49 protein-coding genes and 1 other annotated feature (2 of these 50 running past the window's edge) are annotated in these 57,671 nt (G+C 51.2%); of the genes, 28 read left to right on the forward strand and 21 right to left on the reverse strand.

What is annotated here, in order from left to right:
* The 6 genes from PGL02S_RS06915 to PGL02S_RS06940 form a co-directional block, all read left to right on the forward strand.
* Window positions 1-3,264, forward strand: partial view of an LPXTG cell wall anchor domain-containing protein gene (locus tag PGL02S_RS06915; protein ID WP_036640322.1) — the 3' portion only. The gene continues 483 nt to the left of window position 1, outside the view; 3,264 of the gene's 3,747 nt are visible here — the last part of the coding sequence; its start codon lies beyond the left edge, outside the window; its stop codon occupies window positions 3,262-3,264.
* Window positions 3,265-3,345: 81 nt separating this feature from the next.
* On the forward strand, window positions 3,346-3,990 hold the full coding sequence (locus PGL02S_RS06920) for a class D sortase (RefSeq protein ID WP_036640320.1): 645 nt from the start codon (window positions 3,346-3,348) through the stop codon (window positions 3,988-3,990).
* A gap of 249 nt (window positions 3,991-4,239) precedes the next feature.
* The gene (locus PGL02S_RS06925; RefSeq protein WP_036640318.1) at window positions 4,240-4,482 is read left to right on the forward strand and encodes a helix-turn-helix domain-containing protein; all 243 of its coding nucleotides are present in this window, start codon (window positions 4,240-4,242) and stop codon (window positions 4,480-4,482) included.
* A 4-nt stretch (window positions 4,483-4,486) separates the two neighbouring features.
* Window positions 4,487-5,005 carry a peptide deformylase gene (gene def / locus PGL02S_RS06930; protein ID WP_036640316.1) on the forward strand — a complete coding sequence of 173 codons (519 nt, stop codon included), beginning with the start codon at window positions 4,487-4,489 and terminating at the stop codon, window positions 5,003-5,005.
* Between the two features lie 294 nt (window positions 5,006-5,299).
* A complete protein-coding gene (locus PGL02S_RS06935; protein WP_036640315.1) occupies window positions 5,300-6,277 on the forward strand; it encodes a ring-cleaving dioxygenase in 978 nt (325 codons plus the stop codon).
* A 272-nt stretch (window positions 6,278-6,549) separates the two neighbouring features.
* Window positions 6,550-8,100, forward strand: coding sequence for a BCCT family transporter (locus PGL02S_RS06940; RefSeq protein WP_036640610.1), 1,551 nt, complete (start codon window positions 6,550-6,552; stop codon window positions 8,098-8,100).
* Between the two features lie 194 nt (window positions 8,101-8,294).
* Here the strand turns inward: PGL02S_RS06940 and PGL02S_RS06945 are convergent, their stop codons facing one another.
* The 4 genes from PGL02S_RS06945 to PGL02S_RS06960 form a co-directional block, all read right to left on the reverse strand.
* Complete coding sequence (locus PGL02S_RS06945; protein ID WP_006207166.1) at window positions 8,295-9,305, reverse strand: FecCD family ABC transporter permease; 1,011 nt, start codon at window positions 9,303-9,305, stop codon at window positions 8,295-8,297.
* Entirely contained in the window at window positions 9,302-10,306 is a 1,005-nt protein-coding gene (locus PGL02S_RS06950; protein WP_036640312.1) for a FecCD family ABC transporter permease, read from the reverse strand. The genes PGL02S_RS06945 and PGL02S_RS06950 overlap by 4 nt, the downstream gene beginning before the upstream one ends.
* Window positions 10,307-10,374: 68 nt before the next feature.
* On the reverse strand, window positions 10,375-11,322 hold the full coding sequence (locus PGL02S_RS06955) for an iron-hydroxamate ABC transporter substrate-binding protein (protein WP_036640310.1): 948 nt from the start codon (window positions 11,320-11,322) through the stop codon (window positions 10,375-10,377).
* A complete protein-coding gene (locus PGL02S_RS06960; RefSeq protein ID WP_036640309.1) occupies window positions 11,276-12,148 on the reverse strand; it encodes an ABC transporter ATP-binding protein in 873 nt (290 codons plus the stop codon). Before PGL02S_RS06960 ends, PGL02S_RS06955 begins: the two co-directional genes overlap by 47 nt.
* Window positions 12,149-12,471: 323 nt before the next feature.
* Between PGL02S_RS06960 and PGL02S_RS06965 the strand changes: the two genes are divergently transcribed.
* On the forward strand, window positions 12,472-13,521 hold the full coding sequence (locus PGL02S_RS06965; RefSeq protein ID WP_036640306.1) for an NAD(P)/FAD-dependent oxidoreductase: 1,050 nt from the start codon (window positions 12,472-12,474) through the stop codon (window positions 13,519-13,521).
* 196 nt (window positions 13,522-13,717) lie between these two features.
* On the opposite strand, the gene trpS is transcribed toward PGL02S_RS06965, so the two are convergent.
* Window positions 13,718-14,701 carry a tryptophan--tRNA ligase gene (trpS, locus tag PGL02S_RS06970; protein ID WP_036640304.1) on the reverse strand — a complete coding sequence of 328 codons (984 nt, stop codon included), beginning with the start codon at window positions 14,699-14,701 and terminating at the stop codon, window positions 13,718-13,720.
* 48 nt (window positions 14,702-14,749) lie between these two features.
* Window positions 14,750-15,020: a binding site (T-box leader), on the reverse strand.
* Window positions 15,021-15,187: 167 nt separating this feature from the next.
* Between trpS and PGL02S_RS06975 the strand changes: the two genes are divergently transcribed.
* Window positions 15,188-16,759 carry a sigma-70 family RNA polymerase sigma factor gene (locus PGL02S_RS06975; RefSeq protein WP_036640302.1) on the forward strand — a complete coding sequence of 524 codons (1,572 nt, stop codon included), beginning with the start codon at window positions 15,188-15,190 and terminating at the stop codon, window positions 16,757-16,759.
* A 279-nt stretch (window positions 16,760-17,038) separates the two neighbouring features.
* Window positions 17,039-17,845, forward strand: a complete 807-nt coding sequence (locus PGL02S_RS06980) for a phosphotransferase (RefSeq protein ID WP_036640300.1) — start codon at window positions 17,039-17,041, stop codon at window positions 17,843-17,845.
* Between the two features lie 193 nt (window positions 17,846-18,038).
* Here PGL02S_RS06980 and PGL02S_RS06985 read toward each other — a convergent pair whose 3' ends face one another.
* From PGL02S_RS06985 to PGL02S_RS06995, 3 genes are all read right to left on the reverse strand, one after another.
* Complete coding sequence (locus tag PGL02S_RS06985; RefSeq protein ID WP_036640298.1) at window positions 18,039-18,542, reverse strand: DUF3600 domain-containing protein; 504 nt, start codon at window positions 18,540-18,542, stop codon at window positions 18,039-18,041.
* The gene (locus PGL02S_RS06990) at window positions 18,532-19,095 is read right to left on the reverse strand and encodes a sigma-70 family RNA polymerase sigma factor (protein ID WP_036640295.1); all 564 of its coding nucleotides are present in this window, start codon (window positions 19,093-19,095) and stop codon (window positions 18,532-18,534) included. The genes PGL02S_RS06985 and PGL02S_RS06990 overlap by 11 nt, the downstream gene beginning before the upstream one ends.
* A gap of 300 nt (window positions 19,096-19,395) precedes the next feature.
* Window positions 19,396-19,995, reverse strand: coding sequence for a DJ-1/PfpI family protein (locus PGL02S_RS06995; RefSeq protein ID WP_036640293.1), 600 nt, complete (start codon window positions 19,993-19,995; stop codon window positions 19,396-19,398).
* 105 nt (window positions 19,996-20,100) lie between these two features.
* On the opposite strand from PGL02S_RS06995, the gene PGL02S_RS07000 reads away from it, so the two are divergent.
* Together PGL02S_RS07000 and PGL02S_RS07005 are read left to right on the forward strand one after the other, a co-directional pair.
* A complete protein-coding gene (locus PGL02S_RS07000) occupies window positions 20,101-21,453 on the forward strand; it encodes an aminotransferase-like domain-containing protein (RefSeq protein ID WP_036640290.1) in 1,353 nt (450 codons plus the stop codon).
* A gap of 367 nt (window positions 21,454-21,820) precedes the next feature.
* Window positions 21,821-23,236, forward strand: a complete 1,416-nt coding sequence (locus PGL02S_RS07005; RefSeq protein ID WP_036640288.1) for a hypothetical protein — start codon at window positions 21,821-21,823, stop codon at window positions 23,234-23,236.
* A gap of 47 nt (window positions 23,237-23,283) precedes the next feature.
* On the opposite strand, the gene PGL02S_RS07010 is transcribed toward PGL02S_RS07005, so the two are convergent.
* From PGL02S_RS07010 to PGL02S_RS07030, 5 genes are all read right to left on the reverse strand, one after another.
* Window positions 23,284-24,486, reverse strand: coding sequence for a Ger(x)C family spore germination protein (locus tag PGL02S_RS07010; RefSeq protein ID WP_051449202.1), 1,203 nt, complete (start codon window positions 24,484-24,486; stop codon window positions 23,284-23,286).
* Entirely contained in the window at window positions 24,483-25,580 is a 1,098-nt protein-coding gene (locus tag PGL02S_RS07015) for a GerAB/ArcD/ProY family transporter (protein ID WP_036640286.1), read from the reverse strand. The genes PGL02S_RS07010 and PGL02S_RS07015 overlap by 4 nt, the downstream gene beginning before the upstream one ends.
* A 30-nt stretch (window positions 25,581-25,610) precedes the next feature.
* Window positions 25,611-27,284, reverse strand: coding sequence for a spore germination protein (locus tag PGL02S_RS07020; RefSeq protein WP_376164867.1), 1,674 nt, complete (start codon window positions 27,282-27,284; stop codon window positions 25,611-25,613).
* A 194-nt stretch (window positions 27,285-27,478) separates the two neighbouring features.
* Complete coding sequence (locus tag PGL02S_RS07025) at window positions 27,479-29,671, reverse strand: GH92 family glycosyl hydrolase (protein WP_036640282.1); 2,193 nt, start codon at window positions 29,669-29,671, stop codon at window positions 27,479-27,481.
* 36 nt (window positions 29,672-29,707) lie between these two features.
* Window positions 29,708-30,802, reverse strand: coding sequence for a LacI family DNA-binding transcriptional regulator (locus PGL02S_RS07030; RefSeq protein WP_036640279.1), 1,095 nt, complete (start codon window positions 30,800-30,802; stop codon window positions 29,708-29,710).
* Window positions 30,803-31,192: 390 nt separating this feature from the next.
* On the opposite strand from PGL02S_RS07030, the gene PGL02S_RS07035 reads away from it, so the two are divergent.
* The 5 genes from PGL02S_RS07035 to PGL02S_RS07055 all read left to right on the forward strand — a co-directional run bounded on the left by PGL02S_RS07035 (window position 31,193) and on the right by PGL02S_RS07055 (window position 36,215).
* Window positions 31,193-32,782, forward strand: a complete 1,590-nt coding sequence (locus PGL02S_RS07035) for an extracellular solute-binding protein (protein ID WP_006207140.1) — start codon at window positions 31,193-31,195, stop codon at window positions 32,780-32,782.
* Between the two features lie 70 nt (window positions 32,783-32,852).
* Window positions 32,853-33,788, forward strand: a complete 936-nt coding sequence (locus PGL02S_RS07040) for an ABC transporter permease (RefSeq protein WP_006207139.1) — start codon at window positions 32,853-32,855, stop codon at window positions 33,786-33,788.
* Between the two features lie 12 nt (window positions 33,789-33,800).
* Window positions 33,801-34,694 carry a carbohydrate ABC transporter permease gene (locus PGL02S_RS07045; RefSeq protein ID WP_036640274.1) on the forward strand — a complete coding sequence of 298 codons (894 nt, stop codon included), beginning with the start codon at window positions 33,801-33,803 and terminating at the stop codon, window positions 34,692-34,694.
* 239 nt (window positions 34,695-34,933) lie between these two features.
* The gene (locus PGL02S_RS07050) at window positions 34,934-35,413 is read left to right on the forward strand and encodes a MarR family winged helix-turn-helix transcriptional regulator (RefSeq protein ID WP_036640272.1); all 480 of its coding nucleotides are present in this window, start codon (window positions 34,934-34,936) and stop codon (window positions 35,411-35,413) included.
* Window positions 35,414-35,684: 271 nt separating this feature from the next.
* A complete protein-coding gene (locus PGL02S_RS07055; protein ID WP_036640270.1) occupies window positions 35,685-36,215 on the forward strand; it encodes a cysteine hydrolase family protein in 531 nt (176 codons plus the stop codon).
* Window positions 36,216-36,387: 172 nt separating this feature from the next.
* Here the strand turns inward: PGL02S_RS07055 and PGL02S_RS07060 are convergent, their stop codons facing one another.
* Both PGL02S_RS07060 and PGL02S_RS07065 read right to left on the reverse strand, forming a co-directional pair.
* Entirely contained in the window at window positions 36,388-37,239 is an 852-nt protein-coding gene (locus PGL02S_RS07060; RefSeq protein WP_006207135.1) for a DMT family transporter, read from the reverse strand.
* Complete coding sequence (locus PGL02S_RS07065; protein ID WP_036640267.1) at window positions 37,239-38,012, reverse strand: DeoR/GlpR family DNA-binding transcription regulator; 774 nt, start codon at window positions 38,010-38,012, stop codon at window positions 37,239-37,241. Before PGL02S_RS07065 ends, PGL02S_RS07060 begins: the two co-directional genes overlap by 1 nt.
* A 194-nt stretch (window positions 38,013-38,206) precedes the next feature.
* Between PGL02S_RS07065 and PGL02S_RS07070 the strand changes: the two genes are divergently transcribed.
* Entirely contained in the window at window positions 38,207-39,166 is a 960-nt protein-coding gene (locus PGL02S_RS07070; protein WP_036640265.1) for a metallophosphoesterase family protein, read from the forward strand.
* Between the two features lie 132 nt (window positions 39,167-39,298).
* Here PGL02S_RS07070 and PGL02S_RS07075 read toward each other — a convergent pair whose 3' ends face one another.
* Window positions 39,299-39,802: a hypothetical protein gene (locus tag PGL02S_RS07075; protein WP_036640263.1), complete on the reverse strand. Its 504-nt coding sequence runs from the start codon at window positions 39,800-39,802 to the stop codon at window positions 39,299-39,301.
* Window positions 39,803-40,024: 222 nt separating this feature from the next.
* Here PGL02S_RS07075 and PGL02S_RS07080 point away from each other — a divergent pair, with 222 nt between their 5' ends.
* Complete coding sequence (locus PGL02S_RS07080; RefSeq protein ID WP_127502850.1) at window positions 40,025-41,218, forward strand: 3'-5' exonuclease; 1,194 nt, start codon at window positions 40,025-40,027, stop codon at window positions 41,216-41,218.
* Window positions 41,219-41,351: 133 nt separating this feature from the next.
* Window positions 41,352-42,413, forward strand: coding sequence for a 23S rRNA (adenine(2503)-C(2))-methyltransferase RlmN (rlmN, locus tag PGL02S_RS07085; RefSeq protein ID WP_036640261.1), 1,062 nt, complete (start codon window positions 41,352-41,354; stop codon window positions 42,411-42,413).
* A gap of 212 nt (window positions 42,414-42,625) precedes the next feature.
* On the opposite strand, the gene PGL02S_RS07090 is transcribed toward rlmN, so the two are convergent.
* Window positions 42,626-43,198, reverse strand: coding sequence for a hypothetical protein (locus PGL02S_RS07090; RefSeq protein WP_036640260.1), 573 nt, complete (start codon window positions 43,196-43,198; stop codon window positions 42,626-42,628).
* A gap of 196 nt (window positions 43,199-43,394) precedes the next feature.
* Here PGL02S_RS07090 and PGL02S_RS07095 point away from each other — a divergent pair, with 196 nt between their 5' ends.
* The 3 genes from PGL02S_RS07095 (at window position 43,395) to PGL02S_RS07105 (ending at window position 45,870) form a co-directional block, all read left to right on the forward strand.
* Window positions 43,395-43,688: a DUF6509 family protein gene (locus PGL02S_RS07095; protein WP_036640258.1), complete on the forward strand. Its 294-nt coding sequence runs from the start codon at window positions 43,395-43,397 to the stop codon at window positions 43,686-43,688.
* A 350-nt stretch (window positions 43,689-44,038) separates the two neighbouring features.
* The gene (locus PGL02S_RS07100) at window positions 44,039-44,575 is read left to right on the forward strand and encodes a GNAT family N-acetyltransferase (protein ID WP_036640256.1); all 537 of its coding nucleotides are present in this window, start codon (window positions 44,039-44,041) and stop codon (window positions 44,573-44,575) included.
* Between the two features lie 476 nt (window positions 44,576-45,051).
* A complete protein-coding gene (locus PGL02S_RS07105; protein ID WP_036640255.1) occupies window positions 45,052-45,870 on the forward strand; it encodes a GNAT family N-acetyltransferase in 819 nt (272 codons plus the stop codon).
* 67 nt (window positions 45,871-45,937) lie between these two features.
* On the opposite strand, the gene PGL02S_RS07110 is transcribed toward PGL02S_RS07105, so the two are convergent.
* Complete coding sequence (locus tag PGL02S_RS07110) at window positions 45,938-46,828, reverse strand: LysR family transcriptional regulator (protein WP_036640253.1); 891 nt, start codon at window positions 46,826-46,828, stop codon at window positions 45,938-45,940.
* 126 nt (window positions 46,829-46,954) lie between these two features.
* Here PGL02S_RS07110 and PGL02S_RS07115 point away from each other — a divergent pair, with 126 nt between their 5' ends.
* From PGL02S_RS07115 to PGL02S_RS07130, 4 genes are all read left to right on the forward strand, one after another.
* On the forward strand, window positions 46,955-48,031 hold the full coding sequence (locus PGL02S_RS07115) for a branched-chain amino acid aminotransferase (protein ID WP_036640250.1): 1,077 nt from the start codon (window positions 46,955-46,957) through the stop codon (window positions 48,029-48,031).
* Window positions 48,032-48,159: 128 nt separating this feature from the next.
* Window positions 48,160-49,062, forward strand: coding sequence for an AraC family transcriptional regulator (locus PGL02S_RS07120; RefSeq protein ID WP_036640248.1), 903 nt, complete (start codon window positions 48,160-48,162; stop codon window positions 49,060-49,062).
* 108 nt (window positions 49,063-49,170) lie between these two features.
* Window positions 49,171-50,154 carry an N-acetylglucosamine kinase gene (locus PGL02S_RS07125; protein ID WP_036640246.1) on the forward strand — a complete coding sequence of 328 codons (984 nt, stop codon included), beginning with the start codon at window positions 49,171-49,173 and terminating at the stop codon, window positions 50,152-50,154.
* A gap of 54 nt (window positions 50,155-50,208) precedes the next feature.
* Entirely contained in the window at window positions 50,209-51,525 is a 1,317-nt protein-coding gene (locus PGL02S_RS07130) for a 6-phospho-beta-glucosidase (RefSeq protein WP_006207123.1), read from the forward strand.
* A 117-nt stretch (window positions 51,526-51,642) separates the two neighbouring features.
* Here PGL02S_RS07130 and PGL02S_RS07135 read toward each other — a convergent pair whose 3' ends face one another.
* From PGL02S_RS07135 to PGL02S_RS07145, 3 genes are all read right to left on the reverse strand, one after another.
* Window positions 51,643-52,584 carry an SDR family oxidoreductase gene (locus tag PGL02S_RS07135; protein WP_036640244.1) on the reverse strand — a complete coding sequence of 314 codons (942 nt, stop codon included), beginning with the start codon at window positions 52,582-52,584 and terminating at the stop codon, window positions 51,643-51,645.
* Window positions 52,581-53,678, reverse strand: coding sequence for a mannonate dehydratase (uxuA, locus tag PGL02S_RS07140; RefSeq protein WP_036640242.1), 1,098 nt, complete (start codon window positions 53,676-53,678; stop codon window positions 52,581-52,583). Before uxuA ends, PGL02S_RS07135 begins: the two co-directional genes overlap by 4 nt.
* 129 nt (window positions 53,679-53,807) lie before the next feature.
* Window positions 53,808-54,485, reverse strand: a complete 678-nt coding sequence (locus PGL02S_RS07145) for a GntR family transcriptional regulator (protein ID WP_006207120.1) — start codon at window positions 54,483-54,485, stop codon at window positions 53,808-53,810.
* Window positions 54,486-54,572: 87 nt separating this feature from the next.
* Between PGL02S_RS07145 and uxaC the strand changes: the two genes are divergently transcribed.
* Window positions 54,573-55,976 (forward strand): glucuronate isomerase, encoded by a 1,404-nt coding sequence (gene uxaC / locus PGL02S_RS07150; RefSeq protein WP_036640240.1) that lies wholly within the window; start codon window positions 54,573-54,575, stop codon window positions 55,974-55,976.
* 111 nt (window positions 55,977-56,087) lie between these two features.
* Window positions 56,088-57,671, forward strand: partial view of a response regulator transcription factor gene (locus PGL02S_RS07155; RefSeq protein WP_036640238.1) — the 5' portion only. The gene runs 18 nt beyond the window's last position; 1,584 of the gene's 1,602 nt are visible here — the first part of the coding sequence; its start codon is at window positions 56,088-56,090; its stop codon lies off the right edge, out of view.

Genomic DNA, 57,671 nt, shown 5'->3' on the forward strand with positions numbered 1-57,671 from the left:
GTATCGACGAGCGGCCATGTGGTGATGACCTTTAATGATCAGGTTAACAACTCCGAGGTACGGGGGACGCTGGAATTCCTCACCGAGATTAGCAAGGAGACCGTTAAGGGCAGCACGGAAGTACGAATCCCATTCCCGATCCGGGACGGAGAGCAAGTGGCTATCCTGTATATCAAACCGGCAAAAGGCTCCCATCTGGACAAGAAGGGACAAGCCAATCAAGCGTCGAGCATCCTTTGGAGGATCGATGCGAACACCATCCTGCATCCGATTGACTTAGCGGTCATACAGGATCAGATTCCAGCAGGGTTAACCCTGGATGAGAGCTCTGTGAAGGTATACAAGCTGGACGTCAATATTGATGGAAGCACGGTACGCGGAGCGGAGGTGACGGCAGGGTTCAGCCTGAATACAGGGCCTTCTGCATTCACGATTGCTTTTGACCAGAAGATCACATCGGCTTATCGCGTGGAATATACGACGGCAGTAGGCAAGGGCGATGAGACGAGTTTCACGAATAACGCTGCATTATCGGGGAGCGGAATGCCGGACCAAACGGTGAACGCCACGGTGACAATCGATCGCGGAGAGCTGTTGACAAAGAAGGTTGCCAGCTATGACAAGGGCACCCGGACGATCGGCTGGAGTATCGAATACAATTTCCGTGAAAAAGAGATTTCCCGGCAGGATGCCGTTCTGGCAGACCGCTTCAACGGGACTCAGGAGCTGGAATCCGGCTCATTTAAGGTAAGACATGCCGGAACCGGAGGCGCGGAGCTGGTTGAGGGAACCGATTATATCCTGACACCTGTACAGAATGATAATGGGAAGAACGGATTTGATCTGTCCTTCCAAAGTGATATCGATTCCGGCTATATCATCACCTATAGGACCAAAACCGATGATCGCATCTATACGGATGAGACTGTGGTAAATACGGTTAAGGCCAATGGCGTAACGAAGACGGCTAGCCAGAAGCATGAGGCTGTTATCCTCAAGAAGTACAACAGAGCGGTGGATTACAACGCCAAAACGACAACATGGGAAATCAGCCTCAACGAAGACCAGTTCGATATGGACTCGGTGGTACTGACCGATACGTTCCCGAATGGCGGGTTAGAGCTGGTTGCCGGTACGCTGAAGGTGCTCCACGCAGATGGAAGTGCGGTTGATCCCTCCTGGTATACGGCGAAGGAAGACGAGCCTAAGAAAGGCTTCACGGTTACCTTCCATCAGACGTTCAACGAGACTTTGAAGGTGACGTACACCACGACTTTCAACAACGATTGGAAAATCGATAAGACCAAGTCCGAGTTCCGTAACCGGGCTCATCTGGCTTGGCTTGAAGGTACCCAGAACAAGACGATAACAAAGGACGCTGTGCTGAGCCCCGATAATTTAACGAAGGCCAACGGGGACAAGAGCGGTGCATACAATCCGCGAACCAAGGAGATCTCCTGGACCATCCGGGCAAATTATAATAAAAAAGAAGTGGCACAAGCCGTCTTCACCGATAAGCTGCTGCAGAATCAGAAGTTTGTTCCAGGGTCGCTTCTCGTATATGAAATGAAACTGACGGGCGCTGCTAACGGGACAACTCGGGGAGATCTCGTAGACCCGATCCTGTATGATGCGGTGTTTCCGGATGAAGCTAATGGCAACGAGCTGCGGGTAGCGTTCAAGAACGCTATCAACAGCCCTTATCAGATTGTGTTCAAAACCACGTTAGACGGAGAGGTCATTGCAAGCGAAGTGTCGAATACAGGCATTTTTCTTGATGGCACAAGCAAGCTGGCGGAGTGGACGGCCAAGGTGAGCATTCCGCAAGGTGGCGAATATGTATTCAAGAACGGCGTGCAGAACGGTGAGAAGCTGAAGTGGACCGTCTATGTTAACCGCGGTCAATCTTATGTGGAAGAAGCCACGATTATGGATGAGCCCACAAGCAATCTCATCCTGGTGGAAGATTCGTTCCACGTCTACGCAACCACTGTTGCCGCGAATGGTGCGGTTTCCAAGGCAGCCGAGTTAGTGCGTGACCAGGACTACACGCTGGAATTCATCTATGGAGCGACCGAATACTTCGTGCTTCGCTTCAAGAACCCGATTGATAAGGCTTATATTGTGGAGTATGAAACACTGATTGATGCGGCAGACAGAGAAAAGGTGGGCAATAGCGTCTCCTTTGAGGGGCTTGGTATTACAACCGGTATCCGTGAGACTACACAGGAGATCGAAGTACGCATGTCTTCAGGCTCCGGCACCGGCTCCGGGGTCCGCGGCAGTCTGGAGGTCCTGAAAGTCGATAAGGATGATGCTGCTCTTGCCCTGGAAGGAGCCGTCTTCGTTCTTCGAGACCAAGAGGGCAAGCGACCAGCCGTGACACTGACAACCGATGCGGACGGCAAGGTGTTGTTTACAAAATTGCTGTATGGCCAATATGTTCTGGAAGAGACGGCTGCTCCGCAAGGGTATGTGATCGATCAGGCGACGACTACGGTTACGATCGATTCAAGCATTAAACAGACAGGCAACATCAAGCGAATCACCATCACGAACAGCAAAAAAAGCGTTCCACCCGGCCCTGATCCAGGCACCCCTGGTCCCGATCCGGGTAACCCCGGCCCCGATCCAGGCACCCCTGGTCCTGATCCAGGTAACCCGGGCCCTGATCCGGGCACCCCTGGTCCCGATCCGGGTAACCCCGGTCCCGATCCGGGCAACCCCGGCCCTGATCCAGGCACCCCTGGTCCCGATCCGGGCAACCCCGGCCCTGATCCAGGCACCCCTGGTCCCGATCCGGGCACCCCGGGTCCTGATCCAGGTAACCCCGGTCCCGATCCGGGCAGCCCTGGCCCTAATCCGGGCAGCCCTGGCCCATCACCGGGAGGTCATTCCGATAATGGGACGCCGACCGTCCCCGGGGAGATTGTATCGCCCGGTGATCACGATGGGGTGGACAAGCCAGCCCATCCTGTTGACCCGGCAGTTCCGGGCGAAGTTGATCCAGAACCGATTCCTGTAGAGGAACCGGAAGAGGGCGCTTTGGTTAGTAATGAGATATCCAAGCCGGAAGATAAGCCGGCTCCACCGACGGAGCATGATGCGAATAGCGCCGATCCGGTTGATGAAACCAAACCGGACAGCGGGGCCGCCATGCTTCCGAAAACAGGAGAGAGCAATCCGCATCCGCTCCAATTCGGAGGGCTTGCACTTATGCTCGCAGGTTTCTTCTTGAGTCGTCTGCGCAATAAGCGTCAATAATGGATGAAATCCCCTTCTCCTGCTGATGCATGGAGAGGGGGATTTTGAATGTTAATTCATCCATAGGGAAGGACGGATAGAATGAGAAAACTCTCAATTGCTCTTATCGTGGTTGGGCTTCTCGTGTTCTTATATCCAATCCTTCGCGATTGGAATGGGGACCGCCAGCAGAAGGAATTGCTGAGGGAAGCCGCGCGATTAGAGGTCGAAGCTGAGCAGCGTTCTGTACAAGATTCCGCTGCTTATCAGTACATGGAATTGTCTCGCATCCTGGACGAGGGAGAGATGGCTGCTTCCGGACAAGAGGAGCCTGCTGATTATGAAGCCGGATCGCCCATCGGCATTATTCGAATTGATAAGCTGGATCTGGAGCTGCCCATTCTTGAAGGGGCAACCCAGTCTAACATGAAAAATGCAGCGGCTCGCGTTACGGGTACGGCGAAGCTCGGCCACACCGGGAATGCAGCCATTGCTGCCCATCGTGCCCATAAGACCGGGCGGCTATTTAATCGGTTGAATGAGCTCACATACGGTGATGAGATCATTGTTATGACAGCAGGACGCGAGTTGGTTTATCGCGTGGATCAGATCTCGATTGTGGAACCAACGGATGTGTCCGTATTGGAAGGCAACCCTGATGAACAGAGGCTTACGCTGATTACTTGCGACCCTCTTTACGAGGCGACGCATCGTCTTATCGTCCAGGCTGAACGGGTATCAGGCTAGCAGATTGATTGTCGCAGATCTGCAAGAAGTGCTGCGGTATATGAAGTGAGATGAGACCTTAAGGGGCTTCCGGGAAATCTGTATGATTTTGGGGAAGTCCCTTTCCGTTTGTTTTTGGGCGATTGAACCCAGTGCTGCTCTTCTTGAGATTATGCCTCTATATTAGCAGGAAAATAGTTTGTAATATTAGGTGACACCTAATAAAATAAGGTGTGAACTAATATTGTGTGTGGAATGGAGGGGGACCCTTTGCTCGAATGGATGCTACGAAACGTTATGGCAAAGAGAGGGATATGGTCGGGAGCTGCGTTAGCGAGGCTGATGAAAGAGAAGGCCGATTACAGTCTTTCAGCGGCTTCCATTAGTGCATTGCTGACGAGCCAGCCCAGGCAGATGAAGGCAGAGACGTTAGATGCCCTGTGCACAACCTTAGAGTGTACTCCAGGGGACTTATGGGTGCATACACCTCCTTCTAAAACAAAGGGGGCATAAATGGATGACAGTAAAAGCTATAGTGCCATTCGGCGATCCCATTCTGCGAAAAGTCGCGCGGCCTGTTGATCCCGTGAATGCGAGGGCATTAAAGATACTCGATGATATGGCGGAAACGTTGTATGACAGCGCTGGCCGTGCCGGCCTTGCCGCACCACAAATCGGTATTTTGCGAAGACTTATTGTTATGGACTGCGGTGAAGGGTTGATTGAACTTATTAATCCTGAAATTGTGGAGATGAACGGTGAGCAGGTGGGCCCGGAAGCTTGTCTATCTTATCCAGGATATTACGGGTATGTGCAAAGAGCCCATCACGTTAAGGTGAAGACCCTGAATCGGCAGGGAGAGACGATCATCCTGGAGGGTGAGGATTACCTGGCGAGGTGTATACAGCATGAGATCGACCATCTTAATGGACTGCTTTTTGTGGACCATGTTCGGGATGGATGGCTATACCATGAGGAGACTCATCGGCGCGTCGAGTTGTTCCCTGTTATTGGGTTATCCAATACAGGTACGTAGCGCAATCATGAAGGCTGCCTAATGATGGTCGACAGCGATCCAAGCATGTCCCCGACTACTCATGTGCGCACAATGTGTATAACAAAAAAACGGCCGGAGCCTCTCCGACCGTTTTTGCGATGTGTTGTTTTACGATCCTTTTTTTGATATCGACAAATTTTCGAATTCTTGAAGGGATTGACGAACCAGGAATATCATGATATTATTATCTTAAATTAAAGATATATTAAATCGAAGTAATAATTCAAGATAGTCGTGCAAACAATTTATGATATGAGATGGAGGAATTTAAACATGAATGGATTAAAAGGAATTCACCACGTAACAGCGATTACAAGCAGTGCTGAGAAGAACTATGAGTTCTTCACTTATGTTCTGGGGATGCGTTTGGTGAAGAAGACGGTCAATCAGGATGATATTCGGACGTACCATTTGTTCTTCGCCGATGATAAGGGGAGTGCGGGAACGGATATGACCTTCTTTGATTTCCCGGGTATTCCAAAAGGAAGACATGGCACAGACGAGATTTACAAAACCTCATTTCGGGTTCCTAATGATGCGGCTTTGGAATATTGGGTTCAGCGTTTTGACCGGACGGATGTGAAGCACCAAGGCATTCAAGAGCTGTTTGGCAAGAAAACACTTGCTTTTGTTGATTTTGATGATCAGCAGTATCAACTCATCTCCGATGAGAACAATGCAGGCGTGGCTTCTGGAACGCCATGGCAGAATGGACCGATCCCGCTGGAACACGCCATTACCGGACTTGGCCCGGTCTTTGTGCGGGTATCCAGCTTCGATCCCTTCAAGGAAGTGATGGAGAACGTGCTGCAGTTTACGGAAATTGCCAAGGAAGGCTCGCTTCATCTGTTTGAGGTTGGTGAAGGCGGCAATGGCGCTCAGGTGGTGGTTGAGTATAATGCGGTTCTTCCAAGAGCGCAGCAGGGTTTCGGAACCGTTCATCACGCTGCCTTCCGGGTAGAGGACCGATCGGTGCTGGAGCACTGGATCAAGCGTCTGGACGACTTCCAGTTCCATACATCGGGCTTCGTGGACCGCTTCTTCTTCCAGTCCCTGTACGCACGGGTGGCCCCGCAGATTCTGTTTGAATTCGCAACCGACGGTCCGGGCTTCATGGGGGATGAGCCGTATGAGACGCTGGGCGAGAAATTGTCCCTGCCTCCATTCCTGGAATCGAAGCGCGAGCAGATTGAGGGCATGGTTCGTCAGATTGACACGGTGCGCAGCACGAAGGAATTCGTGAAGGAATAAATATCGTGAGTCCAAGAAGCAATCCGGCTTGTTTATAACAAGCGGCGGATTGCTTTTTTTTATGTAACGACTATATTCATGCCATCACATTTAACCTGAGTGGAAGATCCACGATACGATGTACAACCAGCCACCGCCGGGCTGTTGTCTCACGATCTCCCTGTAGATGACAATTCCCTGCAACAAGCCAATTTACCGATTAAGCACATCAATTCTGGTTTAAAAACAAATACTGTATAGGAATTCATAACGAATTGGCTGAGGTGGAGCGTGTGAAAGGAAGTTTGTTTAAAAACGTTGTATTTTCGATATCGGCCGTAATCATTGCGGTTTTGGCTATTCTGGGGGCTATTAGACCGGGGGCATTCGGGGAAGTAGCAGGGTATCTTTTTAGATTCACAACCAATAGTTTCGGTTGGTTCTATTTGCTCTCGATATTCATCATCATCATCTTTCTAATTTGGGTTGCGGCAAGCAAATATGGCACGATTCGTTTAGGCGGAGACAAGGAAAAGCCGGATTATCCGTTCTTTACCTGGATCGGCATGCTGTTCTCCGCCGGTTTCGGGGTGGGGCTGGTATTCTGGGGTGTTGCCGAACCGATGAGCCATTTCTTTAATACACCCTTTGCAGGCGTGGAAGCAGAGGGCGTGGAGGCCGCGCGTGTGGCTATGGGCTATTCCTTTTTTCATTGGGGAATCAGTCAGTGGTCCGTCTTCGCCCTGGTTGGTCTTGTCATCGCTTTTCTCCAATTTCGCAAGCAGAAGGACGGGCTGGTCTCTACGGCACTTGAACCTGTCACCGGCACCAAACGGGGCGTGAAGAATACGATTGATATTCTGGCCGTTATCGCTACAGTCATGGGGATAGCTACCTCTATTGGACTGGGCGTGCTGCAAATGAGCGGCGGCTTAAACTCCATTATGGGAATTAACAATGGGGTCGGTCTGCAATTGATCGTGCTGGGGATTATTTTTGTAGCGTATATGATCTCTTCGACTACGGGACTGGACAAGGGCATTAAGTATTTAAGCAATCTGAACCTCGCGATGGCACTTGTCCTTTTATTGTTTGTATTTATTACCGGACCCTCTGTATTCATACTAGAAACGTTTACGCTGGCAATCGGGGATTATATTTCGAATTTTGTGTCGTACAGCTTGAGGCTCCAACCTTATGCGGAAGGGACATGGGTACGGGAATGGACGATCTTTTACTGGGCGTGGGCCATTGCCTGGTCGCCATATGTGGGAGCCTTCGTAGCCAGAGTTTCCAAGGGAAGAACCATTCGGGAATTCATTGTGGGTGTGATGGTCGTGCCGCCCGTCATTGCCTGTCTCTGGATTGCTGTCTTCGGCGGGACGGCAATTTGGTTTGATCTGCACGAGAATACAGGGATTGCGGCGGCCGTCAATGCGGATGTCACCTCCGCTTTATTCCAGCTGTTTAACCAGTTGCCCTTCTCGTCTGTGATGAATGTGCTCGCGATTATCTTGATTCTGACCTTCCTGGTGACTTCAGCGGATTCAGCGACCTATATCTTATCCAGCATGACGACTTACGGCAGCCTGAACCCTCCTCAAATTGCAAAAATCGTGTGGGGCACACTCATGGCAGCAATTGCCGGCGTGCTGCTCTACGCCGGTGGATTGGAAGCCTTGCAGACGGCTTCGCTGATCGCAGCACTGCCATTCACGGTGCTGCTGCTGCTTCTCATTATTGCGATCGTGAAGCTGCTGCGCCGTGAACCGCTTCCGATTCGGAAGGCCGATCTCAAACGGTTCCGTCATCTGGAGGAGGCTGCGAACAAGGGCAAGAAGTGAGAAGAAACCGTCGTAAGCAGCGGGAACAGATACTTTACGGTTTACCATAAGGGGCACTCATGCAGTGTTCCCTTTTATTTTGTTGCTGAAGATATAGGTTCGGCATGGACCACAACGGTCGTACTGCAAAAAAAGCCTTTATTACACCCGCGGGGAGCGAATAAAGGCTTTGGGAAAACCAACAGGAAAACCTGTTATTTTTTCTTGAGCAGCAAATATACAAAATACGGCGCACCGATGATGGCAACCATGATCCCGGCGGCGATGCCGTCAGGATCTACGATATTGCGCCCGATCGTGTCTGCAAGCAGCAGCAGCCAGCCGCCAATCAATACCGCAATCGGAATGTAGAGCTGATTCCGCGGACCTACGAGCGCTTTGGCGATATGCGGACCCATGAGCCCAATGAACGTAATGCCGCCCGTCACAGACACGGCAGATGCTGCAAGAGCTACAGCCGCCAGAAGCAGCACAATGCGTTCCTTCTCGATGGACACGCCCACCCCGATGCCTACGGGGTCGCTTAATCCCAGCAAGTTCATGCGCTGCGCTTTGTACAGCGTGAAGGGAACCAGGATAATCAGCCATGGCAGTAGCGCAGCAATGAAGGGCCAATCGGTACCCCATATACCACCCGCTAACCATTTGGCTATAAAATCGACCTTGGTTCGTTCAGCGGATGAAGTGAGTACAATCATGACACCCGAAAGCGCCATGGAGAACCCGACGCCGGTAAGCACCAGTTTAACGGGCTGCAGGCCTTGGCCTTTTCGGAATGAGAACAGGTAGATACACACCGCGGTCAGCACGGCACCGATAAATGCGGCAAGCGGCAGCATGTATATAAAGGAACCAGCTTCAATCGGGAAGAACAAGAAGAACACGGCTACCCCTACCCCAGCGCCGGAGTTAATCCCGATAATGCCGGGATCGGCGAGGTCGTTGCGGGTAATGTTCTGCAGAATAGCACCGGAGAGCGCAAGTGCCATCCCTGCCAGCAGCGTGATGATCATGCGCGGCAGACGAACATCAAAGATAATGAACTTTTCTTTGAAGCTGCCCTGACCGAACAGGGTCGGCAGAATCCGGTCATAGCTGACGGACGAATAACCCAGACCAAGCCCGATCAGGATGGTCAGCAGTGTCAGCACGAACAGGGCAATAAACGTTATCCGCTGCTTTCTTACTAAGGATGGATGAATCATGTTATTCCACGCCCTCCTTTATGCACTATGAACAGGAAGAAGGGCAATCCCATAATAGCAATCAGGGCTGCAACCGGCGTCTCATAAGGAGCATGCAGCGTCCGGCCAACCGTGTCAGCAAACAGCATGAAGATGGCCCCAACCGTTGCCGACATCGGAATCACGTGGCGGTAATCGGTTCCAACGATACCACGGACGATATGGGGAATCATGAGGCCGAGGAAGGCCAGATTCCCTACCAATGCTACGGACGTTCCTGCCAGGAGGACAATCACCACAAACAGAATGAGTTTGATGGCTGCGATATTTTGCCCCAAGCCGACAGCGACTTCTTCGCTCAAGCTGAGGATGGTCAGCTGTCTGGATAATACGATGGCGATGACAATGCCTATTAGAATAAACGGAAATATCGTCTGAAGCTGACCCCATGACGTGCCGATTACGCCGCCTGCCGTCCACATGGATATATCTTTGGATATTTTAAAATAAATACCGATGCCTTCTGCGATGGCGTACAAAAATGCCGAGACAGCTGAACCGGCCAACACCATCTGCAGGGGAGAGAAACCGCCTCTTCGCATGGCTCCGATTCCGAAGACCATGACAGCTCCAACCGCCGATCCAATGAAGCAGGCCACCATAATGCCGAAATAATTGGCGGCAGGAATGAAGGCCAACGTAAAAGCCAGAGCCGCATTTGCTCCGCTGGTAAGGCCTAACAGACCGGGGTCAGCCAGCGGATTGCGCGTGATTCCCTGCATGATGGCGCCGGAGACCGCAAGCGAGGCTCCTACCAGAATGGCAGCAACCTCACGGGGCAGGCGAATTTCCCGAAGGATGGATAATTTCTCGCCTTGCATTGAGGTGGTAAGGGCAAACCACACATCCTTGATGGTGGTTTCAGCCGCACCGAACACCATCGCAATGACAAACATGCCAATGAATACGATGATGCCTGCGATCAATTTAAGAGAAAAAGGAATAGACCGTTTTGTTGGCATGAGAATCATCTTTTCATTTTAAAGTTTGAATAACTCGTAGTTAGTCTGGCCCATGGCAGATTCATATGTTAGCTGCCCAGAAAATGTTCAATAAAGAAATCCAGTTGGTAGTCGAGCGTAGTAGCATCGTTAAAATAGAACCGTGTCGCATCAGCTTCGAATACGTGGCCATTCTTCACAGCCGGTATTTGTTTGTATGTTTCGGTCTCCTGGAAAGAGCTATCCGCCCCAGGGGTTTTACTGAAGATCACGTAGTCGCCTGCAAACTCCCGCAGTACTTCTGCGGACAGCGCATAGTAGCCGTCTTTCAATGCCATTTCTTTTACCTTCTCAGGCATTTTCAGCTTCATTTCCCCGTAGAGAATTTCGGTACCGCGGCCCCAGTTATCGCCGAATACATAAATTTGCTTTTCAAAATTCTCGATGACGGAAACCGTGGCATCCTCACCGATTTTAGCACGGATATCCTCACCGGCTTTTTGGGCGCGTTGTTTGAAATCGTCGATCCAGGCTTGCGCCTCTTTCTCCTTGTTAACCAGCTTTCCGATCTCCAGATGCTGGGTCAGATAATCCACTTTGTTGTAGGTATAGGTAACAGTTGGCGCAATCTCCTTGAGTTTGTCGACGTTCTTGATATTGGAGAGACCGATGATCAGGTCGGGATCAAGCTCAATGATTTTCTCCAGACTTTCGTCGCTGACTTCCATAGCATCCTTGATTTTATCCGCAAATGCCGGATTGTCTTTAGACCAGGAATCAACCCCGACAAGATTGACGTTCAGCGCAATCAGGTTGCCTGTGAACGCGGATAACACAATGACACGCTGCGGATTGGCCGGCACCTCGATGGGTCCGTTCTCGGACTCATATGTAATGGTTCCCGCTGCAGTTTCCTTTTGTTCCGCTTTAGGTGTTTCGGTAGTTCCTGCATTGCTGCTGCTTGTCTCTGCCGGCTTGCTGTTGCAAGCGCTAAGAATGAACAGCAGTGCGATAAACGGGATGAGTAGCTTCTTCATAGTTGTCGTTTTGCTCCGTTTTGAGTACATTCTCTTTTTCCCCTTTTAATAGATTGTATGTGATGCATATAGGTTTCGCGGTGCGGGGATCGCGGCCGATCTCTGCATCGATATGGAATACTTTCTTTAATACATCGTGGGAGATAACCTCTTCCGGATCTCCGGCTTGAATGATGTCTCCGTCTTTCATCGCAATGATGTAATCAGCGAATCTTGCAGCCTGGTTGAGATCATGCAGAACCATGACAATGGTACGCTGCTGCTCGATATTCAGCTTCTCCAGAAGCTCCAGAATTTCAAGCTGATGCGCCATATCCAGATAAGTGGTCGGCTCGTCGAGGAAAATCATCTCGGTCTCCTGCGCAAGTGCCATCGCAATCCATACCCGCTGGCGCTGCCCACCGGACAGAGCATCCACCGAGCGATATTTATATTCCTGGGTTCCCGTAACCTCCAGTGCCCAGTCAATGACTTCCATATCCTGCTTGGACAAGCGGCCAAAACCGCGCTGATGTGGATAGCGGCCATAAGATACCAGCTCGCCAACGGTCAGTCCGCCTGGCCCTTCGGGTGTCTGAGGCAGAATTGCGAGTTTCTTCGCCAGCAGCTTCGTGTTCATCTTGGCGATTTCTTCTCCATCGAGAATGGCGGCTCCGGCTTGATAGGGAATAATGCGGGTAACGGCTTTCAAAAGAGTAGACTTGCCGCAGCCGTTAGGACCGATAATAGTTGTGATTCTTTTATCAGGAATATCTACATTAAGACGATTCAATATCAGATTCTCGCCGTAGCCGACGCTTATTCGATCTGTACTTAGGCGAATCATCATGTCACCTCCAGAATAGTTAGCAATCAAACGATAATGATTCTCAATTTCATCCATAAATATAATGTGGAGGCGCGCCGTTGTCAATAAATATCTTAATGGAAATTTCAAATAATATTCATGTTTCTTCATAATAATAACAACATGTAGGTTATGGTCTTATGGAATGACTGTATATAGGCGAAATTATGACAAAATGAATTTTTTATAAATGTTTGATTGTAAAACAGAGGAAGTCAACGTATACTAATTGATAATGATAATCATTTACGTTACAAGGTGATCACAACAGCCTTTTAATCTATAGACCGGGAGTGAAATGCATGAGTGGGAATGAGATATTTGATGTAACCGTTATTGGTGGAGGACCAGCAGGATTATATTCTGCTTTTTATAGTGGACTGCGTGGAATGAAGACCAAGATTATAGAATATCAACCCATGCTAGGCGGGAAGGTTCACGTCTATCCGGAGAAAATGATATGGGATGTCGGAGGGCTGACGCCGACTCCGGGCGCGAAGCTGATCGAACAGATGGTTCAGCAAGGCTTGACGTTTAATCCCGAAGTGCTGCTAAACGAGAAAGTGGAATCGATTGTCCGCAACGAGGAAGGGCTATTCGAATTACATACCGCGCATTCCGGCGTGCATCTGTCCAGAACGGTTATCGTGGCGGTCGGCGGAGGCATCCTGAATCCGCAGAAGCTGAAGATTGAAGGAGCAGAGCGGTTTGAAGTGTCGAACCTGAATTACACGGTGAAGTCCCTGCAGCATTTCAAGGGCAAGACCGTCATCGTGTCGGGCGGAGGAAATTCGGCGGTGGATTGGGCAAACGAGTTGGAGCCTGTGGCGGAGAAGGTGTTCCTGGCCTATCGCAAGGGCGAATTGTCGGGTCATGAAGCCCAGGTGGAGCAGTTGATGAACAGTAAGGCGACCTGTCATCTCAATACATCAATCACGAAGCTTATTGCTTCCGATAATCATGAGGTGATCGAGCGGGTGGAACTGACCAATAACGAGACGGGGGAAGTTTCGTATCTGGCCGTGGACGAAGTCATCATTAACCATGGCTACGAACGGGATATGTCGCTCTTGGAGAACAGCAAGCTCGAGATTGAACGGAAAGACGACTATTATATTGCGGGCAACGCAAGCTGTAAATCCTCCGTACCCGGACTGTATGCCGCAGGTGACATCCTGCATTTTGACGGGAAGCTGCACTTGATTGCGGGTGCTTTCCAGGATGCAGCGAATGCGGTGAACAGCGCGAAGCAATTCATTGAACCGGACGCCACAAGTTACGCCATGGTTTCTTCGCATAATGATGTATTTAAGGAACGAAATCGCGAATTAGTGAAGCAATTGATCAATTAGAACGAAGGCATGCCGTTTTACTAGAAGAGAAGCGAGGGAATCCGAGCTTCTTTTTTTTTTGCGTTCCCCTATTGTTCTTGATAATCCCTGAAGTAATCAACGGGCCGTAGCTGATCAGCTGCGCCATCAGAGTCAGGGCGCCCTTTGATCTGATTCCCTAAGGAAACCGTCAACAAATGGACGCCCTGCGGTTCTTTCAAAACGTGACAAAACCCATCGCTTTCTTGGCTGCAAGGAGTGTTCCGCTGGCGGTTTCGGCAGCCCGCTGGGCCCCGTCCATCAAGATGCGGTCAAGCTCGGAAGAATCCACAATTTGATGGAACTTCTCTTGAATCGGAAGCAGCTTCTCAATGACCACCTCGGCCAATTCCTTCTTGAAGGTGCCATACCCCTGACCTTCATATCGTTTCTCGATGACGGAGATATCTTCCTCGGAGAATACGGAATAAATCTCGATCAGATTGCTGACAGCAGGCTTCTGCTCCCAATCGTGACGAACCTCGCCTTCGGAGTCGGTAACGGCTTTGGAGAACTTCCTGCGGATATCCTCCGGCGAATCCATCATGTGGACGCAGCTGTTCTTGTTGGGATTGCTCTTGCTCATCTTCTTCGATGGATCATCCAATCCCATGACGCGGGAGCCAATGTCCTGAATGATCGGCTCAGGGATTATAAACGTGCTGCCAAACCGGTTATTAAAGCGCTCCGCCACATCACGGGTCAGCTCCAGATGCTGCTTCTGGTCGTCGCCGACAGGCACATGCGTTGCCTGATAGAGGAGCACATCGGCCGCCATCAGGACCGGGTACGTAAACAGTGCCGAGCTCACTGTATCTTTCCCTTCCGATTTCTCCTTGAATTGGGTCATTCGCTTTAACTCCCCGAAATGTGCCTGCGTCTCCAGCAGCCAGCTAAGCTCGGCATGGGCAGGGACCTGCGATTGCAGAAAGATCGTCGCTTTACGGGGATCCACGCCCGACGCGACGTACAGAGCCGCTATGTCCCGCGTACGCTTATGCAGCTTCTTAGGATCCTGATACACCGTTACCGCATGAAGATCGGGCACAAAGAAATAGGATTCGTAATCATGCTGCAGGTTCACATACTGGCGAAGGGCGCCTCCGTATCCGCCGATATTCAAATCTCCGCTGGGTTTGATGCCTGACAATAATCGATTCATTACACACCTCCTGATGATTTGGAACAACACAAAAAACACCTCATCCCCCTATGGGACGAAGTGTAACTCCGCGGTACCACCCGAATTCGACTGAAGTGTCGCACTTAAGCATGACATAGGAACTTGACTGCTCGTTGTTTCCTGTCATCTCTCCCAAGGTAACGGAGGAGCACCGTCAAGGCCTACTGCTCAAGCGTTTCAGAGGTTCGGGTTGAAGCGAGAAGATCCATTCACATATTCCAGGGTACCGGGCCTCGCACCAACCGCCGGTTCGCTTTAACCTTGGAAATAAGCTACTATTTCTTCTCATAGCCGTGTGGTATGTTGTTCATGAATTCCATCGCCTGTTCAGCATAAGAGCAAGCAGGATGGATTTGATCAGAATCATTACACAGGTCTTATGTGAATGTCAACCAGGAAGGTAACCTTTTTCATACAAAGTGGCACTTCGTTATAGAGACACGATGAAGGGAGGTACGGAAGAAAGTGTTCCAGTGGATCGAGGATGCCAAGAGGGGTATCGCGGAAGCTCATGAAAAATTGGTCAAACATTATACAGGTATGGCGTTAGCTGTGGCTTACGACAAATTACAGGATCCCTATTTAGCGGAAGATGCGGTGCAGGAGGCGTTCACCGAGGCTTTTGGCAATCTCCATAAGCTGCAGGACCCCAGACGTTTTCCCGGATGGTTCAAGGTGATCGTGGAGCGTCAATGCTACAGATACCTGCGCCGAAAGCAGTTTCGGACACTGCCGCTCCATGAGCTTGAGAAGCCCATCGTAAATCAGTACAGCTTGGAGTCGATCGTGGAGAAGAGAGAAATGATCGGTCAACTGCACGCCACGATTGCGGATCTGCCATCGAACATGCGGATTGCGGTCCAGCTGTATTATTTTCAGGGCTACAGCCTTCAGGAAATTTCTGAATATTTGGATGTGTCCTTGTCTGCCTTGAAGAAGAGGCTGTTTGATGCACGGCGGAAGCTGAAGAACACGCTTCATGTTGCCGACTTTGTATCGGTGTTCTCTGATCTATATGAGGGAGGTAAACGCATGCTGCATATCGTAAATGGAGATTCGGTCGGGGATAAGCTGAAGCAAGGGAATACCCAGGGGGATATTCTGGTTTGGAGGGAGCTGTACTCGTTCGGTCCGGTATTCCCGCAAATGGATGAGCCCGATAATCGAAAGGCAAGGGCGCAATATCTGGAGCAAACGCTTGGAATTCCGCAGAAGGAATATTGGGATACATGTGAGTTGCAGGAACGGAAGCTGCAGGATTTTGGAAAATATGATGAAGTTGTGCTTTGGTTTGAGCATGACCTGTTTGACCAGACGATGCTGTCTTATTTGTTGAATTGGTTTAAGGACCGGCCGCTGGGGAATACGAAGCTTAGCCTGCTGTGCATAGGCGCGTATCCCGGTATCGAGCTGTTCCGCGGGTTGGGGCAGCTTAGCACAGCGCAGCTGGAGACTTTGGCGGGTACATGGCACACAATCGGAGATGAGGAGCTAACGCTGGGAAGTAAGGTATGGGAAGCCTACACTTCGGATCAGCCGCAGGAACATCAGCGCATCTTGCAGGACGATAATACGGCGCTGCCGTTTGTCAGAGATGCATTTGAAGCTCACCTGTCACGTCTGCCTTCCGTGAGCAGCGGGCTCGGGATCATCGAGCAGGCCACGTTAGAGGCTGTGGCGGGTGGAATCAACACACCTTATGAGTTATTTCGGAAGGTAGGTGACCAGCTTGATGTACTCGGGATGGGTGATCTGGAGTTCTGGTATTATTTATCCGCGATGACGGAGGGACCGCATGCATTGCTGGACATTGATGTCACAGCATCATTTCCAAATTTCAAGGAGAAGGCTCCCGATTTCCGAGATTGCGTGCTTCAGGTGACGAGTCTGGGAAGGGATGTATTGGCAGGGAAATCGGACTACGCGCATACAAACATCGTCGATAAGTGGATTGGCGGCCTGCATCTGCAGGGGAAAGCTCCGCTATGGCGCTGGGACCCGCAGCAAAAAACGATTGTGCTGCCGGACGAATCATAATAACAGATGATAAGGGGACGATCCCGCTTGGTTTATACCAAGTGGGGTCGCCCCTTTTTAGCTTGATCTTACAGATGGGATTTGTCTGTGCACACTTTGAACAACTCGGTCTCTGGACGGAGTAAGTTCTCATACCGGGGCGGGAATTCAGATCAGCCGGATTATCGTACAATGGCATCATATGAAGGGTAGTGCGCAATAACCATGGAGAAGGGAACCAAGGGATGAGTGATGCGTTCGACGTCTAAATCAAGCTGATAAAGATATGGAGGAAGTGCTTTGGAGAAGGGTGTCTTGATCGGAAAGGGCAGGAGTGCAGAGGTCTACGAATGGGGCGAGTTTCAGGCCTTGAAGCTGTTCTACCAAGGGTACCGTCCGGAATGGATAACGTATGAGGCGGAGATGGGGCGCATTGTTTCGGAAGCCGGCGTGCCGGCACCGGCCGTATTTGGCATGGTGGAGCTCGAGGGGAGGACAGGGCTCGTATATGAACGAATTACAGGGTCCTCGATGCTGCATCAGGTGCAATCGTCCCCGCTCCAGTTAAGGAAATGCGCGCGGGATATGGCGCGGCTCCAGCATGCCACTCACGGCTGCACAACAACCATACTTCCGCGGCAAAAAGATAATTTGGAGCATGCCATAATGGATGCCCGCGGCATTTTACAAGATAAAGCTCAGACGATCTGCAAGATGCTGGAGTCTTTGCCGGAAGGGGACTCCATCTGTCATGGAGACTTTCATCCGGACAATATAGTGGTTACGGAGGATGGATGCCGGGCGATTGACTGGAACAACGCCAATGTCGGTAACCCTCTGTGCGATGTCGCCAGGACATCCTTGATGTTTCAGTCTCCGTTTAACCCGTTGCAGCAATCATGGATTATGGCGGCTGCGCTTCGGGCTGCCCGTACGATATGGAATAGAGTATACCTGAACGAATACTGCCGCCTGTCCCATGCAAAGCGGGAGGATATCCACCGCTGGATGTTGCCGGTAGCGGCTGCCAGATTGAGAGAAGACGTTCCCGGTGAGCGGGCGTGGCTGATGGAGCTTATTGATGATCGGTTACGTGCGTATGCTTGATAAGCAGGTTATGCCGATCATCTCCAGGATAGATGCGCCATAAGGCGTAGTCATGCCGATCGGCTGAAAGTAATGGTACTGTTCCACGGTGCAAGAGATGGCTTTTTGAGCAGACCATCGTATAAGGGCTGCGACCCGGGCTCGCTGGACAAGAAAACAGGGACTCTATCCACATCGGATGGGTCCCTGCTTCTTACGGCTTGGCGGGTCCGTTAATCTTCTCGAAGTACGGAGCCAGCTTGGAGGCGAGCTCCTCAAACTGCTGCTGCTCTTCTTTGGTCAGCTTCTCCTCATGTTTGACCCCATTTTTATCGGTGATCTTCAGCTTTAACTGCATCAACTGCTTGGTCAGCTCCACATACTCCTTAAATTCATCTTCCGTGAGTTTGCCTTTTGCTGCTTGAAGCATTTCCTCAATCTCTTGATAATCTTCCTGGGTACCGCCGATCTGTTCAATGGTTGTAGAAGAACCGAATATACCATCGGCTAGATAGGAAGAAGCATATACGGCTGACGGAATCAGGATGGCTACTGCGGCAATACCTGCGAGCATGCGTTTTTTCATGGGAGATCTACCTCTCTTTTCGTTCACATAGTGTTGGTAGGACTGCTGAACACGTCCATACAATTCAGGTGGACAGCGCATCGAATCTGCCACCTGACGAAGCTCTTCACGTAATTCCTTGTCAATGGACATATGCGTCACCTCCCGTCATCTCGAATCGTTTTCGGAGTTCTTTCAGTGCCAGATGATGCCTGGATTTCACTGTGCCAACGGGGATTTGCAGCATGTCTGCGATTTCTTCCAGAGCATAGTCGTGAAAATAGCGAAGGATAACGACGACACGAAGTTTGTACGACAACTGACGGACAAGGCTGAACAGCTCATGCTGCGTTTCGGACCGCAGGACAGCGTTGTCCGTCCAGTCGAACGGTTCGCAAGTCGTCTGGCGGTTTCGTTCAAAGAGACGAATTCGCCGCCAGGCCTTTCTTTTCCAATCCTGGACAAGCCGGACAGTGATCCCGTGCAACCAAAACCGGAATGGCCGGTTCGGGTCGTACTTGTCCATCGACCGCCACATGCGCATGTAAACTTCATTCACGATATCCTCAATGTCCTGTTTGTTGTAGATGAGAAAAGCAACCGTCCGATAGACGTCTTGGTGAGTCGCCTGATAAACAAGCTGAAAGGCCGACTCGTCGCCGAGCTTCGCTTTTTCAAGCCACGGAAGTAACTCTTTATCATTCATTAGGGGCCCCTCCTGAACTTGTTACAACTCTTAATTCGCTCCCGTGGGCAAAAAGGTTCAGTAAGAGAATAAACTTTTTTTGCGATACTCGCTATTTCAGGAATTTCTTCAGGTGTATCATTAAATTTCATAATGAGGAAAAGCACATTATAGAGAAGGATTGGCACATCTATTAAATATGGAACAGCTTCTGGAAGGCTTGATTGGTCAAAGAGAAGCTGATGACGAGCTTGCCTAACTAGGAGAAGCGGACAAACAACTGGGGAATGGTGCCCGGGTCCTGAAGGGATTAGGCCATCGTCATATCCTGGCGTGATAGACCGAGGCTGAGGTTCCTGTCTGGTAGTAGGGGTAGCTCATATCCGATTTTACGAGCTCCACGGTCGGCGCATCGGTCAACTTTTCAAGCACGAAGAAGCCGAGATCAATGGATGAAGACACCCCTCCGCCTGTAATGAGGCGGCCATCCCGCACGATGCGCGCTTGAACGACCTCCTTGCAGTAGGGTGCCAAAAGATCGTAAGCCGAAGCATTGGAGGTAGCCCGCTTGCCCTCCAGCAAACCGGCTGCCCCAAGCAGCAGTGATCCGGTGCAGACGGAAACGAGATGTTTTGCTTCCCGGGCCGTTTGCAGCCATGCGATTACCTCGGAATCCTGTCGCAGCTTCCGCGTGGTAAAGCCGCCGGGAACAAAAACCAGCTCGTATTCGGAAAGATCCGGCTTTACCCGGCCGATCACATATTCCAGCCCGCGATCATCGGTAATGTGTGAAGTCATCGCGCAGTAATCCCAGGAGACCTCCGCTTCCGGCCGGATGCGGGAGAGCCTGGTTATAACTTCGGTGAAGCCGATCAGGTCCAGAGCCGTCATGCCATGGAACAGGATGAAAGCCATTTTCATGATAAATACCTTCCTTTCATAATGTGTTAAACTAATTCTAATCATGAGCTCGGAAAATGGAAGGACCATTTATAGCAACTGTATTAATACAGGGGGATGAGCGGGATGGATACGAAGCATGAACAAATCGTTGCGTATATGATCCGGGAAGTGGAAGAAGGTCATATACGGCCGGGTCATAAGCTGCCATCGATCCGGGCCGTGGCCCACATGTTCTCGTGTAGTCCCAATACGGTCGTTCATGCGTATCAGACCTTGGAACACGAAGATGTGATCTATGCGGTATCCAAGAGCGGGTACTATCTGGTAGAGGGGAAGGTCCGCTCCCATACACGGACTGAAAGCGGGCCGATCGATTTCGCCTCAACGACACCCAGGGGCAATTTTTTGCCGTTCCAGCAGATCGAGCACTGCCTGCGCCAGGCCATTTCCTTGTATACGGAGGAACTGTTCGGTTACACCGATCCGCAAGGGATCGCTACCTTGAGAAATGAGCTGCAAAAGCACTTCCATGCGCAGCAGATCTTTGCGCAGCCAGGCCAGATCGTGGTGGTGACAGGCGCTCAGCAGGCCTTCTCGATCCTGACGCGCATGCCGTTTCCGGGGGAGGGGCAGGCAGTTCTTGTGGAACAGCCGACGTATTTTGGGTTCCTGGCGGCCGCGGATGTTGCGGGGTGTCCGGTGATCGGAATCCAGCGGGATGATCAGGGGATTGACCTGGGAGAGCTGGAGGCCCATTTTGGCAGCGGACAGATCAAATTCTTCTTCACGGTGCCGAGGTTCCTCAATCCGCTCGGTACGTCTTATTCGATGGAACAGAAGAAGCGGATTGTGAAGCTTGCGAGTAAGTACGGTGTTTATATCGTGGAGGATGATTATCTTGCGGACCTTGAAGAGGATGCGAAGGCCGATCCATTGTACGCATTGGACGATGGCAAGCAGGTGATTTATATCAAGAGTTTCTCCAAGACGATTCTTCCGGGGATTCGAATGGGTGCCGCCATCCTCCCCGAACGACTTGTGGACCTGTTCATAAACTACAAGAACGCTGCGGACATAGCGTCGCCGATCCTCTCCCAAGGCGCGCTGGAGCTATACATGAAGAGTGGGATGTATAGGCGCCATGCCGCCAGAATCCGTGACCATTACCGAGAGAAGATGCGATATGCTACCGAAGTGTGCGCACGTGTCTTCGGCAGCGGCATTCAATATACGTGCCCTTCCTCAGGCGTGTTCATTACCCTGCAACTGCCGCAGTATGTGAAAGCTTCTATACTGCAGGATCGTCTGAAGCAGAAGGGGATTTCGGTGACAAACGTGGACCAGCACCTGCTGGTGAGGAATCAGCGGAATGACCGGATTCGGCTATGCATTATCGGCGTGGAGAAGCCTCAGATCGAGGCAGGGTTTATCTTGATTGAGGAGGAGATCCGGCGTTTGGAGCGCAGGGTGCGTTAACAGAGGGGGGGCTGTATTTGAATTTACATCATGAAGACAAACTAAAGGCAGCGACCTCATGTTAGGCCGCTGCCTCTGGTTTGCTATTAAGAACCCTTCAGATATGTCAGGATATGATTAAATGGATTGTCGATGTAGGAGATATTCAGTCGCAATGATGTACGAGTAAAAGCCCACACCTTCATGGCGTGGGCCTTTTACTTACTCATAGTTTCACAGATTGCTCGCCAGCAACTGATGAAACAGGTCGCAATTTACCAAGTATATGAAATGCCAGAGTGAGTTAGTACGGGTTATGAACCCTTGCCCAGGCCCACGCATAAGATGTAGTCACAAACCTGCTGCCTGGGAAAGGGCGTGACTTCATATGGGAATTCAATTAACTGCGATGCACTGGGTTTACCTGGCGTTCATCGTCCTGATCATGACGCTGCTGATCCGGCGGCGCGATACAACGCTTATATGCGTGACCGGAATATTTGCGCTTGGCCTGCTGGCAACGGAAACGCTGAGCGGTTCGGTCTCCGGCGTGTTTAATTCCTTCATTTATGCTACGAAAGAGCTGATGGGTACAATCATGATCATATCGATCATTGTGGCGATGAGCAGGGTATTGATCAAGACCGGCATCAACGAAACGATGGTAGCCCCGCTAACCCGGTTCCTCCGTACCCCGGCCATGGCTTATTGGGGAATCGGCATCATCATGATGGTAACGTCCTTCTTCTTCTGGCCGTCACCGGCGGTTGCGTTAATCGGAGTTGTGCTGCTGCCTGTAGCCATTCGCGTGGGACTGCCCGCGCTTGGTGCTGCGGTAGCCATGAACCTGTTCGGTCACGGCATAGCGCTGTCGGGGGATTACATTATCCAGGGCGCGCCTAAATTGACTGCGGATGCCGCCGGTCTGCCGGTATCCAGCGTGATGGCAGCGAGCGTTCCGCTTGTCATTGTGATGGGAGTTGTAACCACGGTGACGGCTTTCTGGATGATGCGAAGAGATCAGGGTAACGGCAGCTGGAGAGATGGATTGGTCACCATCAAGAGCACAGGAGAGACACTCGCCGCACGTTCTGAAGAGGATGACGCTGCTGCTCCTATTTCTCCTGGCATGAAAAGATGGCTGGCTATCGCCATTCTGCTGCTGTTTGCTGCCGACGTTGCGGCCATGTTCATCCTGAAGCTGCAGGGCGGGGATGCAACAGCCTTGGTCGGCGGTACCGCGGTCCTTATCTTAAGCATCATTACGCTGGTAGCACATCGCAACCGCGGACTAGAGAAGGTCACCTCGTATTTAATTGAGGGCTTCGTGTTTGGATTCAAAGTATTCGGACCCGTCATTCCGATAGCGGCATTCTTCTATCTCGGAGATGCGGCGTTTACCGATTTGTTTGGCAAAGTGCTTCCGGAAGCTTCCCACGGGATCGTGAACGACCTGGGGGTTGCGCTTGCGAATGCGGTGCCGCTGAACGGCGCGGTGGGTGCAGTGACGTTGACCATCACCGGTGCAATTACGGGCCTGGACGGCTCGGGCTTCTCCGGCATATCGCTTGCCGGCTCGATCGCGCAATTGTTTGCAACTGCCATCGGATCAGGTGCAGCTACGCTGACCGCGCTTGGGCAGGTTGCCGCAATTTGGGTGGGGGGAGGCACACTTATACCGTGGGCACTGATTCCGGCCGCAGCCATTTGCGGCGTCAGTCCCTTTGAGCTCGCAAGGCGTAATTTGAAGCCAGTGCTGATCGGTCTTACCGTTACCACGGTTGTGGCCATGTTCCTGGTGTAAGTGCAAACGACAGAAGGAAAAGCGCTGTCTCTTGAGGGAGCAGCGCTTTATCTCATGGAAGAACCATAATTGGTAATATTAATCTTCACATCATACGTTACGTTTGCCTTGCTGAAGGCCTCGTCCCAGTTCTTCTCAACCTTTTTCCATAACCGGGGATGCTTGATTCGGAGCTGTTCCCCGAATCCTGCGACATCGACATGATAGGTCTCCTGCATTTTGTAGAGCACCTGCCGAATTTGTTCGCGGACCGTATCCTCGAAGTAGCCCTCCAGCTCATCCTGGTAAGACTCGGTTGCTGTATGCTGCGGACTGCTCCAGTCCTCGATCAGGGCTCCTCTGGATGCGACCTCGACATGGAATGAAATTTGATCCCCTCGAACGATGGGGGTGATCTTGCTCTTCGTTACTTTCGGTTCATAGGTTATCGTATCTCCGGTTCTCGGTTTATAGGTTTTCAAAGCGCCTGTTCTGACTTTGCCCGTAATCCAGGATAGGCCCTCCAGATCCGTTTGGCTTAGACTGCCGATCCACTTCTTGCTTGTTCCCTTGAAGATGCCTGCTCCGGAGAATTTGTGCTCGCCCTCGGCCGTAATGACATTCTGCAGCAGAAAGCTCGAACCGGATTGCATCATGCCATCGAGCTTGGCCAGTGACATGGCAGGCAGAATCTTGTTGGATAATTGACGGTTATCGAACAACCCGGTCAAATATAAGGCGGGAATTTCCCCGGGCTCCGATGAATTCAAGGCTTCAACTGCACTTCCGTGACTGATCAGGATGAGACAGCTGGGCCGGATGTCGTTATCCCGCATAATATAGTCCAGGAGCTGCTCGAGATTATATTTCTTTGCTAATTCGGTGGACAGCACAATGACCTTCAAGTGATGGCCAATCAAGGGGCGCTCCCGTCTTAGAGCAAATTGCCGAAGGATTTGAACCACGGAATCACCAGTCAAGCGCTCGTTCAGATAAGACTTGCCCCCTTGCGGTGATGATGAGTTCTGGTTCTTCTTTTGCCCGCTGGACGGGGGGGTGATTTGAACGGTGACGGTCATGTTCTTTTTTTTCGGATAATGCCCTCCCTGCTCATTGACCTGCTTCTCAAATTTGGATTCTTGGGCAACGTCCATTCCAAGGCCTACATATAAATTTAATTCCTCGATCTCATCATTGCTCCAACACCCCGTCGTCGTAAGCAGCATGGAGCATATGAACACCATTCCGAGAATACGTGCAGACTGATTCAATTGGATGTCTCCCCTTTGCGGCGAATCTTGCTGATGATCAGCAGGAAGAATGGAAGGGTGCCAAATAAATAAACCGACACATTGCCCACTATCTGCCCCAGCATGAATAACTCCGAGATATTTTTCGGGATGACGGCAATCAAGAAAATAACCGGCAGCATCATGAACAGAAAGGGGCGGATGTTCTTATCGAATAACTGCGACCAGCCGAGTGATGCGGCATAATGCGTTATGGTAAAGGTCGAGAAGATCTGCATAATCCAGATGACAAGCAGCAGGGATTCGAACCGTTCAAAGATCAGGCCTTGAATTTCGAAGCTTCGGATTAAATCCAGACTGGGCCAGGTGGCAACCTTCACGCCGCCGAGGGACAGTCCGCCGATGGTCATGACTAGCGCAACCAGGTAGACAAACGTAGGAACGATCGTTCCCCAAGTGACGGCCTTCATTCCTTTTTGGGGAGAGCTCATAAATGCCATAATGATGAGCATGATCTCAAAGCCGGCAAATGCGAGCGTCGTCGATCTCATTCCCAGAAGCACGGGTATTACGCCAGAGCCCAGTACGGGGCGCAGATTGTTGATCTCGAATAACCCGCTGCTGAGCGAGAATGTAATGATGAAGATGACCAGCGTGATAGGCAGAATAATCTCGAACAGCCTGGCTATGCTGCCGATCCCACCTGTAGTCAGGTAGAGGCCAACCCACATAAAGGTCATCACGATCGCCCACATGGGTGTTCCTTCTAACAGGAACATCCCCGTGACTTCTGCCATGACTCTGAGCTCAAACGCCGAGATGGTAAGTAAGTAGCCGATGGTGATCAGGCTGATCAGAAAAGCAATTGCTTTGCCTGTAATTTGAGGCACGAATTGAAACCAGGTCTGACCGGGAAATCTCCGGCAAAGCTTCACGATAACGAATCCGGCCAGAAGAATCAGCAGGCTTGAGAGAAGGACCGAGATCCACACGTCAGGTGAATTGCTTGCTGTGACGGCCGTTCTCGGCAATGTCAAAATACCTGCACCCAGCATGTAGTTAATAATGATAACTGCAGCCTGTGCAGTCGTAATTTGATCACTCGAACGGCTCATCGGTGTCACCTCCGCCATATTCTTCAACATTTACTTTTTTCGATCCGAGTCCTTGGTCTTGATCATTTGAGGGCGTTCCTTCATGACTTGCAGCGGGAAACGCATGAACAAATCCTTCCAGTCACTGAAACGGTAAGGCACCAAGGGGCTTGCATACGGTACACCGAAGGATCTCAGCTTGACGATATGGCTGCAGAGGAATAGAAAGAACATGACAACACCGAACAATCCAAGGAAGGCAGCGCAGAACATGCCGATGAATCGCAGGAACCGGAGGCTGATGCCTGCGCTGTAACTCGGAATGGTGAACGAAGAGATAGCCGTAACGGCAACAACAATAACCAGAAACGGGCTGACAATCCCTGCATTAACGGCGGCGTCGCCAATAATAAGACCACCAACGATACCCATCGCGGGGCCAATTGGCTTGGGCAAGCGAATACCGGCTTCCCTCAAGATCTCAATGGCAATTTCCATAATGAGTACTTCGAGCAAGGCGGGAAAGGGGACTCCCTGTCTGGTCTCGATTATAGAGAGGGCTAGCCGTGTAGGAATTAGACCGGGGTGGAACGAGATAAAGGATACGTACAGCGCCGGAGCGAGAAGTGCCAGCATGGCTGCCAGCATGCGAAGCAAACGGACGAAGGACCCGGATATCCAGCGTTCGTAATAATCCTCAGGTGACTGCAGCAGCATACTGAAGGTGACGGGGACAATCAGAGCAAAAGGGGTCCCGTCCAGCAGGATGGCGACACGCCCCTCAAGTAAAGCACCAATCACCCGGTCCGGTCTTTCGGTATTGTGCACTTGTTGGAAGGGGCTCAGGATGTTGTCCTCAATCAACTGCTCCACGTACCCGGATTCCAGAGGGTCATCGATATCCATTCGCTGGATTCGCTGCGTGACTTCCTGGACAAGTCCATCATCGGCGATGTCCTTCATATACGCGATGACGAGGTCTTTCTTCACGCGGGTTCCGACTTGATGCCGGGTAAGCGAGAGGCTTTCGTTTTTTCCGTGAAGCCTGAGCAGTCCCGTGTTGTCCGCCAGCCTTTCTGTAAAACCCACACGCGGTCCCCGCAGCAGAGCTTCGGATAGCGGCTCCTCCAGACTGCGGCTTTTTCCTCCTGCCGAGAAGAGAAGGAAGGCGCCCTCCATCCCCTCCACCAGCAAACCGGTTGTACCAAACAAGACGGATTGAACCAGATCCCCGAGAGTCTGGGTCTCCGCGATATCCGTGACAGGCAACAGCCGCGTCTTCAGATAGCTGTTGATGGAGTGGCTGGATTGGGCGAAGCCGTCTGCTTCAGACTCAGGCACACCCCTCAGCATTAACGGAGTAATGAGATGGGTGTCGATGATGTCGTTGTCGCATAAACCATCGATTGTCAGTACGGCAACACGGGTTTGCGTCCCCTTGATCGTGAATTCTCTGATCTTCACATCGGTGTTGCGACTGGTATGTTCGCGAATGAGCGTGACTTCGGAAGCGTATTGACCCGTTAGTTTAAATGCTGTATGCGTGGAATCCTTCCCGCTTTTCTTCTCCGTTTCGGCAGCGGAACGCATGTCGCTGCGTGCGGAATGACGCCCGTTCAGGGCTTTCCTGAGCCAGCGCGTGAGCTTAAGCAGCAGGAGCGGGATGATAAGAAGCAATAGGGCTTGAACAAGAATGATCCAGCTGGGAATATGTTGGAGAACCATGGACAACAAACCAATCACCCCTGCGTTGTTCAAAATGAATGCAAGGGTATTGTTGCCCTATAGGCTGTTAATAATTCCTTTATTTTCATCCGGTGCTACTTCGGACCAACAAAAAAAAGGGATGTCCCCCGGAACCATGATATGGCCCGGTTGGATGTCCCTCGGATCAATCTATATAAATATCAATGTGGTCTTTACTTCTTCGATATCGAGAACGGCAGTTCTTCTGCCTCATAAGAACGGTAGCTTGGTGCGAGTCCGAGACGGAAGCTTAGGGATTTGCCTTCCAGAATATCGTCATGCGTAATGTACAGCTTGGTATAATCCTGCCCCTCCAGTTGGACATTTGCAACGAAATTGGACTGCGGATTATTGTTGTCGGTATGAATGTGCATCTGCTTGCCACTCGGCAGCTCAATCGTTACGCTGTCAAACAGCGGAATACCGAGCACATACTCATTGCTGCCCGGGCATACCGGATAGAAGCCCATGGAGCTGAACACGTACCAGCCTGACATGCTTCCGTTGTCCTCGTCGCCCGGGAATCCGTTAAAGCCGCTGTTGAACAGGTTGGTCATCAGCTGTTTAATGACAACCTGGGATGAGGCAGGCTGCCCCACATAGCTGAACAGATAAGGAATATGGAAGCTTGGCTGATTGGATATTGCCAACTGGCCATAGTCGATGGCAGCCATCTCACTCATCTCATGAATTTCAAAGCCATAGCCCCGCACGTCGAAGTCGGGCGCTTTATTGCACAATTCGGTTATTTTGTCGAAAAAACGTTCCTTCGAACCGTACGCCTCAATCAAACCCTGGAAATCCTGGAATACGGCAAAGCTGGTCTGCCAGGCGCTTCCCTCAGCATAATCGAGTCCCCAGCTCGTGTCATTAAAATCCGGACGAAACTGGCCGTTCTGATCCTTGGCCCGCATAAATCCGGTCTCTGCATCAAAGATATTGCGGTAATTGAGCGCACTCTGTCGGTAATGATTCGCCATATCCGGTTTCCCCAGCACATCGGCTACGCGGCTGATGCAGTAGTCGCTGTAGGCGTAATCCAGCGTGTGGTTGACACTCTCATGATAGCTGCTCGGAACATAGCCGTGCTTGATGTAATCAAGCGTTCCTTGACGACCATAACAGTTCTTCTCGCTTTGCGTGGTGGCTGCAGTCAGCATCGCCTCAAGCAGCTCTGGCATCAGGTCCTGGGCAATGCCCTTGGCGGCAGCATCGGCAATGACGGCGTCAATGAGCGTACCCGGCATCAGTCCGCGCTCATCAGGCGACAGCCATTTCGGCAGGAAGCCGGTTTCGCGGTAGGAGTTCAGGTAGCCCTCCAGCATTTCCTCATATTCCTTCGGCGCGATGATGGAGTACAGCGGATATACGGTTTTGTAGGTATCCCAGAATCCGTTATTGGTATAGAGCACTCCTTTTTTGACGGCTCTGGCAGTTGTATCATAGTGGACCGGCTCCATGTTGGCATCTAGCTCATAGAACTTCTGCGGAAACAGGAACATACGGTACAAGCAGGTATAGAAGGTTCGCAAGTACTCTTCATTGGTATGGGTAACCTGAATTTTGTTCAAGTAATGGTTCCAGGCCTGCGCGGCTGCCTCCTTCTGCTCTTCGAAGGATGTATCCAGCTCGCGTGTAAGGTTAAGCTCGGCTTGCTCCGTGCTGATAAAGGATGTGGCCAGCTTCACATCGAGGGTATCTCTCTCACATTCTATGAAACGCAGGACAGCATGCTGATTGACGCCGCTAAAATCGACCTCACGGGAGAATTGGCCATCGGCATCGTATTGGCCCGTCGCCCCGAGGTCGATGTCCTTGCTGAAACTCATGGCTACGTACATCCTGAACCTATCATCGTGGCAGCCCGAGAAGTTGCTGATATAGCCGGTGATTCTGCGACGGGCAGCATCAAGCTTGAACTCGCTTTGGCCCTTCGCGTTCAGCACGAAGCCGGCCTGCTGTCCGGAATGGTACTTCATGCGCATCGCCGCTCCGTAGCAGCTGGGAACCAGCTCGGTTGTGATGTTATAGCGCTGCTGCTTCACCTTCACGTAATGCGGCTTGAATGTCGCTTCTTCCGGGCGGTAGGAACTTTGACAGGTGAAGACGGACCCTCTGATTTTGTCATCCGCAATCGGGGTCATCAGGAAGTGGGCGAAGTCGCCCATCCACGGGCTTGGCTGGTGGGTCAGTCGGATGCCCTGGAACACGCGGTCATTGGGGTTGAAGAACCAGCTTCCCTCATTGTGGGTTTGTACGACATAATGATTCATGCCAAAAGGCACACCGGTGTAAGGAAGCGTATTCCCGTTGGAATAGGCATGTTGGTTGTTGGAGCCTTGTCGAGTATCGATATAGTGCAGCATGCAAAAGTCTCCTTTGGTTTTCAGAAATGAAGTGTCTTACAGTTTCTTTACGGTCTGGCGTTCGATGAGCTGAACCGGAACCACAACATGCTCAAGCGGTTGATCATTGGGGCTCTCGATCAGTGTGATCAGGCTTTGCGCAGCCTGATATCCCATCCGTCCAAAATCCTGGGATATGGTCGTCAGCTTGGGTTCAACGAAGCCAGCAAGATGAATGTTATCAAAACCGACAACGGAGAAGTCATCCGGTACGGAGAGGCCCAGCTCTTTGGAGATTTGAATAATCTCGATCGCAATCAGGTCATTCTCGGCAACGATGCCTGTAATCCCTTGTGCCATAACGGATTGAATAAACTGGATATAATATTCCCTGCCGTTATCGTTGTCATGGGTCAAATAACGGTCAGTTAAATCACTCACGCTGTAATCGATCAGGCTGTGATCATACAGAGCCTTCAGATAACCGAAATATCGCTCTCGAATGGAAGAGGAATTCTCTACCTTCAAGGAGGAGATAAAAGCGATTTTCTTATGGTTATTCTCAATCAGATGCTTGGACGCCTGATACCCGCCACCAAAGTTATCCGAGACAACCGACAGGAACGGAATACCCTCAATGCATTTATCCATCGTCACGAGCGGGTACTTCGCCAGGTGATATTGGTACAGAATGCCAAGATCCGAAATGCTGCTTACCGGATAGAAGATTAATCCTGAATTCGTACTTTGAAGTGCGGACTCCAGGAGCTTCCGTTGACTGACAATCGTATTGGACTGAATGTTCAGGGTATAGTCGGTTGTTGCAAGATATTCGTTAATGCCCTTTTCATAATCACCAAGTCCCGGGTTATGGGAGAACGGAAGGATCAGCAATATCTCCTTGCTGGTCCTGCTCACAGGACGGTGCGGAGCCTTGGCGGCATTCACGAAGCTTCCCTTCCCCTGAACCCGATGGATCAGCTTGGCATTCTCCAGCTCGGTCAGTGCCCTCTTCGACGTGATTCGGCTTACGTTGTATTCCTTCGAAATTTCAGCTTCGGTTGGAAGCTGGTCTCCAGCCTGGAGCTCTCCGGATTCTATCTTGGCGGTAAGAGCATTTACGATATGTTGATATAGTGGAATTTGTTCCATAGCGGATCTCCTCGCTAAATTTGATATATCATTTCGCGGCGTATATGTCAAAGTCTAATGATGTTTTTAATGTGAAAATACAGTGGTTATGTTGAATATACGAAAGACAAGAGACATAGGCAAACCCATTTTTTTATGTACGTAGTCCAACCCTTGATTATTGTGCATATAGGCAGGGCAAAGGGCTCTTGGCGGCTTTGTTTCCATTGCCAACGTTCAAACAAAAATCATGAACTTCTAGTTTCATAGTATAGTTCCCTCCGTTATATTTCAAGATTAAACGCTTCCAACTCCAATAAATAGAAATGTAAGCGCTAGACAAATAAATTGGTATATCTTATAATCGGATTTATGAATTAATTGATATATCAAATAATGGGGGTTGATGGAGTGTTTCGCGCTAAAAAAGGGAAGGTTGTCATGTCGTTGTTGCTGGCATCTGCTCTGCTTGTTACGGCTTGCGGAGGAAAGTCCGGGGAAGCACAGGATCCGAAAGGTAATGCATCTGCCGATACAAAAGAAATTTCGCTTTTACGGCCAAGCTGGAACAATTTACGGCCTGCATCCAGCGAGCTGTGGATGTGGCAGGAATATGAGAAGATGTCCGGAATCAAGGTGAAATGGGAAGAGCTCACCGATATCGGGGAGAAGAAGAACGTGATTTTGACGAGAGGCGATCTGCCGGATGCGTTCTATCAAGTCGACTGGAGCAACGGAGAACTGCTGAAGTATGGTCAGCAAGGCCTGTTCTTGCCACTGGAAGAGCTCATTAAAGAGCATGCGCCGAATCTGCAAAAATATCTCGAAGAGAACGAAGATGTAAGAAAAGGCTTGACCAGCGCAGACGGTCACATTTATGCAACCCCTTACATCGATCCATACCCGGAGGGTAACCGGACGATCCGCTTGTGGATCAACAAGAAATGGCTGGACAACCTTGGCATGGAGGTTCCCAAAACAACGGCCGAGCTGGAGGAAGCCTTGATGGCATTTGTGACCAAGGACCCGAATGGCAATGGCGTGAACGATGAGCAGGGCTGGTATATGCCAAGCGGCTCGCTCGGCTGGACGTTCGAACAGATGATGATGGGTTCCTTCGGCATCGGCAACGGTGGACGGAAGGCGCTCGGAAACTTTATTTATGTCGATGACAACGACGAGATTCAGCTGACGATTACAGCCGATGGATACAAGGAGCTCTTGAAGTATGAGAACCGGATGTACAAGAATGGCGCGATCAACAAACAGGCCTTCAGCGGCGTGGACTACGATAAGTGGACGGCGGACGCTGCCAAGGACACTGTCGGCGCATGGAACTGGGCGGCCATCGATTATATCGGGGAGAGCGTAAAGGATGATTTTGTAGCCATCAACGTGCTTGCAGGTCCTGACGGAGATACCGCATCGTTGACCGATTCCCAGGTTGCGGGGGCTTCCAGTTTGGTTGTAACGAAGGATGCGAAGGACCCGGGCGCGATCCTGAAATGGGTTGACTACTTCTACAGTGAGGAAGGCAGCGTATTCGGTTACCTGGGCAAGGAAGGCGTTACTTACAATGTGGAAGACGGCAAGAAAGTCTATATCGATGAAATCCTGAACTACAAAGACGGCATCGGACTGGGCGCATTCCAATACGTGGATAACGTATATGGCGGTTACTTCCCGTACATCGAGCTCTCCCCTGAGGTTAGAGCTGCTGCGGGCCGCAAAGAGGCGCCGGTATACACGGATCTGACGGAAGAGACCCTGCCAAGCGTTATGCTGCCGGATCTGCCGGCAACGATCCAGGAAGCGAATGAATCTTCCTCCATCATTGCAGACGTCGGCAACTATGTTGGACAGATGCGCGTGGAGTTTGTAACGGGCACCAAGGATATCGACAAAGAGTGGGATAACTACATTGCCCAGCTGAAGAAGATGGGCTCGGATAAATATCTGGAAATCAAGCAAACGCAATACAAACGTTATAAAGAGAGCTAAAAGAACCGCTTGTTGGGGAGATTCTTCTTGAATCTCCCCAAATTTTAAATTCTAAGGAGAGGGGAAAACCATGGAATCTTCACTTCACAAGAAGCCGTTCCTTAAACCGAAACGCAAATCCATTTTGAAGCAAAAGTGGCTGTACTTCATGATGCTGCTGCCGCTGACCTCCTTAATCATATGGAATTATATCCCGATGTACGGGATTATCATCTCGTTTAAAGATTACTCTCCCGCATTTGGCATTATGGACAGCCCCTGGGTGGGATTTGCCCACTTCGAACGGTTCTTTAACGCCTTTTACTTCTGGGATGTCATCATTAACACGCTAAGAATCAGTCTGTACAGCCTCCTGGTCGGAATTCCGCTTCCCATCATTCTGGCGCTCATGTTCAATGAGCTGCGCCGCAAGAAGTACAAGTCGCTTGCACAGACCATCTCCTACATTCCGAATTTCATTTCGATTGTTATCGTTGTTGGCATGGTCACGTTCTTCACGTCCCCGGTCGATGGTGTGATCAATACGGTCATTCAATATTTCGGCGGTACGCCGATTGATTTTGTCGGCAGTGCGAAGCTGTTCCCGCATGTCTTTGTCTGGTCGGGCATTTGGCAGACCGTGGGCTGGGGAACGCTGATCTATACTGCCGCCATGTCCGGCATTCCGCAGGATCAATATGAAGCGGCTTACCTGGAAGGCGCCACGCGTTTGCAGTGCATCCGGTACATCACCATTCCGGCGATCATGCCAACCATTGTGATCTGCGCCATTTTGGCCACGGGGTCGGTTATGTCTGTCGGGTTCGAAAAGGTGCTGCTCATGCAGAATGATGCAAACCTTGCAACGTCCGAGGTGCTGTCAACATACATGTACAAGTCAGGTATATTGAACGCGGAATACAGCTTCTCGGCTGCCGTAGGCCTGTTTAACAACCTGATCAACTTCATCGTCCTGTATCTGGTGAATAAATTCGCGCAGAAATTCAGTGAGACCAGCCTGTGGTAAGGAGGGGCAACCATGCAGTTTCATCTATCTAGAGAAGATAAAATTTTTAACTGGATCAACATTGTAGTCGTAGGAATCATCACGTTGCTTATTCTATATCCGTTGTTATTCGTTGTGTTTGCTTCACTCAGCGATCCTCGCCAGATCTTCGACAGTGCTTTGCTGCTGTGGCCCAAGGGATTTACGCTGGAAGGATATAAACGGGTGTTTGATAATCCGGATATATGGATGGGCTTCAAAAATGCCGTGATTTACACGGTGCTTGGAACAGCCGTGAACGTCATCATGACCACCTTGGCGGCCTATCCGTTATCCCGGAGGGATTTCCGGGGCCGGAACGTCATTACCATTCTGTTCACATTCACCATGTTCTTCTCCGGCGGGTTGATTCCGACGTATTTGGTGAACCAGCATCTGGGGATCATCAATACGATGTGGGTCATGATTCTGCCGGGGGCCGTTAGCGTATACAACATGATTATTATGCGTACTTACTTCCAGCAGAACATTCCGCTTGAACTGGAGGAGAGCGCGTTTATTGACGGAGCTACGGACATGCAGCTGCTGCTCAAGGTGGTTCTTCCATTATCGACTCCAATCATCGCCGTGATGATGATGTTCTACGGAGTAGGCAGATGGAACGGTTATTTTGACGCGATGATTTATTTGTCAGACCGCGAACTGTTCCCGCTGCAGCTGATCCTGAGGGAAATCCTGGTGCAGAACCAGATGGGGGATGCAGCGAACCAGGCGATGATGAACAGCAACCAGAGCGAGGTCAACCTGATCAAGCAGTCGATTAAATATGCGGTTGTGGTGGTGTCGAGCATTCCGGTGCTGGTCTTCTATCCGATTGTGTCCAAGTATTTTGAGAAGGGCATCATGGTTGGGGCGATCAAAGGATAATCTTCAACATATGCTTCTTCGCAGCAGTCTCTATCGTTAGTCGCCGAATTCATCGGGGAGGCCAAAACCGTCCCGGGATCCGGCGACAACGCGGTTAGGGATGCAGCTGGATTGATATGATCCTGTTACGGGGAAAGTGGGTTTACGGTTCGTTCCGAAGCGCTCGGAGGTTGATTTGACAGCTTGTCACTTAAGTGATAAATTGACAGAGATTAGGATCGAGGAGGTGAATGGAGCAAATGAAGCAATTAGGGTTTAGTCAAGAGAACCGGCTGGCGATGCTGTCATGGATTCGGATCACCCGTTTTCAACAGGTCGGCAATCAAATCTCGAATGAATTCCTGCAGCCCTTCTGCATTACCGTTGCCCAATTCGACGTGCTGATTCAGGTCATGGCACATCAGCCTTTATCGCAGCAGGAGCTGGCTGAATACCTTTCCATCAGCGGCGGCGGCGTTTCCCACATGGTGAAGCGGCTGGAGAAGCTGGGTCTGATAGTCCGCAAGCAGGATTGGAAAGTGAAGTATATCTCCCTTACGGAGAAGGGACAAGCCCTGCTGGAAGAGATTATCCCGTTGCTGTCGGATTTCCAAACCTCCATGTTTGATATTCTGGATGAACAAGAATTACAGCAGCTGTACAAAACCATGAGAAAGCTTCATCAACATAACCTGAAGAATAAGGCAGCGCAACCGGAGTTCATAGCCGAGGAGGAATAGCCCCGAGGTTATCCCGGGTGCCTCCATTCCATGAACTGAACAATAATTGTTGTATCCATGCAGTGTCAAGAATGCTGTGGCGGCGGTGAATCGGCTGCAGGCTTGAATGCCGGGAAGTAGACGGGGAGTCCTTTCATAGGGGATTCCTTTTTTAATGTTGTTGAGGTAGAGCTTTTTTAGGGTTGTGCCCTATATTTCTATGTACTTCGCAAGAACATTTGTTCTATAATTGAGGGGTGAATAAATCGAATCGTACAGGAGGTTGTTTCTTTTGAAGAAGAGTGCGCTATTGGTCATTGATGTACAGAATGAGATGTTTCATGTGAATGATCCGGTGTATGAAGGGGAGCGATTGCTCTACAATCTCAAGCAGCTCATTGCAAAAGCCAGAAACGGCGGCGTTCCTGTTTTTTACATACAGCATAATGACGAGGGTCTGGTCGAGGGGGCCGACGCGTGGAGAATTAATCCCGAAATAGCGCCCGCGATGTCGGATGTCATCATTCAGAAGACCAGACCGGATTCATTCTATAACACAACGCTTGAAGAAGAACTGAAACGACAGGATATTGAACATGTGATTCTGGCAGGGATGCAGAGTGAGTTATGCGTAGATACCACGTGCAGGAGAGCGTCCAGTATGGGCTACGCGGTTACGTTGGTGTCGGATGCTCACAGCACCTGGAGTAGTGCGGCGTTAACGGCTCAGCAGATCATAGATCACGAGAATGCTACGCTTAGATGGTTTGCGAGCATCAAGACAACGGAAGAAGTTATCTTTGCGGAAGAAGCCGGCGTATAATCGCCGGCTTTTTTTTGGGTTTCTGAGCGTTGTAAGAATACGCTCCTGCTTGCAGCAGGGCGTGAAGCTGCGGTGTATTTTGATTGGGTAAATCAGATTCTGACAAGCGAGAACGGCAGAGCGAGAATCATGAAGAGTTAACACTTTACCAAGATGCAAGCAATCACGATGGTTAACCCCACAGCGCGATGGCGATGATGCCAAACGTGATGAGCATGGACGTGAGGATTCGTCGCCAGCCTTGCTGCTCACGCAGAACGAGGATGCCCAGTATGGTGCCGAATACCGTGCTGATTTCACGAACCGGAGCGATATGTGCAAGCGGGGTAAGCCGCATGGCGAACAGAAACAATAAGTAAGACCCGGGTGCAAGGACGGAGCCAAGCAGGATCGTCCGCCAGTTCACCGACCATTCCTGCTTCAACTGTCCAGCCAGCATAACCGGAATGATCAGTGCGATGAAATAACTGATATTGGATAGCTGGATCAGCGTGACGGGGGAAACCCCCGCATCCAGAATGGCTTTGTCGGTAAGGGTGTATCCCGAAATGCAGAGCCCGACCAGGCAGGCGTAGATCAATGCTTTGGGATTCACGCCCGATGGGCCTCTGAACCTCAGACCGGATAAAGCAAATAACGAAAAAGTAATGATACCAAGCCCCATATACCCCAATGGTTTTAACTGTTCATGAAATAACACAAGGCTGCACAGCGAGGTCAACATGGCTCCGAGCCCCCGCATGAACGGATATACCTGAGACATATCGCCATGGGTATACGCTTTGGAGAGCAGCGTAATATAGCAGCCCTGGATTGTCATCGACAGAAGCATCAGGCCGTATATGTGCGGGCTCAGCTGGAGCTTAGACATCTCGATGAGAAAATAAGGCATCAGGAAGATTAAAGTGACCGAGTGGATGCACCACAGAAATACCGATTTATGAATGCTCCGCTTCGTGAACAGATTCCAAAGCGCATGCGTCAGCCCGGATGACAGTACCAGCAGCAGGGATAGCAATTCCATCAGAGATGTCCGATGAGCACTTCAATGCCGCGTGCGGACAGATTGTCCACCCACTCCTGTGAGCAGCCCCGATCCGTAATGACCATGGAGATATCCTCCAGCTTGGCAAGCTTGGCGAATGTGGTAACCCCCAGCTTCGAATGATCCGCGAGAACGATGCCTTCCTCGGCACGTTCCAGCATTTTTCGCGAAATATAGGCTTCGTCCAGATCATAATCGGTAATTCCGTCGGTTAACGAGATGCCGCCGACAGAGATAAACGCTTTATTCACTTTGAACTGCTCCAGCAGCATTTCGGTGAGAGGACCTGTTGCCGCTTGTTTGGTGCGGTCCATATCGCCGCCGATATAAATAATTTTCCCCTGGAAAATCTCCATCGCCAGATTGAGCACAGGCAGCGAGTGGGTGATGACCGTGATATGAGACCGGTCCTTGAGATAACGCATCACCTCAATCGTGGTTGTTCCGTTGTCCAGCAAAATCGTTTCGCCATCCTTGACCAGGGATGCGGCAAGTTGGCCGATAGCGGCCTTCTCTTCAGTCCGAGACTGGGAACGGCTGGTAAAGGATGGTTCAATATGCTCGGCACGCGATTTGACGGCACCGCCGTAAACTTTGCGAAGTTTGCCTTCCTTCTCTAAACGGTCCAGATCCCGCCGGATGGTTTCGGCAGATACCTCCAGCTGTTTGGCGAGAATGTGGACCTTTACCTTGCCTTCAAGTTCTAATTGATGCAGAATTTTCTCCCTGCGATCTTCATAAGTAACGGACATCTATTTACTTCACCTCGATATAATGTATGACTGATATTGACCGATAATGTGGATTAATCCTTATATTAGGGTGATAAAATCGTAAAGTCAACGAAAAATCATTGACTTTACGAAGTTCACTCCTCTAATATACACATAAAACCACAACAATGTTTATCAAAACCACATGCCCATATAAAAGGAGGAAATACGCAATGAAGCCGATTCTTCAATTCGGAGACGATCATACCTTCAAAATCGTGCAGTTTACCGATATTCATTGGATGAATGGAGAACCAGAGGATCAGCTGAGCCGACAGTGCATGGATACGGTGCTGGACCTGGAGCAGCCGGACCTGGTCGTGTTTACGGGCGATCTGATCTATTCAGGGGAAGTTGATGCCGGCTCAAGAAGGTGCGAGGATCCGGTGCAGGCTTTCAAGGATGTCGTGGCTTCGGTAGAATCCCGCGGCATCCGCTGGGCTTTTGTATTCGGGAATCACGATACGGAGGGGGATGTGACGCGTGAAGAGCTAATGTATGTCGCTATGCAGCACACCTATAACTGTGCGGAGCACGGTTCACCGGATATTCATGGCGTAGGGAATTATACGCTTCCTATATCCGGCAGTAATGGGGACAAGACAGAGGCCGTGCTGTACTTCTTCGACTCAGGGAGAGAGTCCGAACACCCTGCCGTTCCGGGATACGACTGGATCCGACGCGATCAGATCCGGTGGTATGAACTGGCCTCGATGGCTTACAGCGTTAAGCATAAAGGAGAACCGCTGCCGGCATTGGCTTTTTTCCATATCCCTCTGCCGGAGTACCAGGAGGTCTGGGAGCGGAAGACGTGTTACGGCAGTAAGTATGAGAAAGTATGCTGCCCGGAGGTGAATACCGGACTGTTCGCGGCGATGCTCGAAAGAGGCGATGTGCTGGGTACCTTCGCCGGGCATGATCACATCAACGATTATTGGGGCGAACTGCACGGCATCCGTCTCTGTTACGGCAGGGCCACCGGATATGGCACATATGGCCGGGAAGGCATGCTCCGAGGGGCGAGGGTCATTCGCCTGCATGAAGGACAGCGGCAATTTGACACCTGGATCACCCTGGCTAACGGCTCGCAAATAGGAGAGCAGGAGAAGCATGAGCCCGGCATGTCTGTCTGATTATTGCGTATAGCCCCCCAATACACCTCTTTAACGATACCCGGGACAATGAACCCGGCGGTTCCATAAGAGGTGTATGAATTGGGTTATTGTACTTGTGCGTTCATGAATATTACTTTGCTTGCTTGAGTATCACTTATTCGAGTTTACCGGCATTTCAACGGCTTTTTCAAAAAGCCATGCAGATAGCTGTTCAAACACCTCGGACTCCCTTTCAACCATTTTGTACATTTTGCTCTGGCCTCTTATAGCATAACCTTTTTGATTCATATCGAGGAAGTAATCATGTAATTCTCCATCACCATCACGATAAAAAATAGTGAACGCAAACGTCTCTCCTCCATCATTTCTTATGTTTTTGGTGACAAATGATCTTGCAGATCTCGTATACGAAACGGAATCCAGAATGCTCATCCATTGGTTGAGCTCATTATGGTTGTCCTCGAATTCGATTAGGTAAGGTGTTATGTTAGATCCATTCAGGTGATAAAAAAAGATTTTTTCTATTGTAGTAGAATGGCTAATGAGGCTTGTAGCAGGCAAGCGAACCGAGTAATAGTTAATGATCCAAGAAATTGTTAAGATTATCACTGCACATGTCATCACTAATTTCTGTTGTTTCCTCAGCTTCTTCATAAATTTCCTTTCCTCAATCCCTGTCTTATGTATTTATTAATCTAAACACTTGATTGGATCACTTGGTTGCAGAAACACTCCATTTATTGACTTCACATTGGTAAAAAAGAGCGAAGCGTGCTCATTTTTTGTTGGAACCGTACATTGGATCAAGCAGGGCGATCTCCTTTTTGTATTAGGATTCTTAGGTATGATTTTTTGGAAGGCGGGGTGTTGTTGCGGATGAAGGTACAGATGTTGGAGCAAGCTTACGTATTATCGGGGCTGTTCATCAAGGATGTTCTGGAGCAAAAGTTCTGTGTATTCGAACTGGAGGCCACTGATGACCAGGTACAGAACGCTGAGGTCATGGACATTAGAGCCGTCCGTATGGACAGTATGGGCATACAAGAAGGGCAGACGTTCCATACGTATATCAAACCATCCGGGCCGATTCCGCAGCCGATTGCAACCTCGACAGGAATCTATAATGCAGATGTGGAGGGTTCGCCCAGATTCTCGAAGAGGTACGGAATGTTTACCGATTTTGCTAACGGATGCGTCTTTGTCACGTACGGGGGATATGAGTTTGATCTGCCGCTGCTGCAGCGTGAATGTGCCCGGCATGGTCTGCCCGAACCTGCGAATCCCTGTATTGATATCAAGGCAATGTTCGCTGGCCTTCATCCTGAAGTCGAAGATGAGATCACGATGGAGATGATGATGGACTATTACGGATTCGAGACCACGAGTCATAAGAGTGGCAATAGAATCGGAAATTACATGTTGATCGGTCACATATGGATGGATATGATGCAGGAGCTTAGGGCCAGAAGCATCCAACACCTTGAATACCCCGAACCGCTGATCGTCAAAAGATTTCAGCTTCCGTCCAAGCGAAGCGTAGATACCAGCTCACGCAAGCTTCGTTTTCCTGCTCTGACGAATTCCCAGCGAAAGGTCATGCTCAGTATTCTTGTATTATTCTTTCTTACGATGACTCTAACGGGTATGGTTGATCTATTCACGTTCCGATTGAGATGGAATGGCGGTTTATCCGGCAATGGCAATCCTGCACTCTTGATTGTATTCCTGCTGGTGCCGTTATACGCCGTACTTCTGTGTCTGACGGGGGCGGCATCCTGTTACTTTTTCCGGGAAAAGATGAGGGATGGATGGTATTCCGGGGGCATGTTATCTTTCCTTGTCGTGATGACCGGCACCATAAGCTGGTTGGCTGTCGGATATTATTATAGGATCTTTCATGACCTTGTCGGGGCAACATCAGAGTCTGGCTCCACTATATTCCGGTTTGGGGAATGGGATCAGTATTCAAATACGGCCTTTATTAATATTTTTACATATAGTCTGGGCATCTCTCTTTCGTTGATAATAGGCTATGGGATTGCATTTCTTACACGTAAACAGCGGGGCTGATCTGGTGAGGCCCTGCCCTCAGGGAAACTTAGAACGTGCAGGAACGCGAATTGCCTATAACTCCCCTTGTGTTCGCCTCGGAATTTTGGGACAATAAGGAGTGGTGGACTATGAATGGAAAGAGGACCTATCAATGAACAAACCATCCATATATGGATTAACCTTAGATCAGATGACCGCTTGGCTTGGCGAGCGTGGACATAAGAAGTTTCGGGCAACACAGGTGTGGGAATGGCTGTATCGGAAGCGGGTCACTGCTTTTTCGGATATGACGGACGTGCATCCCGAATGTGTGGAGCTGCTCGCGGATCATTATACTATTCTGACCTTGGAAGAGCATACCAAGCAGGAATCGCTGGACGGAACGGTTAAGTTCCTGTTTAAGCTGGTGGACGGCAACCTGATAGAGACCGTATTGATGCGGCATAAATTCGGCTTGTCGGTCTGTGTGACAACTCAAGTGGGCTGCAACATTGGATGCAGCTTCTGTGCCAGCGGGCTGCTGAAGAAGAGTCGGGATTTGTCGGCGGCTGAAATTGTAGAGCAAGTCATGCAGGTTCAGCTCCACCTGGATCAGAGAGGCAAGGACGAGCGCGTCAGCCATCTCGTAGTGATGGGGATTGGGGAGCCGTTTGATAATTACGAGAACATGTCGGATTTCATCCGCGTGATCAAGGATCATAAGGGCCTGGCGATCGGACCGCGGCATATCACGGTTTCGACCAGCGGGCTGGCTAACAAAATCATGGAGTTTGCGGACAGCGATCTCGGCGTGAATCTCGCCATCTCCCTGCATGCGCCGAATGACGAGATTCGCACGCGCATCATGAAGATTAACAAAGCGATTCCGATTCAGAAGCTGATGGCAGCCATTGATTATTATTTGGAAAAAACGAATCGCCGGATCACGCTGGAGTACATTCTGCTGAAAGATGTGAATGACCAGCGCGAGCACGCGCTCGAGCTTGCCGAGCTCGTGGGCAATCGACGTAACCTGGCGAATGTGAACCTCATTCCGTACAATCCGGTGGATGAGCACAGCCAATATCAGCGGAGTTCGAAGGAATCGATTACCGCATTTTACGATACCCTGAAGAAGCAGGGGATTAGCTGCAGCGTGCGCCTGGAGCATGGCACCGATATCGATGCGGCCTGCGGACAGCTGCGGAGCAAGCAGATCAAGAAAGCACAATAGCACCGAGGGCAATGCTGGATACAGCAATCAAACAGGGCTTAGCGGACGAAGAAGAGTATACTCATTCCATGGGTATGCTCTTTGCTGTTTCCATGGACTTCTATAACTCGGGATAGAAATAAGGGCCCCGAAATGGGCCGTTATGCCTGCTCTCATAAATGTTACTGGAAACAGCTGCTCCTGCTCCGTTTCCTTCTTGGACTGCTGGTTGCTTAGTAAGCTTTTCTACCGCTATGGAACCGGTGCTTGTGGATCCGGCCTTGTTTTTTGACTTCTTTGTTGATTGCTTTGCCACCGGCTCCGCCTCCGACCGCTTGCTGCTGCCGGGTGCCCTTGCTATCGATGGCCGCGTTGGTTCCGCCTGTGCTGTATTTTCCGGCGCCGCTGGCAATTTGCGTAGCAGAAGCGCTGCTGCCCCGGCTCGGCAGCTTGGCTACCTGTTTGTTGATCACAAACACCACTTCCTTTGGAGGCTGTTTGGGCCGGCCGCGCTTGCTGCGGTGTTTCGAGGAATGATCCCTCGGATCCTTAAGTCCCAGGTTCTTGGCAATGCCGCCCGCGCCTATGCTTTCCTGCTGGAACGTATGCGGGGAGTTGATGGCGGCGTTGCTGCCGGATGCGCTGCTCTTTCCGGCGCCACTGGCGATTTGCGTTGTATTGGGAGCATTCGTGAATTGGTCGTTGACGACAACAATAAATCGTCCGATGCCTCCAAGCGGCGAGGTCAGGGAGAAGCGCTGGTTGCCCTTCTCGATGGTGATGGTGAGCTGATCCTTTTGAGCCACTTGCCTTCATCTCCTTTTTGGCAGGGTCTATGTTTATACTTTATCGTAGAACATTCATGCTGAGCAGGGTAAGGGGTATATGCCAAGAGACGGACCAATTGAGGAAACGGCCTGTATTCCAGCGGACGGTAGAGGAATGTATAAGATTTGTGGCTTCGTTGTGTATAATGAGTAGGGTGATAGAAAGGGTGGGAATATGCTGACAATCAAAGAGTACAGCGTGGAGTTGGTCAAAGATCCGTTCGGAATCTTGCCCGGCAAACGCTTTGAATTTGTATGTGATCTGGACGTTCCGGAGGAGGATGAGCTTTATTCGGAGCAGGGCATTTATCTAAGGGTGATTTTTCTGGATGACGAGGAGCACTCGCGTATCGTCAAGTACGATTTTTATGAGCGGACCACGGATCAGTATCTGGACTTCGATATGGAACCCGAAGAAGAAGAACAGCTTACGGCTTTTTGCAAAGAGCATTTGCAAGAGGAAGGTTAGAGCCGAGCCCGAAGCATTGTGAAAGGGCACCCTAGGGGTGTCTTTTTTTCGCAGCAGATTTATCGTTCAGCGGTAATTCAAGACATGCAGGCGTATTTCCTTAAAATCAAGAGCCAGACTATGCATACAATCGGTTGGCTATTTGCATGATATAAAATACAGAATTCAACATAATTTTGGATGAGCTGTAGGTCATATACTGAAATCATGGTGAAATAGAGGATAGGGTTACCATATTTTTACCCTATTCGTAACGCAATTTACATACCTGTAAACCTCTTCGAAGATTAAATATGTTATCCTAGACATACTAACCTTACATACATCATTCATTAGGGAGGGGATTGACCGTGAATATTGAGGTACGTTTATGCCCGAAGGAACAGTCATTTATTCTGCATAACATCTATCCACTGTACTTGCATGACATTGCTGAGATATGGGGGGTCCGCCCTAACCGGTTCGGTGTATTCGAGAAAGAGGATGTGCCAACCCTAAGCGAACAGAGCAGGCAGCTCGATGTTTGGTGGGAGCAGCCGTCGGTTCTTTTTCCTTATTTGATCAGTGTGGATAACATTGCGGCAGGGCTGGCGCTGGTAGCGACAACACCGTACATTCCATCACCGAATATCCAGTATTATTTGAATGACTTTTTTGTGCTTCGGACTTTTCGAAGACAAGGTGTAGCTCAACGTGCGGCTGAGCTTGTGTTCGATCATTTCCAAGGTGCATGGGAGCTTCAGACGAATCCGACCGAGCGTAATATGAGCACTCAGATTTTTTGGCGCAAAACGCTGAATACGTACACGGGCGGAAGGTATACGGAGCATGATGGCGTCCATCCTGAGAAGGGAGATATGCTGGTATTCCGTTTTAATAACAAATAGATCGGGAAACTCCAAGTATTTCTTCAATGTTGGGATAGGGGCTTGACAGCTAGGTGAGGCCGGGATTACACCGAGTAAAATTTTGTGAAAAAATGCTTGGATGAGGACGCCTGAATCGTAAATGAAGCTGAAATCAGAGAGCTGCTGGATGGTGCGAAGCAGTCAGCGGCGATGAATGGCCATCACCTCGGAGCAGATCTGCCGATGATTGAGGTCTTGAGGTGGATCCGGGAACTCCCTGCCGTTATCATGGGGCATCATTGATGGATGGTGATTAGAGCGCGTGCCGGTTTGATCGGCGCGAATCAGGGTGGTAACGCGGAGCGAGGCTCCGTCCCTACAAGGGACGGGGTTTTTTTGTGTTCCCAGGGTCATCGTACGCGCAACGCACAAGCGCACAATGCTTGATGACGGATGGATTCAGGACTCCAACAGCTGGCAAACAGGATTGATCCTGGGAGAGAGGGAGTGTACAAATGCTTGGGAAGTTGATGCCACGGGACGAGGTGCTGTATGGAGCGGATTTTATTCAGGATGAGGTCTCGTACAATCTGATCCATCTCATAACTGAATCGCCGCAGAATGTTGGTCTGAAATCGCTGGATGGACGCATGATCCTTGCGCAGTCTCCCCGTGGGAACGCCTGGTTATGGTTAGCCCAGGAGGTCACACACGAAGAACGGCAGAACCTGTTGCAAGAGCTGGTGAGGGAGCTGGGAGAGGCTGCACTGCCTGGAGTGACCGGAGAGCCGGACGTGGCGGAGCAGTTTGCAAGGATTTATGCGGACGCCCATAACGTGGCCTGCCGTCATCATATGACGATGGAATGTTACCATGCTCCCATCGTGAAGCGGCCTCTGCATGTAGAGGGTACAATTAGGCTTGCCGCACCCGAGAATACGCAGCAGGTGGCCCGGTTTCTGGTAGGCTTCTCGGAAGATGCTTACGGTGTGCGCGCGAATGCGGCAAGCCAGGTCGTGGCAGCGGAGCGTCTCATTAAACAAGGCGGACTCTATGTATGGATTGCCGGTGATCAAACGGTATCCATGGCCAACATCGCGCACCGGTCACCAAGACACGGACGGATAAATGCCGTATACACTCCGAGAAATGAACGGAAAAAAGGATATGCCAGCGCGTTGGTGGCCGAACTTGGACTTGTCCTGAGGCAGGATGGCCTGGTCCCCATGCTGTATGCCGATCAGGCCAACCCGGACTCCAATCGGGTGTACCGAAAGATCGGATTTAACCGGTGCGGGACGATTCGTGACTTTAAGTTTGTTAACCATGAATAACGAATCCTTGGATGTCGCCCGCCACGGCTTGGACAAAGCCGGGGCAGACGGCAGGCGCCAACAAATGTTATTCTATAAAGGTATCTAGAAAATGCCGGGCCCGATTGGACAGTACATGATCCTTGAGCCAGACAATGCCGACGTCGGACTGAAAATCAGCGCTTGTGATGGACAGTGTCCGGATGTTGGGGATCGCGAATGAGGACATGACCGATTCGGGTAAAATGGTGGTACCAATACCTTCAGCTACCAAGGCCACGATAATGGCGACGCTGGAACATTCACATATGACACGCGGTTCAAGTCCGCCGCGCTTGAATTCTTGTATGACCCGCTCATGCATCCCGATCGTCTGATCGGTCTTTAAGGACAGGAACGGATAATCCGCCAGCTCGCGCATCGAGATTTCGGACAGGGCGGCAGTGCTTTCCCAACTGCTGGGAAGGACCGCCACGAAGGGGTCCGAAGGCAAGGGCTGCACAGCATATCGCTCAGGCCCGAAGCTGGATTCGAAGGGGAGGCGGGTTACCGCCAGCTCAATGTTGCGTTTGTCGAGCTGATCTGCCAGCAGGGAATGATCCCCTTCCCGAATCTTGAAGGTGACCTCCGGATAGTGCCGCCGGAAGATATGGATCCGCTGCGGCAGGAGAGAAATGCAGGATACGACGGCGCCGATGGAGAGCATGCCGCGGACTCCTGCGTGAATCTCTTTCACCTCGGTTAGCGTTTCATTAAACTGGTTTAGCAGGGATGCCGCCCTGTTCTGCAGAAGCTCGCCTGCGTGCGTCAGCTGCAGCTGCTTGCCGCTGCGGTCAAACAGCGTAACGCCAAGCTCCTCCTCCATCATCTTCAGCTGACGGCTTAACGGAGGCTGCTCCATGTTCAGCTGTTTCGCTGCACGCGTGATCTGTCCTTCCTGCGCAATCGTCAGGAAATATCGTAGCTGCCGGATATCCATGCTCTCTACCTCCTCTCCATACCCAAAAGGTATGGTATCCCTATAAATCAGATATTTTTAATATAGGGTATCGATTGATATGATTCAACTAATAAAAACGTTTGCAGATTAAGGAGATGTGTGTACATGACTTACACGATACCCGTGGAATTAACGACTACCCCGAAGGCGAAGCCGAGCCATCATAAACAGGCCTTCGGCACTGTGTTTACGGATCATATGTTTATTCTCGACTATGACGCCGGCAAAGGCTGGCACGATCCCCGTGTCGTTCCTTATCAGCCTATTGAATTGGATCCTGCTGCGAAGGTATTTCATTATGGCCAGACGGTATTTGAAGGCTTGAAGGCTTATCTGACAGAAGATCAGCGGATTCTTATGTTCCGTCCAGGCAATAATATTCAGCGGCTTAACTTGTCCAATCATCGCCTCAGCATCCCGGCACTCGACGAAGAACTGGTGATGGAGGCACTCAAACAGCTGGTGCTCGTGGATCGCGACTGGATTCCATCCGAGCCGGGAACATCGCTCTATATCCGCCCGTTTGTCATTGCAACCGAGCCGGTGCTTGGCGTAGCGCCGTCCCTGCAATACAAGTTCATGATCATCCTGTCGGTTGTCGGCTCGTATTATGCGGAAGGCATTAATCCGGTGAGCATTTATGTCGAGCCGAAATATGTACGCGCGGTAGCCGGCGGAGTGGGTAACGCCAAGACGGCAGGCAACTATGCGGCAGGCTTGAAGGCACAGGATGAAGCCACCCTGAAGGGATATTCCCAGGTGTTATGGCTCGACGGCGTGCACCGCAAATATATTGAGGAAGTCGGCAGCATGAATGTGTTCTTCAAGCTTGGCGACACAGTGGTGACCCCGGCACTGAACGGAAGCATCCTGGACGGGGTTACCCGGAACTCGGTCATTCAGCTGCTCCAGCATTGGAACATTCCTGTGGAAGAACGTGCGCTTTCCATTGATGAGATCGTGGAAGCCCATCGCAGCGGATTGCTGACCGAAGCTTTTGGAACCGGCACGGCAGCGGTTATTTCACCCATCGGCTCCCTGGAGTGGGAAGACGAGCAATTGGTAATTGGCAAGGGAGCAACGGGCGAACTCTCCAGACGTGTATATGATGCGATCACGGGCATCCAGCTTGGAACGGCGGAGGACCCGTTCGGCTGGGCCGTTGAGCTTACATTATCTTAATGAACTTTAAAAGGACTTGCTTCAGGCGGCACACTGCTTGAAGTTGAGTCCTTTTTTTCTTGCCGCGGCTCATGTTACGATGTGGGTAAATCACGACCTCGTATTGATATTGAGGGCCATGGAGGTGAATGTGTGTGAATCGTCCGCAGAGCGTCGTTCCGGACGCCATCGATTTTACGAATGCTGCCTTTCCTTTCACTGCATCGACCACGCACGGTATATTTGCCGGAGCCCAGCGCCTGCATTGGCACCATGCTCTGGAGCTTAACTATATTCGCAGCGGCATCGGATTTATTCTGATCAACGGGATGAAGCTGCCTTTTCAGCAGGGGGACATTATTTTCATTAACAGCAATGATCTGCACCGGGCCTATGAAACGGAGAACCTCGTCATGGATGTCATTATGTTCGAGCCTTCGCTGCTGTCCATTGATCTCAAGTTCGATCCGGATTTGATGGCTCCGTTCCGTTCGCTGGGGAACGTGGACAGGCAGTCTCCGGTTCACGACGAATTGGCCCGGCTGCTCCGGCGCATGATGGACGAGAATGAAGCGCGGGGCACCTCTTATATGAGTCTGATCCGTTCGGATCTGATTCGATTCCTTAGTTTGGCGAACCGCCACCTGTCAACTCCGATCCAGGAGAACCGACCGATCAAGGGCAGGGGAATGCACGCGTTAAAAGAAGTCCTGCGCACGATGGAGCTTCACCTGGATTATGGCTGGACGCTGCAGGAGCTGTCGGATTTGACGCACCTGAGTCCTTCCCGGTTCAGCGCACTCTTCCAGCAGGCGGTTGGAACGTCCCCGCACCATTACCTGATCCAGCTGCGCCTGACCCATGCCGTGCATCTGCTGGAGACAACCGATCAGAAGATCATTGAGATTGCGGAAACCTGCGGATTTCGGAATTTGTCCAACTTCAATCGCTTGTTCAAGCAGCATGTCGGGGCATCGCCAAGCGAAATTCGGGAGCACGCGTATGCGGGCCGTCCCGTTAATCCTTCAACCATGAAGCCTGAGAAACAGTAAGATAGTATCACTCCTCGATGGTATAGCAGTAGATGGAACACGGTGGAAGCGGTATCTTGGATATATACCACCACATGATGCCGCTATAGGCGGGTAGGAGTGAAGTCCATGAGTTTGTATCTGGGTGTAGATGCCGGCGGCAGCAAGACGCACGCTGTGATCTGTGATGAACAAGGGAACATTCTTGGCAAGGGGGCTTCTGGTAACGGTAATCACCAGATTCACCGTGAACATGCGGCCCGTAACATTGAGGAAGCCTGTGATGCAGCTCTTCAACAGGCTGGTGCTGCCAAAGAAGATATAAGTTATGCCTATTTCGGCTTGGCAGGAGCGGACCGGGAAGCAGATTATGAGATTCTGCGCCCCATGATCGGAGCGCTGGGCTATGCCAGACATGGTATCGCATGCGATACCATTATCGGTATGCGGGCAGGAACGAGCCGTCCATATGGAGCTGCATTGATCTGCGGTACGGGCTTTAACAGCGCGGCGCGCAATCGCGCGGGAGCAGAGCTGCAATATGGGGGCTTCGGATTCTTATATGGGGACGGATACGCAGGCGGTTCGGGGTTCGCGAAGCTGGCCTTCCGGGCGGTTATTCGGGCCTGGGACGAGCGGGGACCGGCAACTTTATTGACTTCGCTCGTTCTGGAGCAGATGGGATATGCGTCCGTGGAACCGATGTACGAGGATGTTCTCTACGGTAAAGCTTCGGTTCCGCCAAGCCTGGTGAAAACCTTGTTCCAGGCAGCCGAAGCCGGCGACGAGGTAGCGACCCGGATTCTTCAGAACGAAGGCGAAGAGCTGGCCAATGCGGTATGCACGCTCATCCGGCGGCTGGATATGACGGATGAAGCCTTTGACATTGTCTATATCGGCAGTGTGCTGAACAGGCCGAACAGCTCCATTTTGACGGATGCGATTGAACGGGTCGTTGCAGTCCGTGCACCGCATGCAGCATGTGTAAGACTGACCTCCGATCCGGTTTCCGGCGCACTTCTCTGTGCGATGGATGCCGATGGGGTTACCGTGGCTGCAGAGACGGAAGCCAAACTGAAGGCTTTTACGTTCGAACAGGTAACCACGGCCTGACCAGCTTAGCGATGGAACAGATCATATGGATATCATATCTTGGAGGCGATGAACATGGCAGCAGGATTGAAGATAGCGGTCATTGGGGGAGGGTCCTCGTACACCCCGGAAATTGTTGAAGGTTTCATTCGCAATTATGAGCAGATGCCGATTCGTGAACTATGGTTCGTAGATATTGAAGAGGGCAAGCATAAGCTGGAGATCGTAGGAAATCTGGCGAAGCGCATGGTAAAAGAGTCCGGCCTGCCGATTGAGGTTCATCTCACACTGGATCGCAGACAAGCGATAGCAGGCGCTGACTTTGTAACGACTCAGATGCGTGTCGGCTTGCTGGCCGCACGTAAACAGGATGAGCATATTCCGATTATGCATGGTGTCATCGGTCAGGAGACGACGGGTCCGGGCGGAATGCTGAAGGCACTGCGCACCGTTCCGGTCATTCTGGACATCTGCCGCGATATCGAGGAGCTGGCGCCGAATGCGTGGATGCTTAACTTTACGAATCCGGCCGGAATTGTAACCGAGGCTGTTGCGAAGCACAGCAAGGTCAAGTCCGTAGGACTGTGCAACTCCCCGATTAACTTCCAGAAGTTTCTCGCGGCTGAATATGGCGTGTCCGAGAAGGATGTTCTGGCCGAGTTTGTTGGCATCAACCATCTTCACTGGGTGACCTCGGCCATCGTCAACGGCGAAGAGAAGATGCCGGAGCTGCTGGACGGCGGCAAGTCGTATACGGCGAAGAACGTGCCGACCTTTGGATGGGATGCCGACTTCATCCGTTCGCTGGGAGCCATTCCGACGTATTATCTTAAATACTTCTACATGACGGATACGATGCTCGCGGATATGAAGGCATCACTGGAGAAGGACGGGACCCGAGCGGACGTGGTTAGCCGGGTAGAGCAGGAGCTGTTCGAGCTCTACAAGGACGAGAATTTGGCGGAGAAGCCGAAGCAGCTGGAGCAGCGGGGCGGTGCTTACTATTCCGAAGCGGCTGTTAACCTGATGACCTCGATCTACAATGACCGCCATGATATCCAGACACTGAATGTGTCCAATGGAAACATCTACGACTTCCTGCCTGCGGATGCCAGCATTGAGATCAACTGCGTGGTGACAGGCCAGGGCCCAATTCCACTCGTACCGCAAAAGGTTCCTTCCCATGTAAAAGGGCTGATGCATGCGGTGAAAGTGTACGAACAATTAACGATTGAAGCCGCCATTACCGGTGATCGCGGCATTGCTCTGCAAGCGCTGGTTCATCATCCGCTGGTACCGTCCGTGACGGTAGCGAAGCAGCTGCTCGATGAGATGCTGGAGGCGAACAAGAAATATTTGCCGGCCTTTTTTAAGCCGGAGGCTGTGCTGTAAATCGAGTGGGGATACCACTCCACATAAGAAACAACGCTTATATTTAGTAAAAAAGGGCCTTCCCAAGATCAGACAATCTTGGGAAGGCCTTTTGCTGATGAAACCGTATGCGATTCGTTATACGCCCGAATAAGCCATGAAGCCGCCGTCCACTGCGATCACCGTTCCGGTGACGAACCCGGAGGTCTGGTCGTCCACGAGCCAGAGCAGCGTACCGAGCAGATCCTCGGGTACGCCGAACCGTCTCATGGGAGTATGCGAGATGATTTTATGAGAGCGTTCGGTTAGCGAACCATCGCTATGGGTCAGCAGGTTGCGGTTCTGCTCGGTCAGGAAGAAGCCCGGCGCAATCGCGTTCACACGAATGCCCGATTCCGCGAGATGAACCGACAACCACTGCGTGAAGTTGTTGATGGCCGCTTTGGCTGCGCTGTAAGCCGGAACCTTGGTCATCGGGCTTGGCGCGCTCATGGACGAGACGTTCAGCACGACGGCCCCGGGACGCCCCAGCATCCCCTCCGCAAAGATTTGCGTCGGAATGAGGGTGCCGATGAAGTTCAGGTCGAACACGCTGCGGAAGCCCGGCACGCTTAACCCGAAGAACGTTGTAACCTCCGGATCCGGCGCCCCCGCATCTTCCGGCCGGTAGATTTCATGGGTTGTGTTGGCATCCTTACGGTTGCCGCCGGCTCCATTAATGAGGATATCGCAGGGGCCATAGGCTTCGCGTACAGCCTTCTCGGCTTCCCGGACGCTCTCAACATCCGTCACGTCGCACGGAACGGCAATCGCAGCACCGCCGGCGGCGATAATCTCGTCGGCCACCTGCTGGCCCTTCGAGGCCGTGCGATTCAAGACAGCCACCTTGGCGCCTTGCCGTCCCAGTTCAAGGGCCATCGCCCGGCACAGCACCCCGGAGCCGCCCGTAATGACAACCGTCTTTCCCTTTAGTGACGGATGGAGCGGAAGTGACGGGGTATTTTGCGGCGTGTCTTCAGGGATAGCTTCTCCTGATCCTGGCCCGGAAGCTCCTGCAACATGAATATGAACCTCGCTCATTGAACAGCCTCCTTCCGCTCGGCTGCGCTCTCTGCACGCTCACGGCTGTATGCGTCCCACAGCCCCCACAGATACATAATGCCTAAGGCCCGGTCATACAGACCGTAACCCGGGCGGCATTGCTCACCCCAGATATGCCGTCCGTGATCGGGTCTTACATATCCGGTGAAACCGTTGTCATGATAAGCCTGCACAATACCGGATATATCCACGGTCCCGTCTTCGGTCCGGTGCGACGTCTCCATGAAATCGCCATTCTCGTAGACGCGGACATTTCGGATATGCGCGAATGGAATCCGGTCATGGAACTCGTGGATCATGGAGACGATATCGTTGTCCGGATTGGCGCCGAGCGACCCGCTGCACAGGGTCAGGCTGTTCGCCGGGCTGTCATACAGATGGAGGAATCTGCGCAGATTCTCCTGACTGGTGATGATTCGCGGCAGACCGAAGATCGGCCAAGGCGGATCATCCGGATGAATGGCCATTCGAATGCCATTCTTCTCGGCAGCCGGAATGACGGCGCTTAAGAAATATTCAAGGTTGCTCCACAGATCTTCCTCGGTAACGCCGCGGTAAGCCTCGAATAAGGACGTCAGATGCGCCAATCGCTCCGGCTCCCAGCCTGGCATGGTCAGGGTGCTGTTCCGGTTGATCGTCTGAACCAGCTCCATCGGGTCGGTGCCGTGGATCTTGGCCTTCTCGAAGAAGAGAGCCGTGGATCCATCCGGCGCCTGCTTGTGAAGATCAGTTCTAGCCCAGTCGAACACCGGCATGAAATTGTAGCAGATGACTTTGACGCCGACCTGACCCAATTTCTCAATCGTCCGGATGTAATTGGCTATGTATTGGTCGCGTGATGGGAGGCCGAGCTTGATATCCTCGTGGACATTCACGCTTTCCACGACGTCCACATGAAGTCCGTACGCTTTAGCTTGGTCCACAACTTCTCCAATTCGCTCCATCGGCCATTCTTCACCGACAGGAATATCGTGAAGTGCCCATACGATGCCCTCCACGCCGGGAATTTGTTTAATCTGATCCAGCGAGACCGTATCATTACCCTCGCCGAACCACCTGAATACCATGCGCATTTCTTCACCGCCTTTATAAGTTTAAGGAGTTAACGCAACAGCTGCCGGAAATCTGCAATTACGATGGTACAGCCAAGATGGAAGGCTGCGGACGGACAAGGAGGTGCACCCGCACCCGCCGCTTATGCCTTATTTAAAATAATCGGGATGCTTTTCTTTCAGCACAGCCAGATTGGAGATGATCAGGCTGAGATGTTCCTGCATCTCACGCTCTGCATGATCAGCGTCATGGCGCCGGATCGCGTCCACGATCTCCCGATGCTGCTCGTACAGGTTGGTCCAATTCGGATCGGCGGACAGCCATAACATCCGGCTCCGGTTCAGATGAGCATTCATCTGCTGCAGCACATTCCAGGTACCTACCTTGCGGCAGCCTTCAAACAAAATCCGGTGAAAGGTTTCATCCAGTTCAAACATATGCTTGCCGTCATGTTTCTCGATGCTCTCGCTTTGCTCGGACAGATTCCGTTCCAACTCAAGAAGTTTATCCTCCGGAAAGCTCTCGCAGGCAAGACGGACGACAGCCTTCTCAAGCTGCTCCCGCATGAAGCGGGCTTCCTCGACCAGCTCCGAATCAATGAGCGAGACCCGCGTGCCGCGCTGGGGAAGCACAACAACAAGGTCCTCCTGAGCCAGGCGGACAAAGCTTTCCCGCACCGGTGTTCGGCTAACTTCGAATGAAAGGGAAACCTCCTTCTCGGATAGAGCGGTTCCGGGGGGGAGCTCGAGACTCACAATTTGCTGCTTAAGCTGGGAGTACACGATATGTCCGGCCGACCCTGGCTGTAAACGCAAAGATTCTACCACGGCATCACCTCCTAATGTATTCCATACTACCATACTTGTATGGTAGTATGGAACTGAAAATCTAAATAAGAATCGGAGGGCAATCACATGAGCCGTTTGGATACGGAAAATCTGCTGCTGAACAGCAACAGTGCCAAGAAACTTTTTTATGATTATGCGGAAGGCATGCCGATATTCGATTATCACAATCATCTAAACCCGAAGGATATCGCGATCAACCGGCAATTCGATAACCTGACAGAGATATGGCTGGAGGGAGATCATTACAAATGGAGAGCCATGCGCTGGCTCGGTGTCAACGAAGAGCTGATTACAGGCAGTGCAAGCCCGGAAGAGAAGTTTATGGCCTGGGCAGGCTGCGTTCCGCGTCTGGTCGGCAATCCACTGTATCACTGGACGCATCTGGAGCTGGCGCGTTACTTCGGGGTTCAGGAGCGGCTAACCTCAGGCAATGCCAGGGAAATCTGGGAGACCTGCAATGAACAGCTCAAGAGTCCTTCCTTACGGGCAGGCGGGATTCTGGATAAATTCAAAGTGAAAGTAGCCTGCACCACGGATGATCCGCTCGATTCGCTGGAGTTCCACCGTGCCATTCGGGAGAACGGGGAATTGACCACCATCGTAGCGCCTGCATTCCGTCCGGATCGGGTGCTGGACCTGACCCATCCCGATTTCACCTCCTATGTGGAGACACTGGGATCCACGGCAGATCAAGCTGTAGATACCTACCAGGAATTGCTGGAAGCTCTGCAGCATCGGATACAATATTTCCACGATCATGGCTGCCGCCTGTCGGATCACGGCTTTGGCAGTTTTCCTTATGAACCGGCAGGGGAGAAAGAGGTTGCAGACATTTACGGCAAAGCCATCAGCGGTCTCAGCATAACGCCGCTCGAAGAACGGAAATACCGCACGTATACCCTGCTTAAGCTGGGCGAGATGTATCACGCGATGGGCTGGACCATGCAGCTGCATATTGGGGCGATCCGGAACAATAATGCGCGTATGTTCGCGAAGATCGGCAAGGATAGCGGGTATGACTCGATTATGGATTTTCATCTGGCGGAGAGCCTGAACGGATTCCTGAGCAGACTCGACAGCAGCGATCAGCTTCCGCAAACGATTGTATACAGCTTGTATTCGTCTCATTACGAAATGCTGGCTACCACGATCGGGAATTTCCAGGCGGCTGGCGTTGAGGGCAAGCTTCAGCTCGGGTCGGCCTGGTGGTTCCACGATCAGAAGGAAGGCATGCTGAAGCAGCTTACCGCGCTGTCTTCCATGGGGCTCATCAGCACCTTTGTCGGCATGCTGACGGATTCACGGAGCTTCATGTCGTTCCCAAGGCATGAATATTTCCGGCGAGTGCTGTGCCGTCTGTTCGGGGACTGGATCAAGGAAGGGGAGGTACCCGCGGATTACGATTATATCGGTGCCATTATCCAGGATATCTGCTACCTTAATGCCGAGCGTTATTTTCAAATTCGTTGACAATTTCGCGCAGAGCATGAACAATAGACTTACTATATGAAAGCGTTTGCCGACTGACGGATAGGCATGGGTTGGTAGGCAGATGGGAACAAAAGGCGAGGGGGACATACCGTGCACTTGAACCGGGCGATATTGGTGGATGACGAGGTGTTTACGCGCAAAGGGCTGCTGAAGCTGATAGATTGGGAAGCCTGCGGCTTTCAAATCGTAGATGAGGCGGATAACGGCGAAGATGCGCTGGAGCTGATTGAACGGCTTCAGCCGGATGTGGTCATTACCGATATCCGCATGCCGGTGCTGGATGGACTTGAGCTGATCAGGCGAGTTGTCACGCAGGATATCGTGAAGCCTTATTTTATTATTGTAAGCGGATACGATGACTTTAACTATGCGCAGCAGGCGGTTCGTTACGGTGTACACGACTTCATTCTGAAGCCGATTGACGAGCTGGAATTCAGTAATGCGCTGGTCCGGCTCAGCGGACGGCTGGAGTCTGACCGCGAGGCACGCTTGCGAGAAGAACGTCTGTTGTCCGGCGCCTTGATGGAGTCGCTGATTATAGGGGAAGCGGATGAGGCGCTGCTGGAGGAATGGGAGCGGCGTCTTGAGCTCTTGCCCGAGGACCGACTGTTCTACGTCTTCGTCGAGCGGAATGACCTACCGCTATCAAAGGACGAGGGTGAAGCGGGCGGAGGCGAGTTCAAGGACCGGGTGGAAGAGGCGCTCCTTGCCGTCACGAATGGAGCTCAGCCCTTCTACTTGCATGAGCACCGCAATCGAATCGGCATCATCGTACCGGGGCGTATTCTGCAATCTTCTCAGGATTGTCAGCGGGAATTCGCCAGACGCATTCAACAATCGCTCGTTACTGATAACGATAGGATCTTTGTCTATTTCGGTCAACCGGTTCAGCAGCTGTCCTTTATCCAGAATGCCTATGAAACGGCCAAGGAAGCCTTGTTATACAAGTACGTCTATGATGAGAGCGGCATCGTAATCCATGAGGAAGCCGCTCTGCATGCGCTGCAATATATCGGTCTGGAGGAGAGCCTCTACGAGCTGCTGCTGGAGCAGATCGAAGAGCTGCATTTCGCCAAGCTGGAGGAGACGATCACATTATTGTTTCAATCCTTCCAGGCGAAGCTGTATGCGCCTGAAGCCGTGAAGATGGCGATCAACCAATGCGTACTGGGCGTGGTGCGGGTGCTTAGCAGCATGGAGGGGGATCAGAGCCGGCTGTCCAGCCTGGAGCCGATGACCGAGTGGCATGACCGCAATCTGTCGCTGCGTGAGCTGAAGCGTCTGTTTACCGATTTTGCAGTTGAGAGCGCAAACTATATTTCACATCTTCGCAAGGAGCAGCACAAGGGCGGAATTCAGAAGATCCGGGCTTATATTGAGGCTAACTTTCATGAGAATATCAGTCTGAAGAGCATCGCGGGAAAGTTCTATATGAACCCGGTCTATCTGGGACAGCTGTTTAAAAAAGCATACGGCGTGTACTTTAATGATTTCCTGCTGCAGCTGCGCGTAAATGAAGCCAAGCGATTGCTGCGCCAGACGGACCTGCGCATCTATGAGGTGGCCGAACGCGTAGGCTTCGGCAACCCGGACTATTTTGTCACGCAATTCGAGAAGATTGAGCGGATGACGCCAAGTGAATATCGGAGCCGCTTGATGAAGGAGGCAGCGTCC

Source organism: Paenibacillus glucanolyticus NBRC 15330 (genome assembly GCF_004000885.1).
GTDB lineage: Bacteria > Bacillota > Bacilli > Paenibacillales > Paenibacillaceae > Paenibacillus_AQ > Paenibacillus_AQ glucanolyticus.

Bases quoted from the DNA above. Each gene is read 5' to 3' on its own strand.
- PGL02S_RS06920 (WP_036640320.1), top strand. From the start codon at position 3,346: ATGAGAAAACTCTCAATTGCTCTTATCGTGGTTGGGCTTCTCGTGTTC.
- def (WP_036640316.1), top strand. From the start codon at position 4,487: ATGACAGTAAAAGCTATAGTGCCATTCGGCGATCCCATTCTGCGAAAA.
- PGL02S_RS06935 (WP_036640315.1), top strand. From the start codon at position 5,300: ATGAATGGATTAAAAGGAATTCACCACGTAACAGCGATTACAAGCAGT.
- PGL02S_RS06945 (WP_006207166.1), bottom strand. From the start codon at position 9,305: ATGATTCATCCATCCTTAGTAAGAAAGCAGCGGATAACGTTTATTGCC.
- PGL02S_RS06950 (WP_036640312.1), bottom strand. From the start codon at position 10,306: ATGCCAACAAAACGGTCTATTCCTTTTTCTCTTAAATTGATCGCAGGC.
- PGL02S_RS06955 (WP_036640310.1), bottom strand. From the start codon at position 11,322: ATGAAGAAGCTACTCATCCCGTTTATCGCACTGCTGTTCATTCTTAGC.
- PGL02S_RS06960 (WP_036640309.1), bottom strand. From the start codon at position 12,148: ATGATTCGCCTAAGTACAGATCGAATAAGCGTCGGCTACGGCGAGAAT.
- PGL02S_RS06965 (WP_036640306.1), top strand. From the start codon at position 12,472: ATGAGTGGGAATGAGATATTTGATGTAACCGTTATTGGTGGAGGACCA.
- trpS (WP_036640304.1), bottom strand. From the start codon at position 14,701: ATGAATCGATTATTGTCAGGCATCAAACCCAGCGGAGATTTGAATATC.
- PGL02S_RS06985 (WP_036640298.1), bottom strand. From the start codon at position 18,542: ATGTCCATTGACAAGGAATTACGTGAAGAGCTTCGTCAGGTGGCAGAT.
- PGL02S_RS06990 (WP_036640295.1), bottom strand. From the start codon at position 19,095: ATGAATGATAAAGAGTTACTTCCGTGGCTTGAAAAAGCGAAGCTCGGC.
- PGL02S_RS06995 (WP_036640293.1), bottom strand. From the start codon at position 19,995: ATGAAAATGGCTTTCATCCTGTTCCATGGCATGACGGCTCTGGACCTG.
- PGL02S_RS07000 (WP_036640290.1), top strand. From the start codon at position 20,101: ATGGATACGAAGCATGAACAAATCGTTGCGTATATGATCCGGGAAGTG.
- PGL02S_RS07005 (WP_036640288.1), top strand. From the start codon at position 21,821: ATGGGAATTCAATTAACTGCGATGCACTGGGTTTACCTGGCGTTCATC.
- PGL02S_RS07015 (WP_036640286.1), bottom strand. From the start codon at position 25,580: ATGAGCCGTTCGAGTGATCAAATTACGACTGCACAGGCTGCAGTTATC.
- PGL02S_RS07020 (WP_376164867.1), bottom strand. From the start codon at position 27,284: ATGGTTCTCCAACATATTCCCAGCTGGATCATTCTTGTTCAAGCCCTA.
- PGL02S_RS07025 (WP_036640282.1), bottom strand. From the start codon at position 29,671: ATGCTGCACTATATCGATACTCGACAAGGCTCCAACAACCAACATGCC.
- PGL02S_RS07030 (WP_036640279.1), bottom strand. From the start codon at position 30,802: ATGGAACAAATTCCACTATATCAACATATCGTAAATGCTCTTACCGCC.
- PGL02S_RS07040 (WP_006207139.1), top strand. From the start codon at position 32,853: ATGGAATCTTCACTTCACAAGAAGCCGTTCCTTAAACCGAAACGCAAA.
- PGL02S_RS07045 (WP_036640274.1), top strand. From the start codon at position 33,801: ATGCAGTTTCATCTATCTAGAGAAGATAAAATTTTTAACTGGATCAAC.
- PGL02S_RS07050 (WP_036640272.1), top strand. From the start codon at position 34,934: ATGAAGCAATTAGGGTTTAGTCAAGAGAACCGGCTGGCGATGCTGTCA.
- PGL02S_RS07060 (WP_006207135.1), bottom strand. From the start codon at position 37,239: ATGGAATTGCTATCCCTGCTGCTGGTACTGTCATCCGGGCTGACGCAT.
- PGL02S_RS07065 (WP_036640267.1), bottom strand. From the start codon at position 38,012: ATGTCCGTTACTTATGAAGATCGCAGGGAGAAAATTCTGCATCAATTA.
- PGL02S_RS07070 (WP_036640265.1), top strand. From the start codon at position 38,207: ATGAAGCCGATTCTTCAATTCGGAGACGATCATACCTTCAAAATCGTG.
- PGL02S_RS07075 (WP_036640263.1), bottom strand. From the start codon at position 39,802: ATGAAGAAGCTGAGGAAACAACAGAAATTAGTGATGACATGTGCAGTG.
- PGL02S_RS07080 (WP_127502850.1), top strand. From the start codon at position 40,025: ATGAAGGTACAGATGTTGGAGCAAGCTTACGTATTATCGGGGCTGTTC.
- rlmN (WP_036640261.1), top strand. From the start codon at position 41,352: ATGAACAAACCATCCATATATGGATTAACCTTAGATCAGATGACCGCT.
- PGL02S_RS07095 (WP_036640258.1), top strand. From the start codon at position 43,395: ATGCTGACAATCAAAGAGTACAGCGTGGAGTTGGTCAAAGATCCGTTC.
- PGL02S_RS07105 (WP_036640255.1), top strand. From the start codon at position 45,052: ATGCTTGGGAAGTTGATGCCACGGGACGAGGTGCTGTATGGAGCGGAT.
- PGL02S_RS07110 (WP_036640253.1), bottom strand. From the start codon at position 46,828: ATGGATATCCGGCAGCTACGATATTTCCTGACGATTGCGCAGGAAGGA.
- PGL02S_RS07115 (WP_036640250.1), top strand. From the start codon at position 46,955: ATGACTTACACGATACCCGTGGAATTAACGACTACCCCGAAGGCGAAG.
- PGL02S_RS07120 (WP_036640248.1), top strand. From the start codon at position 48,160: ATGTGTGTGAATCGTCCGCAGAGCGTCGTTCCGGACGCCATCGATTTT.
- PGL02S_RS07125 (WP_036640246.1), top strand. From the start codon at position 49,171: ATGAGTTTGTATCTGGGTGTAGATGCCGGCGGCAGCAAGACGCACGCT.
- PGL02S_RS07130 (WP_006207123.1), top strand. From the start codon at position 50,209: ATGGCAGCAGGATTGAAGATAGCGGTCATTGGGGGAGGGTCCTCGTAC.
- PGL02S_RS07135 (WP_036640244.1), bottom strand. From the start codon at position 52,584: ATGAGCGAGGTTCATATTCATGTTGCAGGAGCTTCCGGGCCAGGATCA.
- uxuA (WP_036640242.1), bottom strand. From the start codon at position 53,678: ATGCGCATGGTATTCAGGTGGTTCGGCGAGGGTAATGATACGGTCTCG.
- uxaC (WP_036640240.1), top strand. From the start codon at position 54,573: ATGAGCCGTTTGGATACGGAAAATCTGCTGCTGAACAGCAACAGTGCC.